The sequence below is a fragment of the Streptomyces sp. NPDC041200 genome (genome assembly GCF_055591805.1).
This window is the reverse complement of sequence record NZ_JBVIZF010000003.1, coordinates 528,506-583,018: the sequence shown is the minus strand read 5'-3', so window position 1 is coordinate 583,018 and position 54,513 is coordinate 528,506. Positions and strand designations below refer to the sequence as shown.

Sequence of the window (54,513 nt, the reverse complement as noted above, 5' to 3'; positions counted from 1 at the left end):
CCGCTCGCTGCGACGCGCTGGGACCTCACATTTGCCTCACGTACTGGCCCGCGCCCCCTTTTTTTTGCGATGCCTGGCATGACACACATCAAGACCTACAAGAGGCAGTCTGGCGCCGTGGTCTACGGGGCCGGGACCTGGCCGTCTCAGACCGCTCGAACAGATCACGCGCGATCACATCAGCCAGTGGATCAACGACCTCAAGCAGGGGCGCCCAGGACCGCACCACGAGCCCGGCACCCTGCGACGGGCCCAGCCTGACGCCGTCGACCTTGTCGATGCCTTGGTCGGCACCGGCCTGCGATGGGGGGAGGTAACGGCGCTCCAGCCCGGAGACGGGTGGGATGTACCGGGTAGCGATCGAGGACGTCAGTGCCTGGACCATGGGCGACTTCAGCTACTCCGACCGCTGACCCGCTGTCGCGCCGAGCTCGGTACGCGGTGAGGGTCCGACCGGCGCATTCCGGCCGGACCCTCACCGCTGCTTTGATGGCGGCTCGCGCCTGCCCGTCGGTCAGATGGCCGTGGGGGCGCCGAGCATCGCGGAAGCCTGTTGGAGCGGGTTGAGAGCGCGTGTGGGCGCGGTGGCCGGGGGAAGGCGGCGGCAGGTGAAGCCGAGCTGGGTCATGGCCCGGAGGACTTCGCCGGCGCTGAAATCGCGGCGGTCCTGGCGTGTGATGACCTGGCCGACCTGTTTGACGGGGTAGGTGCGGCGGCCGATGGTCACGGACTCGCCGAAGATTTCCTCGGGCATGACGCCCTTCATGGATTCCAGGACGCCGCTTTTGGTGAGGTCGAAGGGGAAGCGGGCGATGACACAGCGCATGATGCCTCACAGGGAGAAGAGCGAAGGGGGATGGTTCTGCCGCGGTTGAGGCGGTTCAGCGGGCAAGGGCGAGGACGCCCAAGGCGCTGCCGTGTTCGTCGACCACAGGCAGGGCATCGAGCTGGCGGTAGCGCATCGCGTGCTGGGCTTCGGCCATGGTGGTCACGGGAGAGGTGAACGGGCCGCGGGCGCCGAGGACATCGCGCAGCTGGATCCGGTCCGTGTACGCGGAGCTGTCGCGGACTGCGGTGAGCTGGGCCTGGGTGAGCAGACCGGTGCACAGGCCGTCGTCGTCGCTGACGAGGAGGTGCATGGTGCGGGCGCTTGCCATGACGGACAGGGCGACCTCGATGGTCATGTCATCGCAGACCTGCGGTCCGCCGGTGTCCATGGCGTCGGCCACCGTGCTGTGCACGGGGGTGGCATTGGCCGAGCGGGGCTGCATCTGAATCAGTGTCACAATGTGCCTCCTGTAGAGGTGGGTCAGTTTCCTGATCACGAGGGTTCTAGGCCGCCGCGTCGAAGGAGGTCTTCCGCGCGGTCGCGCGCCGGGCAGCCGAAGTGGGGCTGCGTCGGCCGCGTGAGGCCGCGCTGCGCTTACGCCGCTCGGCCACCGGCGCGGCGATCGTCACGGGGATGCCGGAGGGGGCCTGGGCGCCGGTGATCCGGCTGAGTGCCTCTTCGCCGGAGCGGACCTGGGTGGTCTGGGGCACGATGCCGCCAGCCGCCATGAGGCGGGTCATGGCGCGGCTCTGGTTGGGGGTGACCAGGGTGACGACGCTGCCGGACTCGCCGGCCCGCGCGGTACGGCCGCTGCGGTGAAGGTAGTCCTTGTGGTCGGTCGGCGGGTCGACGTTGACGACGAGGTCGAGGTTGTCGACATGGATGCCGCGGGCCGCGACGTTCGTGGCCACGAGCACGGTGACGTGGCCGGTCTTGAACTGGGCCAGGGTCCGGGTGCGCTGCGGCTGTGACTTGCCGCCGTGCAGGGCGGCGGCCCGGACACCGCTGTTCAGCAGGTCCTGCGTCAGCCGGTCGACGGCGTGCTTGGTGTCCAGGAACATGATCACTCGGCCTTCGCGCGCTGCGATCTGCGTCGTCGTCCGGTGCTTGTCGGCGCCGTGGACGTGCAGCACGTGGTGCTCCATCGTGGTGACCGCGCCTGCGGACGGGTCGACGGAGTGGACGACGGGGTCGGTGAGGTAGCGGCGGACCAGGCGGTCGACGTTACGGTCGAGGGTGGCGGAGAACAGCATCCGCTGGCCTTCGGGGCGGACCTGGTCCAGGAGCGCGGTGACCTGGGGCATGAATCCCATGTCGGCCATCTGGTCGGCCTCGTCCAGGACGGTGATCGCGACCTGGTTCAGCCGGCACTCACCGCGGTCGATGAGGTCTTTGAGGCGGCCCGGCGTCGCGACGACGACCTCGGCGCTACCGCGCAGCACATTGGCCTGCCTGCCGATCGGCATTCCGCCGACGACGGTGGCCAGGCGCAGCTTCACCGAGCGGGCGTAGGGGGTGAGCGCGTCGGTCACCTGCTGGGCCAGCTCACGCGTCGGCACAAGGACAAGGGCCAGCGGCTGGCGGGGCTCGGCGCGCTGTCCGGCGGTGCGAGCCAGAAGAGCCAGGCCGAAGGCGAGGGTCTTGCCGGAACCGGTGCGTCCGCGTCCCAGGGCGTCGCGGCCCGCGAGGGTGTTGGGCAGGGTCGCGCCCTGGATCGGGAACGGGACGCTCAAGCCTTGCGCGGTCAACGCTGCCAGCAGCTGCTTGGGCATGCCGAGGTCGGCGAACGCCTCGACCGCGGGCAGCGCGGGAGTGATCGTCTCCGGCAGGGCGAACTCGCCCTGCACCGTGGCGGGCCGGCGGCCGTGGCCGCGCGAGCGGCTCTGACCGCCGGAACGGCTAGGTGCGGGCGAGCCGAAGCGGGCTCCCCGCCTCGAACCGGTGCTGGAGCCGAAAGCGGGGCTGTCGGTCCGGCGGGGGCGGGACATGCGGCCGTTCGTACGCGTGGGGTTCATTCAGAACCTTCCTTGATACGGCACGCATCAAGGAATTCCCGCAGCAGAAGAGTAGCGCGGAGAATCACAAGGACGGCCGAATAGAATGCGAAAGCGAATCTGGCTTGCAGTGAATCTGGTGCGGGCGCAGACGATGAAATGTGTGACGTCATGTGGACGTGAAATCCAGGACGTCGACCGGTATACCTCCGAAGAGGTCCGCTCCCCGGAGAGGGGGCACGGGCGGCGCCATCCCGCAGGTGAAACCTCGGAGAATGCCCGTAGCTGGGCCCGCGCCCCGAGGGATGCGGGACCAGCTACAAAGTGCGCGTCAGGCGAGAACTATGTTCTCGGCCGTCGGCCCCTTCTGGGTCGGCGCGATGTCGAAGGTAACCCTCTGGCCTTCGAGCAGCTCACGGAAGCCCTGTGCGGCGATGTTGGAGAAGTGGGCGAACACGTCAGGGCCGCCACCGTCCTGTTCGATGAAGCCGAAACCCTTGGCTGTGTTGAACCACTTCACGGTGCCTGACGCCATGTCATATCTCCTTTGGGGCAGTACGCCGGGACCCGCGATGCACGGATACCGGGTCGCCGCGATGATGCCCCGTCCGGAAAATGACCGGCAACACGAAAACGCTTCCGATGGCTGAAAATGCCGGCGAAGGCGCTTGAAGCTTTGGGAACCACAACTGCAACTGAGATCGACAGTAGCATGGAGTGGTGCCCTGTGTGCGTTTTTTTTCACTCTGTTAGTTACGGTAAAAACGCTCCCCGCGCGGCGCGTTTAACCCTCACTTCGCGGTCATAGATATTGGCGCACCCGGAGCGCAGCGTTTCAGGAAGAGCGGTCGCCGTTGCGGGAAATCACCATGGGGAACGACGCATGCGTCACGCCCTGACATGTGTGTGCCGGGGCCCGCCGGCACCCGGCGGGCGCACCGTCTCAGGCCGGGGGTGGCCGGACGCTTCGGCGGTGCGGCGGTATTCGGCGTTGATGCGCTGGGCTTCTTCGAGCTGGTCTTCGAGGATGATGATGCGGCAGGCGGCCTCGATGGGGGTGCCCTGGTCGACGAGTTCACGCGCGCGGGCCGCGATGCGCAGCTGGTAGCGGGAGTAGCGGCGGTGTCCGCCCTCGGAGCGGAGCGGGGTGATCAGGCGGGCTTCGCCGATGGCGCGGAGGAAGCCCTGGGTGGTGCCGAGCATCTCGGCGGCCCGGCCCATGGTGTAGGCGGGGTAGTCGTCGTCGTCGAGACGGCTGTACGAGTCGTCTGCTGTCATCGCACCTCTCTGTGGAACGCGTGGAGGGGCCCTGGTGCCATATGGCACCAGGGCCCCGAAGGAACTGCTACACCATCTGCCGACCCTGGTACTGCGCCGGCCTTCTGTTTTCGCAGACCCGACCTGAATGCTGTCGGGGGTGCGGGGATCGCGGTTGCTTGACCGGAGACCACCTCACAATCGATGTCCCGCGGTACCCAGGCTCAAGACTTCCGCCCGGGCGATCCTGATGGCGCTCAACTCCTCCGTTCTTTCCCTCTGGATGAACTACTTACGGAACTGCATACTGCTGCTCGTGGCCTCGAACAGCGCCACTCTTCGGCAGCCAGCCCCGTCGCCCGTCCTGCATCTGCTCTGGCTTGGAACCCCACTGCCGAACTTCCCGGCACGCGCGCCCGCAGCCGACGCCTTTGCCGAGGAACTACTGACAACCGCACTGCTGGTACGGCGAACTGCACTTACTGAACTGCTACTGCGGTACTGCTCACGGCGGCCCCTGATCACTGCGGGCCACCCGGTCCGGTCGTCAGCCTCGTCGCCGCCTTGCACAACTCTGGCTTCGAAGCTCCACCACCGCACCGTCCTGCGAACTGCAACTGCGTGTACTACTGCCCGGCAGTTCATCTCTGCCGGGCCCTGCTTGATCTCGGCTACGAGAGAAACCATAACCACGCCACCGCCCAATGTCTACTCCGGCCGACGCAGATTTCCGTGCGCTGGCCAGAGAGATAGTCGACCTCGAACACGGAACGGCGCGTGGTGGGCCCCGTTCCAACCGGGGACACCTGCTTTGAGCAGCGACGTTGCGCCGGCCTCGATGCCGCGAACCCCACAGCTTCCCCGCCTGACTGCGTGGATGATCGGCCAGGCACGCTCCGCCCGCCGCCTCATCGCCGCGTCGACGGACAGCCTTTCGGCCCGCGACCGTGCACGCGCTCTGGACCTGCAACTACATCGCCGAGCTGGCCGACCCCACCGTCGCCGGACTGGATCGGTGCGGCGACATGCAGCTGTACGTGAGCCGAGGCGCGGGCGCCTGGGGCCCACCGGTCCGCGTGGGCGCCCGCTCCGGCCTCACCGTCGTAGAACTCGCCTCGTTCGGCGAAACGGCGCCGCCGGGGTCGAGTCCTGACTACGGTCCGGCCGTGCCGACGGAGCTTCCAGAGGTCTGGGCGACCTCCCAGGCCGCCTCGATCATCCGGAAGATCTCGTCCACCGCGGTATCCGGGTCGGCCGCCTCGCGGGCCAGTGAATAAGCGTCGATCACGAACCTCGCGATCGTCCGGCAGGCCGTCGTGGTCTGTGACAGGTCGGGATCGGCGGCGATGGCCGTTGCCAGTGACTCCGCGTGGCGCAGCCTCATCGACTCCTCGTACTCCCGCAGAGCGGGTGATGCGTCGATCATGCGCCAGATCGGGGCGGCGCTGTCCGCCGTGCAATGTCGCACCAGGGCCTGGATCTCGCGGCGCAGCGCGGGGATGAGCGGCTCGTGTGGCGCCCTGCCGGTGACCGCTTGCGTGAGGCGTTGCTCGAAGTTCTCGTCCTGCTCGAACACCAGGGCCTCTTTCGAGGCGAAGTGGGAGAAGAGCGTGGTGACGGCCACGTCGGCCTCGGCGGCCACGTCACGGATGCCCACTGCGTCGTACCCGCGTTCCAGGAAGAGTCGCAGGGCGGTGTCGGCGATCTTCTGGCGGGTCGCGGCCTTCTTGCGTTCACGGCGTCCGGTCGGCACGGTCATGTCCTAACGCTATCAGATGCAAAGACGGAGCAGTTCCTAAAAGCTAACGGTTAGTGTTACGGTCGGCCGCATGAAGAAAGTGAGCTTCGCCGAGTTCGGCGGTCCGGACGTTCTGCAACTCATGGATGCCGAGGAGCCCCACGCGGGCCCCGGCCAGGTACGCATCGCCGTGCGGGCGGCGGGCGTGAACCCCGTCGACTGGAGGGTTCGTGAAGGCCAGGTCCTGGGGGCCCATCCGACCGAGTTGCCCTCTGGAGTCGGGCTGGACGCCTCCGGGGTGGTGGACGAGATCGGCGAGGGTGTCGAAGGGGTCGAGGTCGGCGACCGCGTGTTCGGCGAAGGCTCAAGTACCTACGCCGAGTTCGCCGTGCTGTCGGCCTGGGCCCGTATGCCCGAGGGGCTGACGTTCGAAGAGGCGGCCGGATACCCCTCCGTGGTGGAGACCGCGTTGCGCATCATCCGGGAGGTCGGTGTGCGGTCCGGGCAGACGCTGCTGGTCAGCGGCGCGTCCGGGGGAGTCGGATCGGCGGTGCTGCAGATCGCCCGCGACCGCGGCATCACGGTGATCGGCACGGCTGGGGCCGCGAACCAGGACTATCTGCGCAGCCTGGGTGCCCTCGCCACGACGTACGGCGAGGGCTGGGTCGAGCGGGTGCGGCAGTTCGGCCACGTCGACGCGGCTCTCGACCTGGCCGGCTCGGGCGTGATCCGCGAGCTCGTCGAGCTGACCGGGGATCCGCAGAAGGTGATCTCCATCGCCGATCTCGGTGCGCCGGAGCTCGGTGTCCGATTCTCCGGCGTGGCCGGGAGCGTGCCGGATGCGCTCGCCGAGGCCGTCGGCCTCATCTCGCGGGGGAAGCTCCACATCCCGGTAGAGAAGTCGTACACGCTCGCCGAGGCCGCGGCGGCGCACGTCGACAGCCATGCTGGTCACACGCGCGGGCGCCGGGTCCTGGTCGTCTGAAAGCCGGCTGCGCGTCGTCCTCAAGCGGAAATTGAGGACGACGCGCAGCCGTCGTACTGGTGGGCTCTCGTGTCGTCGCCGGACCGCCACGGCGAAGCGCGTGATCAGTAGGCGTGGACGGCCTCGTGGTCGGCGACGAGGTCATCGGGTTCCTGCCGATGGACAAGACCGGCGCCGCCGCGGAGTACGTCCTCGCGCCGGCCGAGGTTCTGGCAACGGCGCCCAAGGACGGTGTCCCGGTTCAACGAGACGCTGGCGGTTGCGCGAAGTGGACGTCAACCACCATCAGGACCTCAAGAGCTACCGGCATGCGGAACTGGGCGAGACGGAGCTGTACTGCCAGCGCCTGGTGGACCCCGACCAGGCCCAGGAACTGCTGGTCTTCTCCGCCGTACCCGGCTCACCGAGCTACGAAAAGCTTCAACTCCTGGCAGCCGTAGGCGCTTAGTACCGCAATGGTGCTTGCCGCTCTGGAAGCATTCCTCGATGGCCCATCGGCTCCGATGTAGGAGGAAGTGGTTGGTGTCGGGATCCGTTCCAGGAGCGGCAGGGGGGCCAACACGCGATTTGTCAGGCTGCGGCCTCATTTTTCGGGCTACCGTCGGACGCGCCGTGTTGTCCACGCACCCCGAGGAGTAATCCTGTGTCATCGCCCTGTGACCCCCAGTACGCCCCCGTCGGCGATGTGGGTGCTGCGCTCATGGTGATTGACTCTCGGCTCAAAGCCATCTACGACGGCAAGGCCGAGACCGACCCCGAACAGCAGCAGCTGAGCGAGCAATTCGCCGCGTCACTCGGCCCCAACGAGGCCAAGGACATGCTGGACGGTGCATGCACGCTCATCTACATGTTCATGCAGTGGCTGCGGATGGCCCACGAGGACCATGACAGGGACGTTATCGAGTACGTCGTTCCCAGCTTCGTGGCCTCGATGCGCATGATGACCAAGAGCATCTGTCCCGAGGTCATCCCCACCATGACCGGCCTGGTCGTCGCGGCCGGCACCGGCCTGAGCCCCAACTTGTGGCGCAAGCAGTTCGGCGACTGGACCGAGGACGAGATGAATCCCCTGGAAGCCACGGCCTTGCTGCTCGCGGAGCACATCAACCGGCTCACTGACGACCGCGACTTCGCCACTCGCATGATCGGCGAAGCCTTGGCCAGCTCTCCAGAGGCTTAGAGGTGCGGGGCGGCGGCGTTGACTACTGCTGGCTGTCGGGTTTGACGATGAACCACTCCAGGTCGCCGTCGTCCTGGCAGCCGAAGATGGTGATTCTCGTGCCGTCTGCCCTGTCCTCGCCCTTGTCGGCGTAGCCCGCGACGTTCAGGCAGAGCTGGTTGCTGGCGTAGTTGTGGATCCAGTGGAGGCCGTTGGTGTTCGGCCGCTTGTCCACCCACCACAGCTGGTTGTCGTCCATCTTGCGGGTGCAGGGCGCCTCCTTCACCCCTGTCCTGATGACGGCCGCGCCCTGGTCCGGCAGGTCCATGCAGTAGCCGGGGGCGGCGCACTTCTGCGTGGTCCCGTTGCGCAGCAGGACGCGGGCGAACGGGTCGACCGGCTTCGGCTTGGGCTTGTCGCCCCCGCCGCCGCCCCCGGCGCCGTTCCCGTCTCCGTCCCCGCCCGCGCCGGGTTGCTGCGTCGGCTCGGACGCCGGTTTGGACGCGGGCGCGGAACTCGGGGCCGAGGGCTCGGGGGTCGGCACCGCGGAGGCGGCGGCCTGCTCGGTCCGGTCCTGGGCGCGGGTGCCCACCTGCGGCTTGTACGAGATCCAGATCATGACGAACGCGATGGTCAGGGCGACCAGCATGCTGAAGAACACGCCCAGCCAGCGCGGCATCAGACCCGGCTGTTCGTAGGTGCCCTGCACCGGCAGCGGTTCGGCGCCGGAGCGCTGCACGGAGAGCGTGAAGGCTGTCGCAGGCGTCGGGGCACGGTCCGGTGCCTTGAAGGCACCGGCGCGCTGCCCTGCTGGGCGCCCTGCGGTCTCCGGGGCAGCTGGATCAGGCCTGCTGCGCCGGGGACTTCGCCGCCCGGGTCCGAGAACTCAGTTGTGCGTGGTCAGCTCTGCTTCTCCATGCTGATGGCCTCGCGGAGTTCCTCGCTCGCCGCTCCCGGTTCTTGCCGCTGGATCTCCAGCAGGGCGGCGGCTATGGCGTCGAGCTTGCGCTGGATGGCGTGTTCTGCACGCCGTTCGGAGTTCTTCAGCAGTGCCAGAAGCAGTAGCGACACAGCGGACATCGCCTCGCCCACCATCAGCAGCCACGGCGTGGGCAGCTTCAGTACGTGCGCGGTGATCGCGCCGGCGACCAGAACGAGGCACACACCGAAGAAGCCGGGGGAGCTGGTGAAGTTCGAAGCGTGTTCCGCCAGGCGCGTGAACCAGCCCGGCCGGTCGCCGTCACGGTGCGCGGGGTGCTGAGGTGCCATGAGGTCTCCAGCCGTCCTCACGAGGTCCCCCGGTCGGCAGGGGCCCCCAGAGACCCGTCGGACACCTCGACGAGCCGCCCACGCCACTGGGCGTGCAGCTCGTTACCCGTATCCGACTCGGCCTGCTCCAGGGCAGACCGGACGGTGTGCTCCAGGTATGACATACGGTCAGCAGAGTCCTCCGATCTGGTGGCCGTCGACACTACGTTCTCCCCATGGTCGGCACTACGTTCTTCCAGCGGTCGGCCACGTGCGGGACTCGGCCAACCCTGAATTCGAGCTGATGTGGCCGTGCCTACCCCGCCTTCCGCAGAGCATGCACCTGCTTGGAGAGGGCCCGGGTACTCCAGCAGGGACTTTGAGGCCGAGCCGCACCCGCCGCGGATCGCGGCTCCCCCCCCCCATGCCGCAACCTGTGATGGCGGGGTGACCAGCGTCGCCCCCGAAGGCGTGAGGCAATTGCCTCACCGCGCCGGATCGAGCCGGGGCCGAGGAGGAAAGGCCGCCCGGCTGGGTCAAGGGCGAAGGGTTCGCCGAGCCGGACGAGCCCGAGTGCCCCGGCCGAGGATTCCCCGCCCACGCTCGCCAGTACGTCGAGTTGCTTTGGCCGTGTCGGATCGCTCGAACAAGATCACACGCAGATCACATCAGCCAGTGGATCAACGACCTCGAACAAGGCCGTCCGGGGCCGCGTCACGAGCCCGGCTCTGCTACCCGCTTTGGGCAGTCCCGCCCGGGGCGATCAGCCGCGTCTCGTAGGCGAAGACGACGGCTTGGACGCGGTCGCGCAGGTCCAGCTTCGACAGGATGCGGCCGATGTGACTCTCGACCGTGGTCTGGCTGAGGAACAGGCGGGAGGCGAGTTCGGCATTGCTGAGGCCCGTCGCGAGCAGGCGGAGCACCTTGAGTTCGCGAGGGGTCAGGTCGGACAGATCGCGGTGCGGGGCGATGGATGGCCAACTTCCGGTCGGCCGAGCCCAGTACCTTCCTCGTCGAGGTGAAGCCCGGTGTCTCCGCCGCGGCCAGGAGGATGGGGAAGGTGAAAGTGACCACGGCGTTGACGAGCCAGAGCACCAGGACGGCCGTGCCCATCCCGAGTCCGCGGATGGCGAGGGGGAAGATTTCGGAGAGCATCACCCAGGTGACCGGGGAGACGGCCGCCTGCTGGAAGACCAGGAACGTCAGCATGAAGGCCAGGATCAGATAGCTGCGCCAGATGGCGGCGTCGGTGCCGGGGTCGGCGTGGAGGGAGAAGGCCGCGCCGATGGCGATGAGTGAGGCCACGATGCCGAGTTGTCCGGTCACCAGGAGTGGCCGGCGTCCGATCTTGCCGATGAGGCAGAGGCTGGCGGTGGAGGCGGCGACGGCCACAACGCCGTTGGCGATGGTGGCGGTGAGCGCGGCCTGGGAGCCGAGACCGGTCTGCTGGAGGATGGCCGGGGCGAAGTACATGATCGTGTTGATGCCGGTGACCTGCTGGATGACGGCCAGCCCGAGCCCGATCAGGAACACCCGGCGCACCCACGGCACCGCCAGTTCGGACCAGTCGCTGCCGGTACGGGCGGCCTGCTTCTCCTGGTCGATGGCCGCTTTCACCTGCACCAGTTCGGTGTCCACCGTGTCGGCCTCGCGGATGCGCAGCAGGGCGTGGCGGGCGTCGGTGAAGCGTTCCTTGGAGGCGTACCAGCGCGGGGTTTCCGGCATGAACAGCATGCCGAGGTAGAGCAGGGCGGAGGGAATGGTGGCCAGGGCCAGCATCCAGCGCCAGGTCTGCTCCCCGCCCCAGGCGGCGGCCAGGGCGGCGTTGGAGCTGTAGGCGACGAGCTGACCGGTGACGATCATGAGCTGGTCGACGGCGACCAGGCGGCCCCGGGCGTGGGCGGGGGCGATCTCGGCGAGGTGGACGGGGACGGTGGTGGAGGCCGCGCCGACCGCGATGCCGAGGACGACCCGGGCCGCCACCATGGCCTCGACGTTCGGGGCGAGGGCGGTCCCCAGCGCGCCGATGATGAAGACGAAGGCCAGGGCGAGGATGTTGTGGCGGCGTCCGGCGTCGCGACGGCGGCGATGACCGTCGTCGACCGCCTTTTTTCGACGGGCGGTGGCGGCGACTCGGCCTGGGCGGTGTCGGCGGTGCGGCCTGGGCTTGGCGTGCTCGGCATGACGTGCTCCTCTCGGCGAACGCCCGTCCCGGCGGTCGCTTCATCGCGGCTTGACCACGGGCAGCGCGAAAGGGACGCACGAGGGGAGGTAGGCGCACCGTGCGCTGTCGGCGGCAAGAAGAGATGCCGATCAGGGAACTAGCACGTTCTAATCATGTCGAGACATTCGCATGAAACATGTCGACGATCCTCGCCGCGTCGGCCCCCGCTCCGGGCCGCTGCGGCTCGTATTCGCTTCGGATGCCCTGTCGGACGGCCTGAGGCCGGGCATATCGAGCCCTTGACCTATCGCTATGAGCCCTCTACGTTCCTTCCAACTAGAACGTGCTAGTAGATGTGGGAGCAGAGACATGGTCGTCACCGACACCGGCACCGTCCCCGGCCGTCCCCGGCCCGCCCCGGACACGCTGCGGCTGGCCACGATCGGCGCGGGGCGCATCGGGGCGAACCACGCCGAGATCGTCGCCCGCCACATCCCCGGCGTCGCGCTGGCCGCGGTCAGCGACCCCGCCCCCGGCGCGGCCGAGCGTCTCGCCACCGAGCTGGACGTCCCCACGGCCACCACCGATGTGCCAGCGATCCTCGGCCGGGACGACATCGACGGCGTGCTCATCACGGCGCCCGCCCGTGCCCATACCGACCTGGTCGTCGCCGCGGCCGCGGCCGGTAAGCACATCTTCGTGGAGAAGCCGATGGCGGTGACGCTGGAGGACGCCGACCGTGCCATCGCCGCCGCGGAACAGGCGGGCGTCACCCTCCAGGTCGGCTTCAACCGGCGGTTCGCCCCCGGCTTCGCCGCCGCCCGCGCACTGATCGACGAGCGCAAGGTCGGGACGCCGCAGCTGCTGCGCTCGCTGACCCGTGACCCGGGCCCGTTCACCGCGGACCCGGCCCGCATACCGCAGTGGACGATCTTCCTGGAAACCCTCATCCACGACTTCGACACCCTGTGCTGGCTCAACCCCGGCGCCGCCCCGGTGAGCGTGCACGCCACCGCCGACGCCCTGGTTCGCCCCGACGCCAAGGCCGGAGGCCACCTGGACACCGCCGTGGTGACGATCCGTTTCGACAACGGCGCCATCGCCACCGCCGAGGCGTCCTTCTGCGCTCTGTACGGCTACGACGTACGTGCCGAGGTCTTCGGCTCGGAGGGCATGGTGACCGCCGGCGACGGCCGCGGCACTGACATGACCTTCTACAGCGCTCAGGGCCGCCACGTCGACACCGCCCGGCTCGACACCGTGCTGCTGCGCTCGGCCTACACCGCCGAACTCACCGCCTTCGCCGACGCCATCCGCCACCAGAACCCCGCACCCGTGACCGGCGCCGATGCCCGCCGGGCGCTGTCCATCGCGCTGGCCGCCATCCGCAGCGTCGAGACCGAGGCCCCTGCCGCCATCGCCGAGGTGACCAAGTGACCTTCCCCCACGACCCCATCGGCCCGTTCACCCTCGCCGCCAGCGCCGAGATGCTCTACCTGGATCGCCCGTTCACCGAGCGCGTGGCCCGCATCGCCGAGCGCGGTTTCCAGGTCGAGATCTGGGACTGGTCCGCCAAGGACCTCGACGCCCTGGCCGCGACCGGCGCCACCTTCTCCTCCATGACCGGCTACCTGACCGGCAACCTCACGGACCCCGACGGCATCGACGCCCTGCTCACCTCGGCCCGTACGTCCCTGGACGCGGCCGCGCGGCTGGACTGCCCGCGGCTGAACCTGCACGGAACCGGCCTGGACGGCAACGGACTTCCGGTCCGCCCCGTCGAGGACGCCACCCCCGCGATGTGGCTCACGGCCGCCGACACCCTGCGCCGCGTCGCGGACCTGGGGGAGGCCGCGGGCCGCGTCTTCACCCTCGAAAACCTCAATCTCGCCGTCGACCACCCGGGCACCCCCTTCGCCCGCGCCGCCGACACCCTCGCCCTCGTCCGCGCCGTGAACAGTCCCTTCCTCCGGATGAACCTGGACCTCTACCACGCCCAGATCGGCGAGGGGAACCTCATCGAACTCTGCCGTGAGGCCCTGCCCTACGTCGGCGAGTTCCAGGTCGCCGACGTTCCCGGCCGCTGCGAACCGGGCACCGGAGAAATCCACTACCCCGCCATCGCCCGCGCCCTGCACGACCTCGGCTACACCGGCGTCATCGCTCTCGAAGGCTGGGCCCGCGACGACTCCGACGCCGCCCTGGACGCATTCCGGAACGCCTTCATCCCGGGCCCCGACACCGCCACTGAGCACCCCTCATCAGCTGACGGCCTCAACCGTCCGGGCGGCTAAGGTCTACGACGCCGTCGGCCCGCGCGAGGCCGCCGCCGCGCCTGTGCTGAAGAACGGCCTCGGGACTGGGGGGCTCGCATGTTGAGGTGCCGCGTATTCCTCGTTGAGGCCGTGCCTGGTGTCACCGTGGGTGGTCGCCGGAGGTGTATCGGCTCCAGATTCCTCATCGACGATCAGGCGCTGGCCGAACGCGCGGCTGCCCGCGCGGAGCGGCGCCTCCACCCCGATGCTCCTGGCCCGCTCCCGCCACGCCTCCGTCCCCTCCCTGGAGCGGTAGGCCCGCCCCGGCGTCGACGCGGTCGCCTGGCACGTCGCCCATCGCGACCCGCCGCCCGACGGAAGCGCTGACGCCTCAAGATCATTACATTGCCGGGCATGTCTGTGCCCGGCACAGCGTCATCCACCGGACGGGTGCAGGGCTCGACGCGCCGCGAGTCGCACTGACACAGATCGTCAACTGATTGATTCTCACGGGTCTGGTCGCTGTCCCCGTCCTGCGTAAGGGTTCCAAGAAGGCGGCAGTGCGGCATTCGCGCACTCGATCTGTTGCCGCGCCGAGTGTTCAGGCGCACCCACGAGAGAAGGAAACACACCCCCTATGCGTGCCCTTGTGGTCGATCACAGTGACGCCGGACCCATCCGGTTCGCCGATGTCGATGAGCCCGTACCGTCCCCCGGTGAGGCGTTGGTGGAGATACGGCACATCGGTCTCAACTTCGGAGAGCTGAATTACGTGGACCAGTGGCCAGCCGGCGCTGTGCACGGTCACGACGCGGCCGGCGTCGTGCTGCGCGCCGCGTCCGACGGCTCGGGGCCGCCCGAAGGTACGCGCGTCGCCGTGGGAATGGCTCCCCACGCGTGGGCGGAGCGGGCGGCAGTCAGCCCCGCCTCGCTCGGCACCGTCCCCGAGGGCGTGGACCTGGCCGACGCCGCCGCGCTGGGGATCGCCGGAGTCACCGCACTCCGGGTGCTGCGCAAGCGTTCCCTGCTGGCGCGCGACGTTCTGGTCACCGGCGCCAGCGGGGGCGTGGGGCACTTCGCCGTCCAGTTGGCGGCGCTGGCGGGCGCCCGGGTGACGGCACTCGTCGGTTCGCCGGAGCGGGCCGCCGGACTCCGTGCACTCGGCGCCGACAAGGTCGTGACCGACCTGGCCGGGACCGGGGACCGGTTCGACCTCGTCCTGGACACGGTCGGCGGGCCGCTGGTGGCCCAGGCGTGGAGTTCCCTCGCCGAGGGTGGCACCATCCACCTGGTCGGTTACTCCTCGGGGCAGGAGACCACCTTCCCGTCAGGGGCCTTGTTCGGCTTCGGCGAACCCCGCAGCATCGCCACCTACGGCGACATGACGCCGACCAGCGGGGAGCTGACGGACCTGCTGGGCCTCATGGCCGCCGGGAGGCTCTCGGCACCGGTCGGACTGCGAGGCGACTGGCAGGACGTGGGCGACGCCGTCCAGGCGCTGTTCGCGCGGAAGGTGCACGGAAAGGCCGTCCTTGACGTGGCCTGAAGCTGTGGACGAGGACACATGCGCCTCGCCCGCCGGCGGGCGAGGCGCGGCGGTGGACGAGGATGGACCCATGGATGTGCTGGCGGAGGTCTTGCGTGTTTCGGGTGCGCGTGGGGCGCTCGGAGTCATGCTGAAGGCCGGAGGAACCTGGGGCCTGTGGCTGGACACCTACCCAGGAGCGGCACTGCACGTGGTGTCTCGCGGCACGATGTGGCTCCACGTCACGGGCGAGAAACCTCTTCAGGTGCAGGCTGGAGACGCCGTCCTGGTGTCGCCGGGCACCGCACACGGGATAGCCGGCGGCGCCAGCGTGACGATGGGTTCCTGCGACCGGGAAGAGGCGGCCCGGGCTTTCGGCGATGGCCGAGCCCTGCGGCTGGGCTCGGGGCCGGTGCAGACGGAAGTGATCGTCCTGCACTACCAGCAGGACCCGGAGGTGAGCACACCGGTGCTCACCTCCCTCGCTCGGCCGATGCACGTCACAGCCCGCCAGAACGCGCAGCTCAGAAGGACCGTCGAACTTCTCGCTGCTGAGCTCGCACAGCCGCAGATCGGCACCACCGCCGCCATCAACAGCATCGTCGACCTTCTGCTCGTCCAGTTCGTACGCGCCTGGCTGGCCCGCCACCCGCAGGAGCAGTCCGGCTCATGGCTGGGAGCGATGCGTGATCCGGTCGTGCGCGACGCTCTGGCACGTGTCCACGCCCAACCGGAACACCCATGGACCACGGAGACCCTGGCCGCCGCGACGAGCGTCTCCCGGGCGACGCTGTCCAGGCGTTTCCGGTCCGCCCTCGGACAGACGCCGGGCGCGTACGTGACGCAGTGGCGCATCGACCTGGCGTCCGTCCGGCTCCGCGATACCGATGAGCCGGTCGAGTCGATCTCCGGCGCGGTCGGATACGGCTCTCCGCACGCTTTCAGCCGGGCCTTCAGACGTGCCCGAGGCACGGCCCCGGGCGAGTATCGTTCTCTACTTCGCAAGTGATCCGGCCTCGGGACTGATGGGCTCGCATGTTGAGGTGTCGCGTATTCCTCGGTGAGGCCGGTGTTGACGTCACCGTGTGTGGTCGCCGGGGGCGTATCGGGCCCAGGTGCCTCCGGCTTCGGTGACGGGTTGGGCGTAGAGGAGGACGAGCGCGGCGGCGACCCGGGCCCGCAGGGGCAGAGTAGGCGCCGCATTCGGTGCCAGATGGCGAAGTGCTGAAGATGCCGCCGGTGTTCGGGGTCCTCGATGGTGGCGAGCCGTTCGGTCAGCCAACGCTGATAGAGCATGAGCTGCCGGTCGGCGCGGAAGGACGCCGCTGTCCATCAGCAGGTCACGCAGGTGGACGACGGTTCGCCAGGGTGTTTCCTGGTGCAGCCCGTCGTGGGTGAGCGGGACGGCGCCGGTGGCCACTCGCCTCCGCGCGCAGCGACCGCCGCCCGACCCAGGTCCCCGCTCGGCGACCTGCGGCCCGGCCCGCGAGCACCGGCTCAGTCCTCGCGGCCGTCGTCGTCCTCGTCCAGTTCCGGCCCGTCCGGGTCCCGCAGCGGGCGCAGTGCGCCGGCGACCTGTTCGCGCTTGGTGAGAGTATCGGGCCGATGAGCGTGTCGATGCGTCCACGGCGGTCGGAATCAAGCAGGTCGGCGACGATGACGTCGGCGATGTCGTGCTCGCCGGTCCGGTCGGGGAACGGCCCGACCACCCGTCGGCTGAAGCGGGTGGACGGTCCCCAGATGAGCAGGGCGTCAGCCGCCGTGAAGGCGGTGCCGCGCGTCGACGGCTCGTGGAGATCACGGCGACCACCTCCACGAGAGGGGTGAGACCGGCTCGTTGGGGACGCCGGGACACCGCACGCTCTGGTCGGCCTGCGCTCAGCAGCCCATCCACGACGTGGCGCCCGAGCATGCCCGTGGCGCCGGTTACCAGGGTGAGAGGCGAACCCTGGTCAGCGATTCCCGGGCTGTCCTGCGCACGGCGATCGTGGAGGCTGCTCCCGGCGCCGGCCCGGTGCTGGGGGTGTCGTCTATACCGGCCTCCACGCCACCGGCGACGGACTCGTCGCACGACACGGCGTCGATGACCTGATCCGCTGGACCCTGCGCGGCGCCATCAGTACGCGAGGAGACGGCGTCCGGGGCCGCGTCACGAGCCGACCTCTTGTCGACTGCTTGCCGAGGGCTGTGTCGATGTGGAAGAAGTCTGCCGCCATGATGCCCTCGGCTTGCGCAGTCAGGAATCCGCGCGGCCGGTGGGCTTGCGGGGGTCGCCGAGGAAGTCCCCGAGGGCGGAGCTGAGCTGCTGGATCTCCGCGTGCGTGTTGTAGTAGTGGACGGACGCCCGCAGCGTCTGCTCCAGCTTGCGGTCCTCCATGTCCACGCACGCCGTATTCGACCTCGACACCCACAGGTTGACGTCGTGTCGGCGCATCGCCTGTCGGATCTCCTCGGGCTCGTGGCCGTCGACGGTGAAACCGACGATCCCGGCCAGCTCCCCCTCGTCGTCCACCCGCTCCAGTAACTCGACGCCGGGGATGGCGTGCAGCTCCCGGCGCAGGGTCCGGCCCAGTTCGGCGATACGCGCCCAGCTCGCCTCGACCCCGGTCTCCAGCGCGTAGGTGAGGGCGGCGCCGAGGCCGACCCGGGCCACGGCGTTCACCTCCCAGGTCTCGAACCGCTTGGCGCCCGGGGCGATCGCGTAGCGGCCGCCTCCGAGCCAGCACGCGCCGTCCAGGCCGACCATCAGCGGATCGACGCTCTCGGCGGCCCGCGGGCTCATGTACAGCAGCCCGGTGCCGCGCGGTCCCCGCAGGTACTTGCGCCCGCAGGCGGAGAGGAAGTCGCAGCCCACCTCCTTCACGTCGATCGGCAGGTGCCCGATCGACTGGCAGGCGTCCACCAGGTACAGAGCGCCGGTCTCCCGGACCACGGCGCCGATCTCGGCGATCGGGTTGACGATGCCGGAATGGCTCGGTACGTGCGTCATCACCACGGCCTTCACCCGGTCGTCCAGCATCGCCCGCAGGGCGGCCACGTCGACGCGGCCGAACTCGTCGTTCGGCAGCACCTCGACGCTGGCTCCGGCGCGGCGCGCCACATGCAGCAGGGAGAGGTGGTTGCTCCCGTACTCGACGGAGGACGCGAGTATGCGGTCCCCCGGCTGGAAGGGAATGGAGTAGAAGGCCAGGCTCCAGGCGCGGGTGGCGCTGTCGGTGATGGCGATGTCGCCCGGCTCGCAGCCCAGGATCTCCGCGGCGGCGGCATAGGGCTGGTTCAGTGCCTCCTCCTGGATCTCGGCGGCCTCGTACCCGCCGCGCCGCGCCTCCAGCTCCAGGTGCGCCGTCATCGCGTTCACCACGGGGGCGGGCATGAGCGCGGCACCGGCGTTGTTGAGGTGGGTCACGCTCTCGACCCCGGGCGTCTCCTTGCGCCGCAGCTCTACGTCCAGGTCTTCAGCGCCAACGGCTTTCACAGGATCAACTCCGGATTTTCTGGCGTTGGGACACATACACGGATCCTCGAAACGGCTAGGGGGTGAGAGGGATCGGGGGAGGGGGCCGGGCCTCGGAGGTTGGATGTTCGCCCTACCCGGTCCAGTCTTGTCGTCCGACCGCTCTTCAGATCCCCTGATCACCCCCCTAGACATCCCTAACTAGAAGAGTGACCAGGGTTAATCGGGAGACGTTTGGAGGGGCGGTCCGGCGGAGTTATACTCCAGCGCCGTACGGTCAATCATCGCGATATCGTCCGTCCGTCCGACATTCGCCCGTAATTAGCGTCCGCGTTTCCCGCGAACGTCCGGGGAACAGGAATCCCTTCAGGGAAAGAGACCGCCCACGGGCATGACGAATTCGGCCCCTCGGCACACCCGGATCCGGGTGTGACCCGGCGCCTGTGCCCACCCCGTCGGCATCGGCCCTGGCGTACGGCACTCGGGGCGGTCAGGTGTCACGTGTGCGCGGCGCGGCCCTCCCGTACGGCGTCGACGGCCCCGAACCACGGGACGGGCCCGGCAGCAGTCTGCCGCCGGGCACGATGTCGCCGCCGACGCCGGTACCGGCCTCCGGTCCGGTCAGTCCCTCAGGTGGCCGCTGACGATCTCGGCGACCTGGCGGAGCGCGCGGGGACTGCTGAGCATCTCCTCGTGGACGCAGCCCAGTTCGTGGCGGACGATCTCGCCCGCGACGTACGGCTCCCAGGCCTCGCTGGAGGCCGCTTCGGCCACCGGGCTGGGGTCGGCGGCGAAGAAGTGCATGGTGCCGCTGTACTTCTCGGGCCGGTGCTCCCGCCACGCGCCGAGGTCGGTCAGCATGGTCCCGACGAAGGTCTCGGCCGCGCTCTTCCGGCCCCGCCAGGCGTAGTTCGTGGCCATGTCGGCGAACTCGGCGACGTCCTCGTACCGGAGGGGGCGCTGGTAGTCGGCGAGGTCCTTGCCGTTGATCAGGAGGATCAGTTCGATGAGGCCCTGCTCGTCCCGGTCCTCCTTCTCCGTGAGGTGCGGGTCGATGTTGAACACCCCGAGGAACTCGATCTCCTCACCGCGCTTCTGGAACTCGGCGGCGACGGCGTGGGCCAGGATGCCGCCGAAGGACCAGCCCAGGAGGCGGTACGGGCCGTGGGCCTGCACGCCGCTGATGCGGTCGGCGTAGTCCGCCGCCATGGCCGCGATGGTGTCGACGGGGGTGTCGGACTCCTGGAAGGTGTGCGACTGGAGGCCGTAGATCGGGTAGTCCAGGCTGAAGTGCTGGGCGAGGACGCCGTAGCACCAGGCCGTGCCGCCGAGATGGCGCATGCAGAACAACGGCCGTTCGGCGCCCTTGGTCATCAGCGGCAGCAGGACGTCGAAGGAGTCCTGCGGCTCCTCGCCGGTCAGCCGCCGGGACAGCTCGGTCGGCGTCGGGGATTCCACGAGCATCCGGATCGGGAGGTCCAGGTCCATTTCGGAGCGCACCCGCGCCAGCAGCCGTGCCGCGAGCACCGAGGAGCCGCCGAGGTCGAAGAAGCTGTCGCGCGGGCCCACTTGCTCGACCCCGAGCACCTCGGCGAAGAGCCGGCTGAGCATCAGCTCCGACTGCGTGAGGTGGGTCTCGACCATGGCGGTCTGCTCGACGACGGGGGCCGGCAGGGCCTTGCGGTCGATCTTCGCGTGCGGGGTGAGCGGGAACTCCTCCAGAGCGACCACGGCGGACGGCACCATGTACAGCGGCAGCGTGTCCGCCACGGACGCCCGCAACTTCGCGGTGTCGGGCACGCGGCCGGGCGCGGGCGTCACATAGGCCACCAGGCGCCGGTCGCCCGGCCGGTCCTCGCGGACCGTCGCGACCGCTTGGCCGACGTCCTCGGAGCGTTCCAGGGCGGCCTCGACCTCGCCGAGTTCCACCCGGAAGCCGTGCAGCTTGACCTGGTGGTCCGTACGGCCGATGTACACCACGGCGCCGTCCGGGCGCAGCCGCACCAGGTCGCCCGTGCGGTACATCAGGCCCTGACCGCCATCCTTACCGTCGCCGAACCGGTCGGGCAGGAAGCGTTCGGCGGTCAGTTCGGGCCGGTTGAGGTAGCCGCGGCCGACACCCGCGCCGGCGATGAACAGTTCGCCCTCGACGCCGGGCTCGACGGGCGCCAGCTCCTCGTCGAGGACGTACAGGCGGGTGTTGAGCAAGGGCCCGCCGATGACGGACGCGTCCTCGGGAACGGTGATCGGATGCACCGTGGACCACACGGTGGTCTCCGTGGGCGCGTACCCCTGGACGATCTCGGCACCGAGGTCCAGCAGCGTCGCCGCCAGCTTCTCCGAGAACGCCTCTCCACCGATGATGAGGCGCAGGCCGCGCAGCGCCTCGGGGCAGACCGTGGCCAGCATGTGCCAGTGGGTCGGGGTGGCCTGGGCCAGGCCGATCTTCCGGCGGACGATCAGGTCGCCCAGTTCCCGCGGGTCCTGCCCGGTGGCCCGGGGCGCGATGACCGCGCAGGCACCGGTGTAGTACGGGAAGAACAGCTCGGGCACGGACATGTCGAAGGTGGCGGTGGTGACCGACAGCATGCGGTCACCGGGCCCCAGGGAGAACCGCTCCCGCATCGCCTCCATCAGATTGTGCAGAGCGCGTACGGGGATCTCGACGCCCTTGGGAGTGCCGGTGGAACCCGATGTGTAGATGACGTACGCCAGGTCCTCGGGCTGCGGCGGGGCGGTCCGCTCGGCGTCCGTCAGATGGCCGGCGGGCAGCGTGGCCAGCGTGCCGGCCGTCACGGAGTCGTCCAGCACGATGCGCGGAACACCCAGGTCGGAGCGGTCGGCATCGATGTGTGACGACGTCACCAGGACGACCGGTGCGGCGTCGCGGACCTGGAAGGCCAGACGCTCGTGGGGGTACTCCGGGTCGAGGGTGAGGTAGGCCCCGCCCGCCTTGAGCACCGCCAGCAGCGTCACCAGCAGGTCCGTGGAACGGGGCAGCATCACCGCGACGACGCGGTCGGGCCCCACTCCCCGGGCGACCAGGTGACGGGCGAGCTGGTTGGCCCGCTCGTGCGCCTCCCGGAACGTCAGCTCCACACCCTCGCATTCGAGGGCGGGGCGGTCCGCAACGGCGTCGGCCCGCTCCTCCAGCGCCTTGACCAGCATCATATCTCCACAGGGCTCGTACGGATTCTCGTCTCGGTGCCGGTCAGACGGCCGGGGTGCGCATCCAGCGGTGCCAGAACGGCCGCCAGCCGTGGCGGTGCCAGAACGGCACGGAGATCGGGTTGAACATCGCGTGGTAGCCGACCGCCGCGCCGATGCCCATGGCGTTCAGCTCGGCGTGCGCGTGGTTGGCCATGGAGGTGCCGACGCCCAGGCCGCGGTACTCCTCCTTGACGGCCGTGCCGACCAGGTGGGCGACCGGCGAGGTAGCGATCTTCGTCTGGAGCCATGCCTGTTGCGGCTCGGAGGGCTCCTGGCCCCGGTGCACCCCGACGATCTTGTCCTGGTACTCGGCGACCCAGACCAGCGGATCGTCGAGTGCGAGCTGGTCGGTGATCTCGGCGCGCAGCAGCGCCTCGGTGGTGGAGCGCTCGACGGCGCCGCTGATGGCGGCGTCGAACCGGGTCTCCACCATCTGCAGCTCGCAGACCTCTTCGGTGTCCTTGGCGGTGGCCCGGCGCACCAGGACGTTGCCCGGCTCGGGCATCAGCGGGCTGCCCTTGAGCTGCCCGATCATCACGAACTCGGGGATGAAGCCGAAGGAACGGAGGACCCTGGTCATGGCGACGTCACGGCTGGGCCACTCGATGGCGGCCATGGAGTCCGCGCCGGGGCGCTCCGCGAGGCCATCCATGTGCTGGTTCAACCGCGTGAGCAGGGCGGCCATCTCGTCGGGCCCGGAGACCCGGGGCTCCAGCTCCCAGCGGTTCAGCGGGCCGAGCACCGCCTCCAGCGTGTCGACGTCGACCTGGGTGTGGGTCAGCAGTCCGTACGCGCCCTCGGCCTCCAGCAGTTCCTGGCCGTCGGTGGGCTCCGGCAGCGGGGCGGCCTCCGGAATCATCCGGTCCACGGGGCGCAGCCGGTCGCGGTGGGCGGTCAGTACGGATTCCGCCGTCTGTCCCTGGGGCATGGTGTCCTGTCCTCGGCTTTCCGTCGGGGGCTTTCAGTCGGGTCCGCGGCGAAGTCGCGCGGGGCGGCTCCGCGTTGAACCGGTGGATGTGTCTGTCGCGGCGGGCGGCGCCACGTCAGCGGTCGGTGACCTTCTCCAGCAGCGCGCGGGCCGCGAGCCGGTAGCCCGTGGCACCCAGGCCGAAGATCACTCCGGTGGCGAGCGGGCCCGTCACCGACTCGTGGCGGAACTGCTCCCGGGCCCAGATGTTGGAGAGGTGGACCTCGATCCATGGGCGCGGGTAGTTGGCGAGCGCGTCGCGCAGTCCCCAGCCGGCCATCATCAGGGCGGCGGGATTGATGATGGCGCCGACGGTGTCGTAGTTGCCCTGGAGGGTGCGGATCATCTCCGCCTCACCGTCGTGCTGAAAAGCTTCCACTTTCCAGCCGCGGTCGGCGACCTCTTCGGCGACCCATTTCTCGATGTCGGCGAGTGTGTCCGTTCCGTAGATCTCCGGCTGACGGCTTCCGAGCATGCCGAGATTCGGCCCGTTCAACAACAGGAGCCTGCTCAATTGCGCACCTTGCCCTATACGGGACCACTGGGGAAGTGCCTTTCTAGCACGGGCCCGAGCGCACCTACACCGGCAATTGATATGGCTGCCATCACAAGGGGCACATAGGGGGATAGCAAGGGGGAATGGCAGCGCGTCGAGCACGCGAGCACACGAACTGACGGGCCTGACCCGGGCACGGGAGCAGGGCCGGTGGTGGGGCGCGGGCGGCCCGTACCCTGGGCGACCGGCGGCGCTCAGGGTCTCTTCTACCTGGCCGATATCGGTCTGCTGCTTGTCCTGATGTGTGCTGGATAATTCTGCCGTCGCCGCCGCGTGCTGTCGGCGCTGCGCCTCGGTTGGAGGGCTTCGCTCCGCCTTCGCCGCCTTCGCTCGCCTGAGCTGCGTCGGGTTCCTCTGTTCTTCTCTGCTCGATCGCACCAATCGGCACTCAGTGATGGCCATTCACGCTCGTGGAACGGTTCTGCACCCTTTCCGGATCAAGCGAAGACATCCTGGGAGACAAACGTGAGAAAGCTGAAACTGGGCAGTAGACCGGCCCGGATGGCGTCCGCGCTGGCGGTCGGCCTGCTGATGTTGACTGGCCTGTCGGCCACGTCGGCCAACGCGGCGTCGTCCTCGGCCAGCGCCGCGCCCGAACTGGGCGTTCGGTTCTACCCCGACGGGAACGGCCAGTGCGACGGGCCGGCGAACCCGCCGGAGCGATGGGTCACCGCGCCCGACTGGACCACTGCCATCCGCCTGGACACCGACAACCGCGCGGGCGGCTGTCAGCTGGCCTTCGGCATCTACGACCCGTCGAACTCGCTCGCGGGCCTGAACGCCACCTACACCTGGGAGGCGGAGCCCGGCAGCGACGACAGCCAGTGCCAGAACGGGGGCACGAAGACGATCCCGATCAAGCCGTTCAAGACGTTCGGCGACCTCATCCGGGTGGACACCGACGGCCGGGCGGGCTGGTGCAACCTCACCTTCGCCCTGTCCGGTCGCTCGGACATCGGCCTCGATGTGCAGTTCTACGGCGACGGCGGCGCCGACGCCTCGGGACAGTGCAAGAACTACCGCCCGAAGGACACCTACGACACGGCCTATGAGGGCCACCCCGTGACGGTGAGCGACGACACCGACGGCCGCGCCGGCGGATGTTACCTGTCGCTCCGCCTGAACCGCCTGTTCTAGCCCTGCCGTTCACCTGCTGCCTGCCCTCCGGCCGCGCGGCCGGAGGGCATCGTTCTTACCATGAGTGCGGCGCGGTGGATCGGGGGCTGATCCGCCGTCAGGACTGCGGGGCGAGAGGGGTGGCATGGCGTTCAAGCGCAGGCAGGCGGACCCGGTCGGAGTTCCAGGTGATCCGGAACAGCTGTACCGGCTGCTGGCACGGGGGAATCGGGGGCCTGACTCCGTCTGGGGGCACCAGTCGAAGGTCATGGAGCGCTGGCACACGGACTTCCGGGACAAGAGCGATGTCGCGCTCGAACTGCCGACCGGAGCGGGGAAGACGCTGGTCGGCGGGCTGATCGCGGAGTATCTGCGCCGGGCCGAGGGGCACCGCGTCGCCTATCTGTGTCCCACGCGGCAGCTCGCCGTGCAGACGGCGCGGAAGCTGGACGACTACGGCATCCCCAAGTCGCTCCTGATCGGCCGGTCGCGCTCCTGGGACCAGGCCGACCTGGCGCGCTATGAGGCCGGTGGGGCGATAGCCGTCAGCACGTACAGCCATGTGTTCAACTCGCGGCCGAGGATCGACGCCGCCGACGCGCTGATCCTGGACGACGCGCACGCGGCCGAAGGGTACGTATCCAAGCCGTGGAGGCTGCGAATAACCCGCGGCTCGCACGAGAGCGCCTACATGGACGTGCTCACCGCGCTGAGCCCCGCGCTGGACCCTCTGCTGCTGTCACATCTGCGGTCCGAGACCCCGGAGAGCCAGTACCTCAAGGCGATCTACCTGGCCTCTCCGGCCGCCGTCGCCGCGCAGGCCGGTCATGTGGAATCGGTCCTCCGGGAGGCCGTTGCCCAGGACAAGGTCAGCGACGACGCCGCGCACGCCTGGAAGTTCCTCGAGACCCACGTGGCGGACTGCCTGGCGTACGTGTCCTACCGCGAGATCCTCATCCGCCCGCTGATCGCGCCCACCTTCCAGCACCGCGCGTTCAACAGCCCCAAGCAGCGCGTCTACATGAGCGCCACGCTGGGGTCCGGCGGTGAGCTGGAGCGGGCCTTCGGGCGGTCCAGGATCCACCGGATCCCCGTTCCCGCGGGATGGGACAAGGAAGGTACCGGACGAAGGCTGTTCCTCTTCCCGGAGCTGACCCAGGACCTGGCCTCGGCACCGGAAGACGTCGCGCCCTTCGTCCAGCGGGTCATCAAGCAGGCCGGGCGCGCCGTCGTGCTCACGCCGGAGACCCGAGTGGCCAACGACTTCCGTGAGCACTACCTTCCGGCGTTCTACCCGACCTTCACCGCGCGGGAGGTCGAGGACGACCTTTCCGCCTTCACCTCGGAACCCGCCGCCGCGCTGGTCCTGACGAACCGCTACGACGGTGTCGACCTCCCGGACGAGGACTGCCGACTGGTGGTCCTCATGGGCCTTCCGGCCAACGGAGACCTCCAGGAGCGTTTCCTCCACGACTCCGTCGGCGCCGACGAAGTACTCCGCGAGCGCATCCGCGCGCGTATCCAGCAAGGCGCCGGCCGGGCGACCCGCAACCTTCGCGACCACGCCGCCGTGCTCGTCCTCGACCGCGATCTGACGTCCCACCTGGTCCGCAAGGACATCCAGGCGTCGATGCACCCGGAGATTCACGCCGAGCTGGAGGTCGGCTTCGACGCCTCGCTCGACCAGACCACGGACGACGTGTGGGGGAACCTGGCCGTATTCAACGCTCAGGGCCCCGACTGGGACGAGGTCGAAGAGGACATCGTCAGGAACCGGGAAACATACGTCCGTGAGGACGGACCCGGCGCCGCGGCGCTGCAGCGAGCCGTCCGTCACGAGATAGCCGCCGCGAACGCGCTCTGGTCCAAGGACCACCGGTTCGCACTCACCGCCATCAAGAACGTGACCGATCAGCTCCGCAACGCGCAAACGCCCAAGCGGTACAGCTCGCTGTGGAGCTACCTGGGGTTCTGCGTGGCCCACCGCCTGGCCGAGGCCACCGGGGAGCCGCAGCTCCGGCAGACGGCGGCCGGCTACTTCCGTGAGGCGCGGCGCAACAGCCTCGGCACGACGTGGTTCGATCGCGTCGCTCCGGTCGCCGCGCCGCCAGCGGCCGCGACCGAGGAACTCGACCCCACCGACGAGGCGGCCATGATCGCCATCCTGGCTGCGAAGGACGTGTGGGGCCCGGATGCCTTCCAGGCAGCGCTCGCGGCCAGGGCGGGGCTCCAGCAGACGGATCCCGACCCGTACGAGGACGGGCTGGTCCACCTCGGGCGGCTGGCCGGTGCGAGCAAGAGCTATGGAGACCCCCGGGACGGATCGGCGGCCCGGCCGGACGCCGTCTGGGTCTTCGGCAGCGCCCGGTGGGTCATCTGGGAAGCGAAGAACCAGGCCAAGGAGACGGGTGAGATCGGCGCCGAGCAGGCACGGCAGGCCGGGGGCCACCTGCGGACGACGGAGAAGACGGAAGGTGCCGTCGCCCCAGGTGACTCGATCTGTGTGCTCGCCTCCCCGAAGACGAAGGTGAACGCCGGCGCGTACACCGTCGCCGAGGAGAACGTCTACTGGGTGCGGCCACCCGCGGTGCTCGAACTCTTCGACACGCTCACCCGGGCCTGGAAGGACGCACGCGCCCGCGACCTTCCGACCATGAGTGTCACCGAGCTGGCCGCGGTGTTCCGGGAGCACGGCGCACTGCCCTCCCAGTGGCTGCCCACCCTGCGGCGGCAGCCACTGTGGCGGCGGCCCGCGGAGTAGCTCCCGGCTACACCTCGGCACCCGGTTAGCCTCCGCACCCGGTTACGCCTCCGCACCCGGCTACGCCTCCGCACCCGGCTACACCTCGGCACCCGGGCGGAGGCGGGCGACGGACAGGCCGCCCGTGGCCGCCGCCGCGGCCACGGACAGGCCCAGCACGCTCGCGCCGAAGCCGACGCTCGTGGCGTCGGCGAGGTATCCCGTGGCCACCGGGAGCAGCCCGGCGAACAGGTAGCCCCAGGCGCTGAGCGCCGCGTTCGACTCGGCCAGCCGGTCCGTCGCCACCCGGGCGTTCAGCAGCGAGAAGCCGCCGAGCTGGGCCATCCCCTGGCCGGTGCCCGCGCACACGGCGGCGGCGATGAGCAGGCCGACCGACTCGGCGCGTACCGCCAGCACCACCAGCACCATGCCGACGGCGGTCGCGCCGGTCGCCGTGCCCAGCAGGCGGCGCGCCGGCCACCGGCTGACGAAGAACTGCACCGCGGTGGAGGCGCCGAACATCACGAAGGCCGAGCAGCCCGCCACGATCCGGTTGTCGGTGCCGAGCAGGGACGCCAGCAGGGTCGGACCGAGGGCGAGCAGGAACGACGTACCGGTCATGCCCGGCATGTACGCGGCCAGGCCGACCAGCAGATCCCGCCGGTTGCGGCGCGGCACGGACGGCGGGCGCAGCCAGGAACCCGCGCCCCCACGGCGTACGTTCGGCAGCGAGCGGATGACCGGCAGCACCGACAGCAGCAGCACCGCCTCGACGGCGAACACCGCTACCGTCGGCGCGGGGAGCAGTTGGGCGAAGCCGCCGGACAGCAGCGGACCGGTGGCGAGCCCCGTACCCATGGCCACCGACCCGGCGAGGGAGGCCTGACGGCGCCGGTCGGGGCCGCCGACGTCCGCCACCGCCGCCATCCCGGCCGCCACGGCGCCGCCCACCGCGAGCCCGGTCAGCAGCCGGGCGGCGAGGAGGGCGGCGACGGTCGTGGCGGTCGCGTAGAGGACACAGGCGAGCAGCGCCGACAGCGTGGCCGGGAACAGGACGGTGCGCCGCCCGTACCGGTCCGACGCGGCGCCCGCCACGGGCAGGGCGAGCAGCAGCCCGCCGATGTAGAGGGCGAAGACGACGGTCAGCGTGCCGGTGCCGAAGCCGATCCGGTGCTGCCACAGGACGAACAGCGGGGTCGGCACGTTCGACAGCATGAAGACGGCCGTCAGCGGCCAGGCGGCGCGCCAGATGTCCCAGTGGCGCGCCGTCCGCGCGGTCGCTGCCGTCGCGACCTGCTCCGTAGTTCCCATCAGGCGACAGCTCCCATCAGGCGAGGCCGCGCAGCAGCGGCAGGAGTTCCCCGGCCGTCCGCTCCAGGGCCGCCCGGTAGCGCGGCTCGTGCAGGTCGGCGGTGGGCAGCCGGAGTATCAGATGGCGGGCCCCGGCCTCGACATAGCCGCCGAGCCACTCGGCGACCTGCTCGGCCGTGCCGCCGAAGATGCCCTGGGTGGTGCGCATGGTGGGCAGGTCGAGGCGGTAGTAGGCCTGGAAGTAGGCCCGCAGGGTCGCCTCGGCCTTCTCGGCGCTGTCGTCGACGGCGACCGACAGATAGACGGCGGCGGTGACGTCGGACTCGGGGCGCCCCGCGGCCTCGCGCGCCTCCTCGACCCGCAGCCAGCCCTTCTCGTATGCCCCTGACGTGGTGCTGGTCGGCATCCAGCCGTCGTACTGGCGGCCGGTGCGCTCCAGCATCTTCTCGCCGGAGTGTGCGATCCACACCGGCGGACCGGACGGCTGCTCGGGCACCGGCAGCAGCGCCACGTCGTCCAGCTGGTGGTGGCGGCCCTCGTACGACACCGGCTCCCCTTCGGCGCGCCACAGCGCCCGGCAGATCTCCAGGGTCTCCCGCATCCGGCCCACCCGCTCTGCGAACGGGATGCCGTACGCCGTGAACTCGGCCTCGGCCGCAGGGGAGTTGAAGCCGGAGCCGAGACCGGCGATCAGGCGCCCGCCGGAGATCCGGTCCAGGCAGGCGAGTTCATGGGCGAGGTGCACCGGCGGGCGCAGCGGCAGCAGGACGGCGGTGCCGAGCCCGACCCGCTCGGTGGTGGTGGCCGCGGCGGTCAGCGCGAGCAGCGGGTTCATCCGGGAGCGGGCCAGCGGGGACTCACCGGCCCAGATCGAGTCGTAACCCGACTCCTCTATCTTCTGGGCGAGCTGGCCGAGGTGGCGGGGGTAGTCACCGCGTTCGACGACGGATTCGCGGCCGGGCAGGACGACACCGACGCGCAGATCGGCGGGTGACGGGGACATGGGGTTCCTCCGAGGGCGTGTGGGGGTGGGGGCGGCTCAGGCGAAGACGGCGTCGACCAGTTCGCGGGCCTGGCGCGGGTTGAGCCGCGGGTCGCAGAGCGTCTCGTAGCGTTCGGGGACCAGGTGTTCGCCGGTGACCGGGCCGCCGACGCATTCGGTGATGTCGGCCGCGGCGGTCTCCAGGTGCAGGCCGCCGACGTGCAGCCCCTGTTTCTCCAGGGCCTCGCGGACGGTGACCGCCTCGCAGATGGCGTCGGCGAGGTGACGGGTCTTGAGCCCGGACGCGGTCCTGACGGTGTTGCCGTGCAGCGGGTCGCTCAGCCAGACCACGGGATGTCCGGCGCGGTGCACGGCCTCGGCGATCGCGGGCGTCGCCTCCTCGGCCGCGCCCACGCCCATCCGCAGGATGAGCGTGAGGCGGCCGGGCAGCCGGTACGGGTCCAGGATCCGGCACAGCCGCACCACCTCGTCGGGCGTGGCGGACGGGCCGACCTTGCAGCCGACCGGGTTGGCCATGGCGGCGAGCAACTCGACGTGCGCCAGGCCGGGTTGCCGGGTGCGCTCGCCGATCCACGGGAAGTGGGTGGAGGCCAGGTAGGGCGCCCCGGTCTGCGCGTCGCGGCGGACCAGGGAGCCCTCGTAGTCCAGCACCAGCGCCTCGTGGCTGGACCACGGGCCCAGCGGGCCGGTGCGCCGGACGTCCAGCTCACGCAGGACGCGTTCGCTCGCCCGGTACGCGGCGAGCATCCGGTGCGGGTCGTGGCGGCGGGCCGCGGCGGTCGGCTCGGGGGCGTTGACGAGGTGGCCGCGGAAGACGGGCAGGTCCGCCCCCTCGTACGTCTCGGTCGGACTGCTGCGCGGCTTGGCGAACTGGCCGCCCATCCGGCCCACGCGCACCACCGGCTGCCCGGTGTGCAGGGCGAGCAGATCGCCGAGTTCGTCCAGCACCTCGGCCTTCCGCGCGGTGTGCTCGGGCGTGCACTCCCGGATGTCCTCGGCGCAGTCGCCGGTCTGGAGCAGCCGGGCGCCGCCCAGGGCGACCTGGGCGAGCTGGTGCCGCAGCACCCTGACGTCCGGCGCGTCGGTGAGCGCGGGCGACGCGCGCAACTCATCGAGAATGTCCGGGAGTTCGGGGTGGGTGCCCCAGTCCGGCTGCTGCTCGGCGGGCAGCAGTCCCCAGACCGCGGGTGCCCGGTCCCCGCGCACGGAAAGTGGCGAGGTCTCGCTCATCGGGTCCACTCCGGGCCGGGGACGAGCCCTTCGATCTCGACGAGCAGGTCGTCCCGGCACACGGCCACGTTCAGGTACGTGGTCTCCACGTCCGGGCCGAACGCCTCCCGGCAGCGGGCGCGCACCAGCGGCAGGTCCCGCTCGTGGCGGACGTACACCTTGACCAGGCGGAGGTCCTTGAGTTCATGGCCGCCGTCCAGGCCCGCCATGGCCAGGTTGGGCCCGGCGATCAGCTCGGCGATGTTCTCCAGGACCACGTCGGTCTGGGCGGCGATGTCGCCCCGGTGGACGGTCTCGTGGCCGAGGATGCTGGCCGTCCCGGACACGTAGAGCGTGCCGCTGGGTTCCAGCAGGGTGGCGCGGGCGAAGCTCGGCGGCTTCGGGCCGTACTGCTCGGGATAGTGGTAGGCGGGCGTCTGGCGCTGGTTCTCCACGTGCCGGGGGTTTCCGGTGCGGGTGGCGAGCAGGACGAAGGAGATGCCCTTGCCCCGGGTGCCGATGCCGGTGGCGGCGGGCATGTGCGCGGTCCCGTCGCCGTGGTGGGTGGCGAACGCCTTGGCGCGCCCGGCCACGAAGTCCTGGTAGATCTCCATGCCTTCGGCGTTGGCACCGATGATGTCACCGACGAAGTTCCACATCCGGAAGATGTGCGGATAGCCGAGTTCCGTGACGAGCGCGAACGCCGCCTCGTAGGTCGTGCGTACCGTGGGCGCGTACACGGGCCGCGGTGCGATGGTGCCGGAGACGAAGAGGTGCTCGCCGTCGTGCGCGAAGACCAGGCCGTCCCGGGTGCCGGAGACCGGCTCGGCGGTGGTGGTCCACACCTCGCGGAAGGCGTCGAAGCCCGGCGAGGACATGGGGATGGCCAGCTCGGGGTGTCCCTGCGGGGCGAGGGCGAGGCCGGAGCGCTCGCCGAACGCGACCGTGCCGAGGACGTGGCGGCCGAGTTCCGGCTGGGGTGTCCCGGTGAGCGGGGCGAAGTAGGCGCGTAACGAGGGGTGCTCGGTCATATGTGTGCCCTTCGGGAGTGGGATCGGGGGTGGGAGGGCGCGCCCGTGTGGCGTGCGGGGGTGTCGTCCCGCAGGGGATGGGCGTAACGGCGGAAGCCGGGGATGTGCTCGGCCCGGCGCAGTACACCGCGGTACAGGACCATGCCGTGGACGGTGGTGCCGTCGTCGCGCCAGCACACGAGGGGGAGCCGTAGGGCGTCCCCCTCGTCGCAGACGAACAGGGCTTCGTGCCCGTCGGCCGCCAGCAGGCTCATGCGGCGCCGCCCGCCGGCTGGGTGTCGTACAGCCGGCCGTAGCCGGTGATCGCGCGGGCCGTTTCGTGCGCTCCGGCCAGGTGCAGGGCGTGCCAGAACAGGACCTGGTTGGCGGTCAGGACGGCGAAGTCGAGTTCCCGCTCCAGGGCGTTGATGACGCCCACCGCGCGGATGCCGTTGCCCGCCACCAGGACGGCGTCGGGCCGGTGCCCGGCGACCGTGGTGCGGATCCACTCGGACAGCGCGCCGGGGGTGATCAGCTTCTGGTTGCTGGGCAGCCCGCACGGGGCGTGGTGGACGACCTCGAAGCCCTGCTCGGCGAAGTAGTCGGCGCCGAGCCCGGAGAGCCGGTCGTCGAACCACGGCGGGTTGACGAGGGCGATCCGCCGGGCGCCGAGCGCCGTGAACCCGGCCACGGCCGCCGTGGTGGTGCCGGTGAGCGGCAGGCCCCGGGTGTGCCGCGCGAGCCGGGCGAACAGCTCCTTCTCGCCGCTCGCGCCGAGGACGTAGGCGGAGCTGGTGAAGCCGAGCGCGATCGCGTCGAGCGGGGAAGCGGCCAGCAGCTCCACCGCGTCGTCGATGTGCGGCGGCTCCACGAAGGCCCGCACCGGGTCGTGGGGGATCTTCGGGTCCATCTCGCCACCGGCCCGCATCGCGCCGAAGTGGACGCGCGAGCCGTGCACGAACACGTCGTCGGGCGCGATCGCCTGGAACTCGGACTCCGGGCCGACGTCCGCGTGCGGGACGACCACGCCGATGCGCGCCCGCGCCTCCCAGCCGTCCTTCTCAGCTCGGATGGTGCTCATCTCGGTGTCTCCTCGTTCGTCGGGCCGGGTCAGGCGGTCGCCTCGGCGGCCAGCGAGCCGCCGCGGACCGTGCCGCTGCCGGTGTCGTTCAGGAAGCCGGGGTGCTTGCGGCGCATGTTCGCCATGACGAACTCGTAGGGAACGTCCTCGAAGCCGCCGTGGTCGGCCAGGAACTCCATGTTCTGGCGGCCCTGGTCGTCGAAGGGGTGGTGCAGGCTGTCGGCGGTGCCGTCGAACTCCAGTGGCTTCATCCCGTACAGGCGGCACAGGATCTTGTTGAAGACCGGAGTGGCCTTGACCCATGTGCCGTTCAGGTGAACGGAGTTGAGGCCGTGGAAGAACACGTCGCCGCCGATGTGGGCGCGCAGCCGGTCGGAGGCGAGGTGGTTGCGCACATCGCCGTAGTGGACGCGGGCGGGGATGCCCACGGCCCGGCAGGCCGCCGCGTACAGCACCGACTTGTGCAGGCAGAAGCCCTTGCGGGTGGCGGCGATGTGTCCGGCCCGCAGCCCCTGCGGGGACAGGTCGGCCCCGTACACCTCGTAGAAGACGTCGTCGCGGACGGCGTAGTACAGCTCGACGGCCAGCCGGCGCTTGTCCGCGCCACGGTCGGTGACCGCCTCGTCGATGAAGGACTGGACGGCGTCGCTCTCGTAGTCGAAGAAGTCGGTGGGCGCGGTGAGCCGCCGGAGGTCGTCCGGCGTGAGGGCGTTCATGGTGAGCCTTTCGTCAGCTTCCGGACCGCAGGCCCAGGAGGGAGGCGATGCGGTTGCGCTGGATCTCACTGGTGCCGGAGTAGATCGTTCCGCCGATCGCGTTGCGGACGTCCCGCTCGATGCCGGTGGCGGTGAGATAGCCCTGACCGCCGAAGATCTGGACGGCGTCGAGCGCGGTGCGCTTGTTGGCCTCACTGACCACGGTCTTGGTCGCGGCGATGTCGATCGCGGCGTCCTGGTCGGACTCCACCTTGGCGCCGGTGTCGGTGAGCCACTTGCGGGCGGTCTCCACCGCGATCTTCATGTCCGCGATCTTGTGCGCGACGCCCTGGAACGAGCCGATGGGCTCGCCGAACTGGCGGCGGGACTTCGCGTACCCGAGCACCCGCTCCAGACGGTGTTCCATCTCGCCGAGCGTGAGGGAGAAGGAGAAGAGGATCTCCCGCTTCATCACATGGTCGAGGATCAGGAAACCGGCGCCCTCCAGGCCGATGCGCCGGGTGGCGGGCACGCGCAGCCCCTCGAAGGTCACCTCGCTCAGCGGGGAGGTGCGCAGCCCCATCTTGCCGAGCGGCTCGCCGACGCGCAGGCCGGGGGAGTCCCGCTCGACCAGGAAGACGCTCAGGCCGAACGGGCCGGGCTTGCCGGTCCGTACGTACAGCAGGAAGAGGTCGGCGATCGGGGCGTTGGTGATGAACATCTTGCCGCCGTCGATGACGTAGTCGTCGCCGTCCCGGATCGCGGTGGTGGAGATGTTCAGGGCGTCGGAGCCGTTGTCCGGCTCGGTGATGGCGTGTGCGGTGATCAGCTCGCCGCTGATGATCCCGGGCAGGAAACGGGACTTCAGCTCCTCGGAGCCGAACGCCTGCAGCGGGACGCCGACGCTGACGATCTGCGTGGACGCGGAGAAGCCGAGCCCGGAGTCGCGGCAGGTGTGCCCGAGGCCCTCCAGGGCGCTCATCGTGTCGGTCAGGGTGCCGCCACGGCCGCCGTACCGGGTTTCGAACGGTACGGCGAGCAGCCCCGAGCGCTGGATCGTCTTCCACTTCTCCCAGGGGAACTCCGCGCGGGTATCCCATTCCTCGACGTCGAGGTTGAGTTCGTCCGCCCAGGGGGCGGCGAGGGCGTACGGGGCCGGTGCGGTCTGCGGTGCGGTCCGCTGTGCGGACGGTGCGGGTGTCATACGTCTGCTGCCTTCCGGTACGTCGCTGGTCGGGGCCGGGGCCCGCGCCGCTTTTGGCGGGACGGGCCCCGGAACGCGGTCCTTAGTACTGGGAGAAACCGTCGGGAGACAGCGAGTGCTTTTCGTCGCCGCGGATGGCCGGGCTGAAGACGGAGATCAGTCTGAGGTCTTCGTCGTCGGAGGCGATGAGATAGTGCGCGTCGTTCTCGTTGAGGGCGTAAACGGTGCCCTCGGAGATCTTGTAGCGCTCACCGGACGCGGTGACGACCTCACCGGAGCCGCCCGTGCAGTAGCAGGCCTCGAGGTGACGGCGGTACTGCAGGGCGCTCTTGGTGCCCTTGCGGACCAGGGTCTCGCATACGGCGAAGCCCATGCCGTCGGCCTCGGTGAGCAGGCGGTGGCTGGTGCCGTTGCCCCACTCGACGGGGACGAGTTCGCTGGTGCTGCGGACGATCACGGTTTCTCCTCGTGGGTGATGGATTCTTCCGGAACGTCTTTTGGAGCGTTCCGGGAATTTCTGTAGGTCGTCTGCGGAAAGCCGGGCGTCGGCTCAGGCGGCGGTCTTCGTCGCGTTCTCGACGAATGCCGAAATGGCGTGGATGCTGCGGAAGTTGTCCGGGGTCAGGGGAATGTCGTCGATGGGGATCGCATAGGTCCGGGATAGGTGCGAGACGATCCGCACCAGGCCCAGGCTGTCGACGACTCCGTTGTCGATGAGGTCGAATTCGGCGGTCAGGTCCGCCGTGTCCTCTCCGTCAAGGAACTCGGTGACGACATAGCCGCGAATTTCGTCCAGGGCGCTCATGCGGGATTTCCCTTCTGTCGTGTTGCCTTGATGAGGTTGCGGTCGGGCTTTCCGGTGGACGTGCGCGGCACCGGGATGTCGCTCACGTGCACGGAGGACGGGATGGCATGGCGGGGCAGGCGCTCGGCGCTGTGCGAGCGCAGCCGCAGCGAGGTGAGCGCGGTACCGGGGCGACGGGTCACCTGGGCGTGCAGCCGGTAGCCGGCCTCGGGGTCGGGGATCGCCACGACGGCGGCCTCGGCGACCTCGGGGTGAGCCGCCAGGACGTTCTCGACCTCCTGCACATTGGTCCGCACCCCGCGGACCTTGACCTGGAAGTCGGTGCGCCCCTCCAGCCAGTGCAGGCCGTCGGCGTCCCGGCTGACGAGGTCGCCGGTGCGGTAGAACACCTCGTCGCCGCCGTCGGGAGCCGATACGAACACCCCCTCGTTGCGGGAGCGTTGCAGGTATCCGAAGGTCTGGAACGGTGTGGTCACGAGAAGTTCACCGGTGCCGGGGCCGTCGAGGACCTTCCCCTCACCGTCGAGCAGCAGGGCCCGTACCCCGGGCAGCGGGCGCCCGATGGGGGTCCGCTCACCGGCCCCCGCGGGGTCGGTGTCGTGCATGAAGCTGTCGTTGGTCTCGGTGCACCCGAAGACGTTGTGGAAACCGGCGCCGGGGAAGGCCTTGCCGAGTTGGCGCAGCAGGGGTGGTGGCATGGCGTCCCCGGTGAAGATCACCGTGCGGACCGCCGGATGGACGGCACCGTCCTGGGTGAGCAGCCGGTGCAGCATGGGCACGCCCTGGACGAAGGTCACCTCGTGCCGGGTGAGGAGTTCTTGCAGGTGGCGGGCGTCCGTACTGAGGTCTTGTGCGACGAGAACGGTCCGGGCGCCCAGCCGCAGCGCGGTCCACACGTCGAGCAGGGAGAGATCGAAGTTCAGGGGCGCGTAACTGAGCAGGGTGTCCTGCTCGGTGAGGCGGAACCGGTCGGTCGCCCAGTCGGCGAACCGGCCGAAGGCGTCGGCCGAGATGGGCACGATCTTCGGTGTTCCGGTGGAGCCGGAGGTGGTGAGCAGCAGGGGAGCGGTGGCGGGGTCCGCGAGGTCGAAGCCCTGCGCGGCCTGCTCGTCAGGAACGACCGGGACGGTGTCGAGAACCCCCTGGTCATCGACGGTCAGCACCTGGGAGCAGCGGGCCTGCGCGGCGATCGCCGCACGGGCGGAGGAGCCCAGTTCGGGCGAGGGCGCCAGGACCGCGTATCCGGCCCGGAAGGCGCCGATGAGCAGGGCGATCGTGGTGGGTGTCTTATGTGCCGGTACGCACAGCGGCTGTCGCCGGTCGAGTCCGAGACGGTCCAGGGCGCCGGATAAGTCCTCGGCGAGGTCCACCAGCTGGCGGTACGTCACCTGCTGCTCGCCCCGTATCAGGGCCAGGTGATCGGGCCGGCGTCTGGCATGCTCGGCCAGCGCGCCAAAAAGGCGTGGTAATGGCACAGTTCCCCCAGTCGTGCATTTGTCCATGCGAAAGTGACCATGCGTAAGGGGAGGGTGGTGGCGCATGAGTCGCGCCAAAGAACTCGCGGAGCACGGCGGCATCTTGCTCTGCCGGCCCCGCATCACTTCCCCCGTGATCGAGCCGCGGTTAACCGTACCCGCGATCTATGCAGAGTCAAGCATGTACTTGTCACTTGTTCCCGTGACGCACATCACTCGCCAGGGGGTGGGCCGGGCGAAAGCATATGTTTGCTTGATGAAGTATGTCCGGGTCGTTGCGGCGCCTTTCACCTAGGTGTCGCAACGCTTAAGGAAGGGGGTCTGGTGTGGAACTGGGCGTTCATCCGGGCATGTTCGGCTGGGCATGGAAACGCCGAAAGCCGTCCCGGGGGACGGCTTTCGGGAGGCGGTTTCTCCGGGGCGGAACCGGAAGGAGGCGCGGTGCGGCTCAGAGGGCGCTGCGCAGCGCCTGTACAGTACCGGCCAGATCCGGGGTGGCTCCGGCGGTGTTCAGTGCCGCGCTGAGGACCTCGGAGTAGGTGCCGCGCGCGTCGGCGTAGCGCTGCCTGCCGTCGTCGGTGATGACCGCGTAGACACCGCGTTTGTCGTCGGGGCACAGGTCACGGAAGGCGAAGCCGGCCGAGAAGAGGCGGCCGACCAGCCGGGTCACCGAGCTTTGTCCAAGGCCTACCTTGTCGGCGAGTTCCTGCATGCGCAGCTCGCCGTCGCTGGCTTGAACGAGACACTCCAGGGCGCGGAACTCGGAGAGCCCCATGCCGTGCTTGCGCTGCAGGGCCTGGGTGAGCTGATGCTCCACCTGTGCGTGCAGGGTGAGGACCCGGCCCCACATGGCCTGGTCGGACGAGGCGGCCGACGCGTAGGAGATCGTGGTCATGGGCAGCTCCCTCTCAGGTGGCGCGTTGACAACAAGATACATGTTCATGCAAGCTTAGGCCGCTCGCTTGACATGCCCACCCGATCGTCTGTCGTCAAAGAGCATGCACGTACAAGCAACAATTGGCGGTGTCATCCTGCTCCGCCCCACCGCGGCCCGAGACGGGGAGCAAAGTTGCCCAAGATCGCAGAGAGTGAGCTGACCGAGTACGCCCGTGAGGCGGTGCGGATCAGTCGCGAGCACGTCGCCAAGGGCGGCATCCCGTTCTCCGGTGTGGTGGTCAACGACGGCCAGATCCTCGGTACCGGCTTCAACCGCGTACGCGAGGACAACGACCCCACCGCGCACGCCGAGGTGGTCGCGCTGCGTGAGGCCACCGCCAAGTACGGGCTGCACGCCACCGCCGGGGCCACGCTGATCGCCTCCGGCGAGCCCTGCGCCCTGTGTTACATGGCGTCGCTGTACTTCAGCGTCAGCCACATCGTCCACGTGGCCGACCGCAAGACGGCCGCACGCTACGGCTTCGACTACTCAGGGTCGTACTCGATCTTCGCCGAGGACCCGGAGTCCTGGCAGATCAAGGTGACCTCGCTGGAGATCCCGGAGGGGACGAAGCCGTTCGAAGAATTCCTCGCCATGAACCGGAGGCGGATGTGACGGAGACGCAAACGAGCACCGAGAAGGAAGCCGGCACGGGGGCGGAAGCCAGCACGGGGACGGAAAGCGGCACGGTCGGTATCAAGGTCTGGTCGGACTACGTCTGTCCGTTCTGCATGCTTGCCGAGGGCCCACTGCACGAGGCCACCCACGACCTCGACGTCGCCATCGAGTGGATGCCGTTCGAACTGCGGCCCCACCCGACCCCGACGCTGCGGCCGGAGGACGAGTACCTGCCCGCGATCTGGGCCCGTGCGGTCTATCCGATGGCCCGCCGCATGGGTGTGGACATCACCCTGCCCACCGTCTCGCCACAGCCCTACACCCGGCTGGCGTTCGAGGGCTACCAGTACGCGGCCGAGCACGGCAAGGGCGCGGAATACACCCCGCGGGTGCTGCGGGCGTTCTTCCAGGAGGACCGGGACATCGGTCAGCTGGAGGTCCTCGGTGACATCGCGTCGGAACTGGGCCTGGACGAGGCCGGTTTCACCGGGGCGCTGACCGCCGGTACGTACACGAAGGCCCACCAGGAGGCGCTGCGGACCGCCGAGGCGTACCGCGTCTCCGTCGCTCCCACGATCATCATCGGCGAACGCCACCGCATGGAAGGCGTCCCCGCCGCGGCCCAGATCCGCAAGGCCGTGCTCGACGCCCAGGCCGACCAGGCCGTCGCCCGAGGTGCCGCCTGCGGAGTCGACGGGTGCTGATCTGACCCGGACCGGTTACCCACCTGACGTCTCGTCGGGCCGCGGTTTCGCCGTGCCCACATCCCGCCACGCTGACCGCCATTCATCTGAAAGGACCTCCCCGTGCACTGGCTCTACCTCGCCATCGCCGTCATCTTCGAGATCACCGTCGCCATCGCAGCCGGTAAGGCCGCGGGCTTCACCAACCGCCAGTGGACCATCGCGACCCTGGTCAGCGGTGCCATCGCGACCTACTTCCTCAGCAAGGCGCTGCTCACCTTCGACGTCGGCGTCGGCTACGCCCTCTGGACGTCCGTCGCCGGTATCGGCATCACCGTTCTCGGAGCGGTCCTCTTCGGCCAGCGCCTGAACTGGCGCAAGGCGCTGGGTATCGCCGTCGTCATCGCTGGGGTCGTCGGCCTCCAGCTCAGCGGTGGCGCCTGAGCCTCCCGCCACCACCTGACTCATCCCCGCGAAAGGACTCACGGACATGTCCAACTCCCATAACAACCCGGCTCAGGCCTGGCTCATGCTCCTCCTCGCCGGAGGGTTCGAGGTCGGCTACGCGCTCTCCGTCGGGGGAAGCGAGGGCTTCACCCGTCTGACGTGGTCGCTGGTCGCTGTCGTGTTCTTCCTGCTGACCCTCTACGCGCTGAGCGTCGCCCTGCGCACCATCGACGTCGGCATCGGCTATGCCGTCTGGGCGGGAATCGGCGCGGTCGGCGCGGCGGTCCTCGGCCCGGTCTTCTTCGACGAGACGCTCACCGGGGCCAAGGCCCTGTGGCTGGGCGTCATCATCGCCGGAGTGGTCTGGCTCAAGCTCGCCGACCGGACGGAGGGCACCGAGGAGCCGGTGGTCGCGCCGGAGAGCGCCCAGGGGATCGCCGCCAGGTCCTAGCCACCCCCACGTGCTGGTCTTCGATCGAAGCAGCCATGACAGCAGGGCCTCCTGATCGGCTCGGGACCGTTGAAGTCCACGAGCGTCAGGAGGCCCTGTGCCGCGGGAGCGGTGACGTCCGATGGCGGCGCCGCGGCGTCATTCCTCGCCGACGTGGGTGATCCGGCTGTCGCCGAGGCGGTGCTGCACGTCCTGGAGGAGGCGGCGCAGCAGCGAGGTGAGGTGGGTCTGCTCGTCAGGGGTCAGGCCGTCGAGCAACTCGGTCTCACGGCCGAGCACTTGGTCGACGGTCGCCTCGACCAGGTCGTGGCCCGCCGGGGTCAGAGTGACCTCGACCGCGCGGAGGCGGCCCGGGACGGCCTGGCGGGTGACCAGCCCTTCGCGTTCGGCGCGGGCGGTGCGTTGCGAGATGGCGCCTGCCGTGACCAGGGAACGGCGGCTCAGCTCGCGGGTGCTGAGCGTGTACGGAGGTCCGCTGCGGCGCAGGACGCTGAGCAGGTCAAGGGTGGCGGCGTCCACCCCGGCCTGGTTGAGGACCCGGCGCCGGTCGTCGCCGAAGAGCTTGGCCAGCTGCCAGACCGGCGTGACGATCCGGATCGAGGAGACGGGGGTCCCGGGGCGCTCTCGCTCCCAGTCGTCGGCGATGTCCCGCGCGAGGTCGTGCCCGGTGTCGTCCGTCGGCTGCCTGTCGTGTCCGTCGTCGCCCGCCACCCTGCGTTCGTTTGCCACGGCACCTCTCCCTCGCTTACGTTTAGGTCTAAATTTAGGTCTGAATACGTGAGGGGAGCCAGTTTATGCCACGCAACGTTCTGATCACCGGGGGCGGTACGGGCATCGGCCGCGCGATCGCCCGGCACTTCGCGGAGCAGGGGGAGCGGGTCATCGTCACCGGTCGCCGCCCGGGCCCGCTCAAGGAGTTGGCGGACGAGGCGGGCGTCCGCGCCCTGGTCTGCGATCACACCCAACCCGAAGCCCTCACCGAGCTGCTGGCCGAGCTGCCCGACCGGCTCGACGTGCTCGTCAACAACGCCGGTGGCAACACCGACTTCGACGCCGATGGAAAGTCGGACCTCGCCTCCTACGCCCGGGACTTCCGCGCCAACCTCGACGCGAACCTCGTCACCGCCGCGCTGACGACACGGTGCGTGGACGACCGGCTCGCCTCCGGCGGCGCGGTCGTGCACATCGGGTCGATCGCCGCCGACCAGGGAGCCGGTGCCTACGGCGCGTCCAAGGCCGGACTCGCCACCTGGAACCTCGACCTGGCCGCCCGGCTCGGCCCGCGCGGCCTCACCGCCAACGTCGTTTCCCCCGGTTACATCGCCGACACCGAGTTCTTCCGCGACCAGTTGACGAACGAACGCCGCGAGGGGCTGATCGCCTCCACCGCCACGGGCCGCCCGGGCTCCCCCGAGGACATCGCGGGAGCGGTCGCCTTCCTCACCTCCCCAGCGGCCCGCCACATCACGGGCCAGGTGCTGAACGTGAACGGAGGCGCCCACACGACCCGCTGATCAGACTCCCACCGGCCGGTCTCTCGCCGGGGCGCCGCAGCGGTGGCGGAGGATGTCGCAGGAGTGCTGGGCCTCCTCCGTCAGGCGGGTGGCTTCCGCCAGGAGGATGCTGTACGGGCGGGAGGGGTCGTTCAGGGCGAGGGAGGAGTTCTGGGCGTGGTCGACCAGCCGCGCGCGCTTGTCCTGGACCACCGTGGCGGCCGCGCACAGCTCCTCGGCCTGGCAGGGCAGCCGGGTCTCGTCGATCTCGCCGAAGGGGCGGGTGAACTGGGCGAACGCTTCCAGGAGATCGGCGTAGTCGCGCAGGAAGCTGTCGCACGCGTCGCCCACGTCGTTCCGGGGCCACCGGTGGAGGGTGCGGGTGAGGGAGGCGAGCTGGTGGGTGACGCGTTCGAGCGCGTCGATGACGTCCCGGTAGCCGCTGATAGACGGTCACCTGCATGATCAGCACAGCCGAGAACGGCGCGAAGGCGGGGGTCTGCGCCGCCACCACGTCATGACCGACGTACCACGAGGCACCCGCCGCCAGGGTGCTCTTGCCGATCAGCTCCAGGGCCTGCAGATGGCGTCCGCCCGGGAGTCGGGCCCGGTCCCGCCACCGCCCCAGCCGCTGCCCCGCCCGTGCCCACCTGCCATGCGGCACGGTGACCTCCTCTCGGCGCTGTGGTCGCGGCCCCGGGTTCCCTCTTTCGCGGTCGTCGCACCGAACGAGGGAGAACGGTTTGACGTCAGCGAGCTGGGCTAGAAGAGTCAGTGACTGAGGTGCTTCGGAAAGCAGGCACACCTGGCGGGAGCCACGCGTACGCGCTGTGGGCCCCAGATGTGCCGTGTTGGCTTCCCGCTCTGCTGAACAGCGACGAGCAGGGAGCAGGACAGATGACACCGATGAGCACCACATCCGCGCACACCCGTCATCGTCACGACGACGCCCCCGACACCGCGGCCGACTTCGAACGGCTGGCCGCGGCCCCCGAGGGCCCTGAGCGTGACCTCCTGGCCGAGGAGTTGGTCGCGGCCTGGCTGCCGATGGCCCACCGCCTCGCCGGTCGCTACCGCAACCGCGGGGAGAACCTGGATGACCTGAAGCAGGTCGCGGCGATGGGCCTGGTCAAGGCCGTCGACCGCTACGACCCGCGGCGCGGAGGCCCCTTCGAGCCGTACGCGATCCCCACGATCGTGGGCGAGCTGCGGCGGTACTTCCGCGACTGCAGCTGGGACCTGCACGTTCCGCGGCGGGTGCAGGAGCTGCGGAACAAGGTCCGCGCCACCCTCCAGGAGCTGGCCGCCACGGCGGGCGCCGACCGTTCCCCGACGGTGGCGCAGATCGCCGAGGCCGCTGGTCTGGACGAGGAGGACGTGCTGACCGGCATGGAAGCCATGGACAGCTTCCGTTCCCTGTCCCTGGACGTCGAGCTGGCCGGTTCGGACGACGGCTACTCGCTGGCCGACACCCTCGGCCGCCCCGAGGCACGCTACGAGACGGTCATCGCCCGCGAAGCGGTCAAGCCCTGCCTGCGGCGGCTGCCGGAGCGTGAGCAGCACATCCTCTACCTGCGGTTCTTCCGCGACATGACCCAAGCCGACATCGGTGAGGAGCTGGGCATCTCCCAGATGCACGTCTCCCGCCTCATCTCGCGCAGCTGCCGCACCATCCGCGAAGAGGTCGAAGCCGAGCCGCAGCCCCGGCCCCTCCCGGCGGCCGCCTGACACCCCGCGCCCGTACCGCTACCGTTACGCAGAACGAAGAGGAGCCCGCCGTGCTCATGGCCCACCCCGCGGTTCTCGCCGACCTCGTCCAGCAGTACGAGACCCTCCACGCCCTGCACGCCGAGAGCGGCGGCCCGGAGGCCCAACAGCGGCTCGACGACGTCGTCTACACGCTGTGCACCGCCACCGGTACCCACGACATCGACGCCGCCCTGATCGCAGCCCGCCACCAGCTCCCCGGCGCCCGAGCGGAAGACGACTCCGTCCTTGCCCCCGAAGCCTGAGAACCCGCCTGTGGGCCCGGACCCCGATCGGGCCCACAGCGCCCTCATCCGCCCGGTGACCCGCGCCGACCTGCGGGCCGTGGCCGACATCTACGCCCACTACGTCCAGCAGACCGTGATCACCTTCGACAGCACTCCTCCCACGGTTGCCGACTGGGAGCAGCGGCTGGAGGCCTTCACCGATCGCGGCCTGCCCTTCCTGGCCGCCGAAGTGTCCGGGGCCGTGGCCGGGTACGCGTACGCCAGCCCCTGGAGGCCGAAGCCCGCGTACCAGTACACGGTGGAGGACACGATCTACCTGGCCCCCGACGCCACCGGCCGGGGACTGGGCAGCGCCCTGCTGGAGTCCCTCATCACCGAAACCACCCGGGCCGGGAAGCAGCGGATGATCGCGGTCATCGCCGACACCGGGAGCGACGTCTCGGCCGCGCTGCACCGGCGTTTCGGCTTCACCGACGCCGGGCGGCTGACCGCCGTCGGCCACAAGCACGGCCGGTGGATCGACACCCTGCTTCTGCAGCGGTCCCTTTAACGGTGGGCCAGGAGCCCGTACAGGAGCGGGATACGGGGTTCCGGGAGCTGCCACCATCCGGTGGGGGTGGGTGTCATGTGGGGCCAGCGGGGCCAGGGGAGTTCGGGGCTTTCGCGGAGGCGGCGGATGCTCAGGCCCGCTCCGGTCAGGGCGTTGATGACGTCGCCCAGGCCGTGCGGCCACTCGTAGCTGTCGGTGGCGCCCTCGACGGCCGGGCCGTCGGTGTAGGTGTGCGTCGCGTCGCGGTGTACGGGGCCGCCGCCCCCCACGTAGTCGTGGCGGAGCAGGAGTTCGGGGCCCTCTCCGGGGGCGGGCTTCGGGCCCAGGGCGCCCAGGAGGGGGTGGAACTCCACGACGTACAGGCGGCCGCCGGGGCGCAGTAGTCCGGCGATGACACCGGCCCAGCGGTCCAGGTCGGGGAGGTAGCACAGGGCGCCCTTGCCGGTGTAGACGACGTCGAAGCGCCGTCCGCCGAGGGCTTCCACGGCGTCGTACACATTCGCCCGCACATAGCTCACGTCGAGGCCCGCACGTGCCGCGATGCCGGTCGCCGCCGTCACGGACGCCGCGGAGAAGTCGAGTCCGACGGTCCGTGCCCCGCGCTGGGCGAAGGCGATCGTCTCCGTGCCGAGGTGGCACTGCAGGTGCAGCACGTCGCGACCGGCCAGCTCGCCGAGGTCGTCCCACTCCCAGGGGGCGAACCAGCGGGACGGGTCGGGCTCCTCGTCGACCCCGTCGACCCCGTCGACCCCGTCGAGCCCGTAGAACCGGCTGGCGAGGTGGACGGGGGTCCGGGCGTCCCAGTTCGCCTGGTTGGCCCGCATCATCCGCTCGTACGCGTCGGTCATGGGCTCACTATCGCAGGGTCCGCGCCCCGGTGACGCCGCCCTCGTGCGCTCCGCCCTCGTGAAACTGGCCTGCGTCGAACCTCAGTAGCTCGTCCACCGACCACTGGTCGTACGCGTGTCCGCCGTACTTCGCGGCCAGGACGGTCCCGTCGGGGGCGATGAGGAAGTCCGCGGGCAGGCCGAGGCGGCCGTGTGGCTGACGCCGGGACGGCAGGCCTTCGCGCCCGCGCACCAGCATCGCCGTACTGCGCAGAAGGGCCCGCAGTACGGGGAGCCACGCCCGGGGGTCCAGCAGTGCGCGGGGTGCCGACTCGACGCCGAACTCGGCGTACAGGCGCTTGCCGGGATCGGCGATCAGGGCGAACGGGAGCGTGCCCGCGTACGGCCGCAGTTCGTCGGCGGGGGAGTGGAAGACGGCGACCTCGCGGATGCCCGCCGCCTCGATCTCCGCGTGCCGGACGGCCATCGAACGCAGATGCAGATTGCAGACGGGGCAGCCCGAGAACCGGCGGAACTGCAGATGGGTGAGGCGTCCGTCGGTCGCGGGGACGGTGAGCGCGGGTCCGGTGACGGGGCTCAGCTCGCGGGCGGTGACCTGGTCGCCGGGGCGCAGGACCGTGCGGTGCCGGGGCGTGCGGTGCTGGGATGTGCGGTGCATGGAGTTCCCCCTTCGTAGGCGTAGGCCGTACACCTACGAGCGTAAGCGTATGCCGTACGCTGTCAACCCTCATGCCACGACCCCGTTCCCTCACCCCCGGGCAGATCTCCGCGGCCGCGCTGACCGTCATCGACCGCGACGGGCTCGCCGGGCTGTCGATGCGTACGGTCGCCATGGAACTCGGCCTGAGCACGATGGCCCTCTATCGGTACGTGGACGACCGCGATGAGCTGGAGCGGCTCGTCGTCGAGCTGGTGCTCGGCGCCGTCGACACCGAGCCGCCGCCACCGGACGAGCCATGGCGGGAGCGCGTCGAGGTCATGGCGCGGCGGCTGCGCGACACCGTGGGTGTCCATCCGGAGGTCGTCCCGCTGACGCTCACCCACCGGCACCGTTCCCCCAGTGGGCTGCGCTGGTCGGAGGCGGTGCTCGCCATCCTCACCGAGGCGGGTTTCACGGGTGAGCGACGGGTCATCGCGCTGCGGAGCCTGCTCAGTTACGTCATCGGGGCGATCCAGCTGGAACACCTCGGGCCCCTGTCGGGCGAGGGTACGGTCGCCTTCACCGCCCTGCCGCCGGACGAGTTCCCGTACATGACCGAAACCGCGCGGGACGCACGGAACGTCAGCGCCGAGCGGGAGTTCATCGGTGGGCTCACCGTGCTGCTGCGCGGACTGCGTCCGGGGCCCGGGTCCGGGGGCGGGCCCGGGGGCGCGGGCGCGGGGGCGGGGGCTACGCGAGGGTGAGGTAGCGGGTGAACATCGCGACGAGTTCGTTCTCCAGCCGGGTGGTGTCGACGGGATCGGGCGACGCGATGAGCTGGTGGATGAGCAACTCGACCGCGGCCACGATGAGCCGAGCGGCGACGTCGGTGTCCTCGACCCGGGCCTCGGGATGGCGCTCCAGCAACTCCCGGGTGTAGTCGATACGTTCCCGGTGGTGCCGAGCGATTCTTTCGAGCAACTCGGGTGAGCAAGGCGCCTGTTCGGCCATGACGCGGAGCAGCCGCGGGTCGTCGAGGTGATTCTCGATCACGGTGCGCACGAATCCGCGGATGATCTCTTCGAGGGATTCGGGCTCCTCTCCGTCCTCGTGGGGCCGGGTGGCGGCCTCCCCGGTGTCGAGGTGACGGGACGCCAGCTCGACCAGGATCGCGTCCTTGTTCGGGTAGTACTGATACAGCGAGCCGATCGAGAGCCGGGCCTGCTCGGCGATGCGGTTGGTGGTCCCGGCGGCGTAGCCGTACTCGGCGAAAACATGAGCAGCGGCGGCGAGTATGCGCTGCCGGGTCAGCTCCGCTCGGGCCTGGCGTGGCTGTTTACGTGGCTGAAGTCCACGGCGGCCTGACGTCATGACACCTCCTGGGCCGCCAGGTGAGGGGGCTGGCCGTGCCGCTGAGGAACTCGGCTCGTAGAGCGCGAGGGCGTGGCGTTCGCTCTAGTGGGGGGCGTCCCGCCGAGGGGGTGTCGGTAGGACCACCCCATCTCCGGTGTTCAGACCCACCGACGACGAGCGCCTCGATCGACAGGATTGACGTCGTCAGCAGACGAACGGATGAGGAATCCGCTACAGGGACACCCCCGGGGGCCACCTATGAACGAGACCTTCGCCAGACGTATGACCGGCATCGCGGGCATCTCCACCGCTGCCGCCCTCATTGTCGAAGTGCCCCTGTACTTCATCTACTCGGGTCCGCCGCCGGACTCGAACGTCCTGGCCAGACTGCTGATCGGGATTGTCGCGCTCGCGTTCCTGATCGTGTTCGTGACGGCCTTTCGTGAACTGGTCAAACGCGTCAGCCCCGCATATGAGTGGGTGGGCTCGATGGCCTTTGCCACGGGACTGGTCTACGTGACGGTCACCCTGGTCTCCAGCGGCCTGGAAGCCGGTGCGGTCATCGCCACCGACCACCGGATCGATCCGACCATCGCCGTCAGCGGCACCTACATCCTCTACGGGTCGATCTCCCGCCTCATGCTGGCGTTCTTCCTGACCTCGGTGGGCTACGCCATCTCCCGCACGAACCTGCTCCCGCGATGGATCAGCAGGTCGGCGTACGTCCTGGCGGGGGTCAACCTGGCTTTCGTGCCGTCCCTGTTCTTCGGCAACACCCCCGCGAACTTCTACGCGGCGAACGGCTGGGGCACCACCGCCCTGATGGGGGCGATCTTCAGCTACTGGCTGCTGGCCGTGGGAATCTCCACCTACCGCAGCGCCACACGCCTCACCGCGGCGGGGTCTCCGGTGCCCCGTTCGGCGTAGGTGCTCGGCCTCGTTCTGATCATCTCGAAAGCGCTCTCGTCGGGGTGGCAGGTTTGGGCAGTAGTCGACCTGGTGCGTGCGGCATCGCGGGCGGGCAGGCTGGGGGCTTGCGGGGTCCATGGGGTGGAAAAGGGCGAGCGGTCAGGGTGCGGGGTTGGTAGCTTCGGTGGCATGAAGCGCGCTGATGTGACGACGACGCCGGACAGAGTCCCGGCGCGCTGATCGATGTCTTGATCCGAAGCCCCGGGGCGAGTGCCCCGGGGCTTCTGCTTGTGGTGGCGCTCGTCTCGGCAGACGTGAGGGGAACGCTGTGCATGACCACCGCAAGTTGGGCCGGGAGCTGGGGTTGTTCGGGACCGATCCGTTGATCGGGGCCGGGTTGCCGTATTGGTTGCCGGATGGGGCGGCTGTTCGGGAGGCGTTGGAGGAGTACATCCGGGGGGAGGAGCGGCGGGCGGGGTATCGGCATGTGTATTCGCCGGTGCTCGGGAAGCGGGAGTTGTACGAGGTGTCGGGGCACTGGGCGCATTACCGCGACGACATGTTTCCGCCGATGGATGTGGGTGGTGAGGAGGTCGTGCTGCGGCCGAGTCTGTGTCCGCATCATGCGGTGATCTATCGGGCTGGCGCGCATAGTTATCGCGAGCTGCCGCTGAGGATGGCGGAGTTGGGCGGGATGTACCGGGCCGAGTTGTCGGGGGTGCTCAGTGGGTTGTCTCGGGTGCGGTCGATTCAGCTCAATGACGCCCACATCTTCTGTGCTCCGGAGCAGGTCGCGGGGGAGGTGGAGGGCGCATTGGGGATGATTCGGCGGGCGTATGAGGCGATGGGGATCAGGGCGGTGCGGTATCGGCTTTCGTTGCCGGGGGGCACGGCGCTGCGCGGTGACCGCACCGCCCCCGGTGGGCGCGTGGCTCGGGGTGCCGTGGGCGTGACCTCGACGGCTGCTTCGTGGTGAAGAGGGTTCGCGCGGCGCGCTACTCCTCGCCGCCGGGGAGCAGGTGCCGGGCGGGTGAGCCGGGGCGGAGGGGCAGGCGGTGAATGCCGTCCGGGGTGGCGATCAAGGCGTCGGGGACATCGGATTCGAGGAAGCGGATGGAGCCGATGGAGCCGACGGTTGTGGTGCGGGCGGTCAGCCAGGTGAGGAGGGTTCGGAGGTCGTCGAACTCGTCCGGGTGCACCTCCTGGCGTACGGTCAGCGCCCAGCCGCGCGGGCCGGGCAGCAGTTCGCCGACCAGGGTTCCGCCGATGCGGTGGGCCGGGCCCCTGGCGGAGAGGAGGGGGTACTCCGCCAGGGGGTCGGACGTCTCCGGCTCCTGGACCTCGGCCTCGCCCAGGTGGCGTCGGATCAGGGCGAGGTCAGAGGCGGGCAGGGTGCCGGGGAGATCCAGGGACAGCTGTAGTTCGAAGAGGTCGCTCACCCCGGAAGGTTATGTCCGGTGGTGGGCGGCTGGCTGTCAGCCCTGTTGGACCGGGACCACCACCAGTTCCGCGATGTTCACATGCGGCGGGGCCGCCACCGCGAAGGCGATCGCTTCCGCTATGTCCTTGGAGGCGAGGGGGGTGAGGGTGGTGCGCATGCGGGTGAGGGTCTGGCGCATGTCCCTGTCGTGCATGTCCTCGCCCAGTTCGGTGAGGGTGACGCCTGGCTCCACGTTCTTCACGCGCACGTCGCGCGGGCCGAGCTCCGCGCGCAGGTTGCGGGTCAGGTGGGCCACGGCGGCCTTGGTGGCCGCGTAGACGGACCAGTCGGGGTAGAGGAGGTGTCCGGCTACGGAGCCTACGTGGACCAGGTCCGCGGGGTGGCCCTCGGCGGCGGTGGCGATGAGGTCGTCGGTGAAGGTGCGGGCGGTGTGGAGCAGGGCGCGCAGGTTGGTGTCGAGCATGCGGTCCCATTCCTCGGTGGCCGCCGTTTCGAAGGGGGCGCCGAGCATCACGCCCGCGTTGGCCACGACGAGGTCGACGCGGCCGAGGGCGGAGCGGATGGTGTCGGCGGCGGTGGCGAGGGCCTCGGGGGCGGTCAGGTCCACGGCCAGGGGGAGGACGGTACCGGTGGCCGTGGGGCGCAGCTCGTCGGCCAGGGCCTTCAGCCGCTCCTCGCGGCGGCCCAGGACGGCGACGTGTGCCCCGTCGGCCACCAGGCGGCGGGCGGTGGCGGCGCCGATTCCGCTGGTGGCGCCCGTGATCACCGCGGTTCGGTTGGACAAGGGGAGACGGGGGTGGCTTCGCGTTGTCATGGGGCCAGCGTTGCTGGGGGCTGGAGGCCGCTCCAGGCCGCGATCCACCTGGGTGGCGTCATCGTAGGAGTATTGCGGCCACCTTCCGGGGCTCCGTCCGCCACCACCCGGGCGTAGCGTCGAAGACATGGACAGCGTGGACAGCGAGAACCTGCTCGGGCAGTTCCTGCGGGCCCGCCGTGCGCTGCTGCGGCCCGAGGACGTCGGCCTGCCGCCCGGTGTGCGGCGCCGGGTGGCCGGGCTGCGGCGGGAAGAGGTGGCGATGCTCGCCGGGGTGAGCACCGACTACTACGTACGGCTGGAGCAGGGCCGGGAGCGGCATCCGTCGGCACAGGTGGTCGACGCGCTGGCCCGGGTACTGGGGCTGGAGGAGGACGCGGTGGCCCATCTGCATGATCTGGCGCGTCCCGTACCCGCCCGGCGCCGGAAGGGTGTGCGCGGGGAGCGGGTCAGCCCGGTGCTGGCGCGGATGATGGAGGGCTGGCACGGGACCCCGGCCGTGGTGCTGGGGCGCTGTCTGACCGTGCTCGCGCACAACGCCCTGGGGCGGGCCCTGTTCGAGGGGCACACCTACAGCGGGGATCTGCTGCGGCTGGTGTTCCTCGATCCGGACGCGAGGGAGTTCTACCCGGAGTGGGATCGGGTGGCCGTCAGTACGGTGGCCGGGCTGCGGGCGGCCGTCGGGACCGACTACGACGACCCCCAGCTGATCGAGGCGGTCGGCGAACTGTCCTTGCGCAGCGAGGAGTTCCGGCGGCTGTGGGCCCGCCACGACATCCGCCAGAAGGCACACGAGACGAAGCGTTTCCACCATCCCGTGGTCGGCGAGCTGACGCTGGACTACGAGTCGCTGACGGTGAACGGCGCCCCCGGCCAGCAGCTGGTCGTCTACCAGGCCGCCCCGGGCAGTCCCTCCGAACACGCGCTGTCGCTCCTCGGGAGTTTCACCGCCGAGCAGCACGAGCAGCACGAGCAGCACGAGCAGCACGAGCGGCGTGAACAGCACGAACAGCACAGGCAGAAAGGCTTTTCCGCATGAGTACCCACCACTCCGTCTGGTTCATCACCGGCTGCTCCACCGGCCTCGGCCGCGCCCTCGCCTCCGCCGTCCTCGACGGCGGCGGGCGCGCCGTGGTCACCGCCCGCGATCCGTCGACGGTGGCCGATCTCGTCGCCGGGCGCGAGGACCGCGCCCTGGCCCTCGCGCTCGACGTCACCGACCGGGGCAGGGTCACGGAGGCCGTCAAGGAGGCGGAGGCCGCGTTCGGGCGCGTCGATGTGCTGGTCAACAACGCCGGGTACGGCTATCTCGCCGCCGTCGAGGAGGGCGAGGACCACGAGGTCCGTGCCCTATTCGACACCAACGTCTTCGGGCTGGCCGACGTCACCCGGGCCGTTCTGCCGGGCATGCGCGCCCGCCGCTCCGGCCACATCGTGAACGTGTCCTCGGTCGGCGGGCTGGCCGCCTTCGGCGCCACCGGCTACTACCACGCCACCAAGTTCGCGGTGGAGGGCCTGTCCGAGTCGCTGGCGGCCGAGGTCGGGCCGCTGGGCATCAAGGTGACGATCGTCGAGCCGGCTGCTTTCCGCACCAACTGGTCCGGGCCCTCGATGCGCCAGTCCGCGACCGTTCTCGACGACTACGCCGAGACCGCCGGAGCCCGGCGCGCGAGCACCCTCGCCACGTACGGCCATCAGCCCGGCGATCCGGACCGCGCCGCCGAGGCGATCATCGGCGCGGTCCGGGCCGAGGAGCCGCCGCTGCGGCTGCTGCTCGGCAAATCGGCGTACGACATCGCCACCGCCCGGCTGGACACCCTCCGGGCCGGGTTCGAGACCTGGCGGGATGTCACCCTCGGGGCCGACTACGCGTGAACGAGTACGCCTGAAGAACCTTCTATTCCCGAGGGGCGCTCCGGCGGGATGTCACCGCTTCGATGAACTCCGCCGGGGGCAGGTAGGAGTGCGCGGTGACGTAGTGGTGGACCAGGTTCGGGGCGATCAGCCACCGGCCGCTCTGGTTCACGACCCGCACCTCGGCATTGCCGAGGACGACCTCCTGGGCGCCGACCGTGATGCTCACCGGGTATCCGGGGTCCTGCTGGTGCGGAAGCTGGCAGGGGAACAGGCCGCGCATGGCGTTACGGGAATCGTCCCGGCACAGCAGTGCCAGCGACTGGACGAATTCCGCCGGTGCCTCGCCGCGCGGGAATGCGGAATCCTTCTCCAGCCAGCCGATGTTGACCGCCTCGACCCCGTACGGGACCGTCCCGGGGCTGTATGCGTACGGGGAGCCGTCCTCGTACCGTGTCACAGCACCATTTCCTCTCTGAATTCGTGAACGTGCTCAATCCATGAGGGATCGGCAAGCGGCCCAGTGTACGCGGCCCATGTTGGGCTGGAGCAGATGGGAAAGGGGTGTCGCTTTGTCCACGGTGACGGGCGTTCCCTCGATATTCAGACCCTTGGGCGGGAAAAGGGTGTAATCCGGCAGATGTTCGCCGGGCCCGTAGACCCGTACCGGGGTGGGATTTCCGGTCTCGATCTTATTGCCCAGGGCGTCCGAGATGGTTTCTCCGTGCCTGCTGTACAGGGCGACGTGGGTTCCCTCGGGCACAGTGGTCAGCACGCCGTTCTTGGCGGAGATGCCGCCGTGGCCGCTGAGCACCACCTCGTTGTCGGGGCGGCCGAACGGGCCGGGGCTGGGGCCGAAGCTGCCCTGTGGGGACTGTTCGTGGGGGAACTTGGGGTTCAGGCCCAGCGGGTCGATCGCCGCGTGCGGGTTGGTGACGTACGCGGTGGGGTTGGGGGCGGCCTCCAGGCCGAGCGGGTCCGGCGTGGCGTAGCGGGCCGTCTCCGGGTCGTAGTACCGGTGGTGGTTGTAGTGGAGGCCGGTCTCGGGGTCGTAGTACTGGCCGGGGAAGCGCAGCGGGGTGTACGCGGTGCTGTGCCGGGACCAGGTGGTGGTGCCCCAGAGGGTGGCGCGGGTGCGCCAGGCGATCTCGCCGGATTCGTCGACGAGTTCGCTGGGGGTGCCCACCAGGTCGGTGACGATGCCGAAGAAGCGCTGGTCGATCTCGGCCTGGGTGGTGGCGTCGGTGATGCGCTCGGTCTGGGCCACCGGGCGCAGGCCCTCGTGGTCCCAGGTGAGTGTCACCGGGTCGGGCAGCCCGGGGGCGGTGGTGGTCTGCTCGACGAGGGTGTTGCCGTCCCAGGTGAAGTCCACCCGCTCGACGGCGGTGACGCCGTCGTCGCCGAGGCGCAGCTTGGCGAGGCGGCGGCCGAGGGGGTCGTAGAGGTAGCGCCAGACGGTGCCGTCGGGGGTGGTGACGGAGGTCAGCCGGTCCTCGGCGTCCCAGGTGTAGCGCCAGGTGTCGGGCTTCTTGGACAGCCGGTTCTTCTGGCGGAGGGTGACCCGGCCCGCCGCGTCGTGCTCGTAGCGGACCCGGCCCGCGCGGGCGATCCGGGTGCCCCGGTATTCGCGCGGGCCCGTCGCGTCGGCGCCGGGGAGCCGGTCGGGCCACGAGGCGTGGGTCTGGTTGCCCGCCTCGTCGTACGCGTAGGTCTCGGTCCAGTTCTTGGCGTGGACGGCGGTGACGCGCCCGGCGGCGTCCAGGTCGAAGTCGCGGGAGCCGCCGAGCCGGTCGTCGAGGGCGACCAGGTGGCCGTCGGCGCGGTAGGTGTAGGCGCGGTGCTGGAGGGGCCGGGCGGAGGGGCCGGTGACGGTCTGCTCGGCCAGTCGGCCCGCCGGGTCCCAGACCTGGGCGATGGTGAGGCCGTCGCCGCCCTCCGCCGACCCGACCCGGCGGCCGGTTTCCCGGCCGAGGGCGTCGCGGTCGAAGGCGAGGGTGTGGCCGCAGGTGGTCAGCGCGGTGCGGTGGCCCGCCGCGTCGTAACGGAACGTGGACGTGGCGCCGGAGGGGGTGGTCCGCCCGGTGCGCCGCCCGAGCACGTCGTACGTGTGGGTGAGGGTGCGGCCGCCGACCAGCTCGGAGGTGAGGCGGCCCGCGCTGTCCCGCCGGAACACGGCCTCGCCGTCCGGGCCGAAGGCCGTGGCCAGTCGGCCGACCGGGTCGTAGGAGTAGGTGGTGACCCGGCCGGCGGCGTCCTTGCGGACGATCCGGCCGGTGGCGTCGCGTTCGAAGGAGACCGTCTCGCCGAGCGGGTTGGTACGGGAGACCAGCTTGCCGGTGGCGTCGTACGCGTACGTGAGGGTCCGGCCGTCGAAGTCCGACTCGGAGAGCGGTCGGCCCGCCGGGTCGTAGGTGTAACTCCAGGTGAGGCCCTGCGGGTTGGTGACCTGGGTGAGGCGCAGTTCCTTGTCGTGGGTGAACGCGTAGCGGGC

General features: G+C 70.0%; 55 protein-coding genes and 4 pseudogenes (1 of these 59 running past the window's edge). 23 read left to right on the top strand and 36 right to left on the bottom strand.

Features of this window, described 5'->3' with window-relative positions; translation table 11 throughout:
• Window positions 1-514 precede the first annotated feature (514 nt).
• From ACZ6CL_RS12395 to ACZ6CL_RS12375, 5 genes are all read right to left on the bottom strand, one after another.
• Window positions 515-826, bottom strand: a complete 312-nt coding sequence (locus ACZ6CL_RS12395; RefSeq protein WP_468934688.1) for an SCO5918 family protein — start codon at window positions 824-826, stop codon at window positions 515-517.
• Between the two features lie 55 nt (window positions 827-881).
• Complete coding sequence (locus ACZ6CL_RS12390; RefSeq protein WP_468934686.1) at window positions 882-1,286, bottom strand: CBS domain-containing protein; 405 nt, start codon at window positions 1,284-1,286, stop codon at window positions 882-884.
• A gap of 46 nt (window positions 1,287-1,332) precedes the next feature.
• On the bottom strand, window positions 1,333-2,844 hold the full coding sequence (locus ACZ6CL_RS12385; RefSeq protein WP_468934683.1) for a DEAD/DEAH box helicase: 1,512 nt from the start codon (window positions 2,842-2,844) through the stop codon (window positions 1,333-1,335).
• 310 nt (window positions 2,845-3,154) lie between these two features.
• On the bottom strand, window positions 3,155-3,358 hold the full coding sequence (locus ACZ6CL_RS12380) for a cold-shock protein (RefSeq protein ID WP_063730458.1): 204 nt from the start codon (window positions 3,356-3,358) through the stop codon (window positions 3,155-3,157).
• Between the two features lie 353 nt (window positions 3,359-3,711).
• Window positions 3,712-4,101 (bottom strand): MerR family transcriptional regulator, encoded by a 390-nt coding sequence (locus tag ACZ6CL_RS12375; protein WP_468934680.1) that lies wholly within the window; start codon window positions 4,099-4,101, stop codon window positions 3,712-3,714.
• A 935-nt stretch (window positions 4,102-5,036) separates the two neighbouring features.
• On the opposite strand from ACZ6CL_RS12375, the pseudogene ACZ6CL_RS12370 reads away from it, so the two are divergent.
• A pseudogene (locus ACZ6CL_RS12370) lies at window positions 5,037-5,198 on the top strand (metallophosphoesterase); the annotation flags it as partial.
• A gap of 35 nt (window positions 5,199-5,233) precedes the next feature.
• Here ACZ6CL_RS12370 and ACZ6CL_RS12365 read toward each other — a convergent pair.
• Entirely contained in the window at window positions 5,234-5,839 is a 606-nt protein-coding gene (locus ACZ6CL_RS12365; protein WP_468934677.1) for a TetR/AcrR family transcriptional regulator, read from the bottom strand.
• 70 nt (window positions 5,840-5,909) lie between these two features.
• On the opposite strand from ACZ6CL_RS12365, the gene ACZ6CL_RS12360 reads away from it, so the two are divergent.
• The 3 genes from ACZ6CL_RS12360 to ACZ6CL_RS12350 all read left to right on the top strand — a co-directional run bounded on the left by ACZ6CL_RS12360 (window position 5,910) and on the right by ACZ6CL_RS12350 (window position 7,983).
• A complete protein-coding gene (locus ACZ6CL_RS12360) occupies window positions 5,910-6,803 on the top strand; it encodes an NADP-dependent oxidoreductase (protein ID WP_468934674.1) in 894 nt (297 codons plus the stop codon).
• The gene (locus ACZ6CL_RS12355; RefSeq protein WP_468934671.1) at window positions 6,763-7,251 is read left to right on the top strand and encodes an MmyB family transcriptional regulator; all 489 of its coding nucleotides are present in this window, start codon (window positions 6,763-6,765) and stop codon (window positions 7,249-7,251) included. The genes ACZ6CL_RS12360 and ACZ6CL_RS12355 overlap by 41 nt, the downstream gene beginning before the upstream one ends.
• A gap of 195 nt (window positions 7,252-7,446) precedes the next feature.
• Entirely contained in the window at window positions 7,447-7,983 is a 537-nt protein-coding gene (locus ACZ6CL_RS12350; RefSeq protein WP_468934668.1) for a hypothetical protein, read from the top strand.
• A gap of 22 nt (window positions 7,984-8,005) precedes the next feature.
• Here ACZ6CL_RS12350 and ACZ6CL_RS12345 read toward each other — a convergent pair whose 3' ends face one another.
• The 5 genes and pseudogenes from ACZ6CL_RS12345 to ACZ6CL_RS12325 all read right to left on the bottom strand — a co-directional run.
• Complete coding sequence (locus ACZ6CL_RS12345; RefSeq protein WP_468934665.1) at window positions 8,006-8,701, bottom strand: RICIN domain-containing protein; 696 nt, start codon at window positions 8,699-8,701, stop codon at window positions 8,006-8,008.
• A 161-nt stretch (window positions 8,702-8,862) separates the two neighbouring features.
• Window positions 8,863-9,231 (bottom strand): low affinity iron permease family protein, encoded by a 369-nt coding sequence (locus ACZ6CL_RS12340; RefSeq protein ID WP_468934663.1) that lies wholly within the window; start codon window positions 9,229-9,231, stop codon window positions 8,863-8,865.
• A gap of 17 nt (window positions 9,232-9,248) precedes the next feature.
• Window positions 9,249-9,395 carry a hypothetical protein gene (locus tag ACZ6CL_RS12335; RefSeq protein WP_468934660.1) on the bottom strand — a complete coding sequence of 49 codons (147 nt, stop codon included), beginning with the start codon at window positions 9,393-9,395 and terminating at the stop codon, window positions 9,249-9,251.
• Between the two features lie 546 nt (window positions 9,396-9,941).
• A pseudogene (locus tag ACZ6CL_RS12330) lies at window positions 9,942-10,187 on the bottom strand (response regulator transcription factor); the annotation flags it as partial.
• A gap of 61 nt (window positions 10,188-10,248) precedes the next feature.
• A pseudogene (locus ACZ6CL_RS12325) lies at window positions 10,249-11,274 on the bottom strand (sugar porter family MFS transporter); the annotation flags it as partial.
• 469 nt (window positions 11,275-11,743) lie between these two features.
• Here ACZ6CL_RS12325 and ACZ6CL_RS12320 point away from each other — a divergent pair.
• From ACZ6CL_RS12320 to ACZ6CL_RS12305, 4 genes are all read left to right on the top strand, one after another.
• On the top strand, window positions 11,744-12,811 hold the full coding sequence (locus tag ACZ6CL_RS12320) for a Gfo/Idh/MocA family oxidoreductase (protein ID WP_468934657.1): 1,068 nt from the start codon (window positions 11,744-11,746) through the stop codon (window positions 12,809-12,811).
• A complete protein-coding gene (locus ACZ6CL_RS12315) occupies window positions 12,808-13,668 on the top strand; it encodes a TIM barrel protein (RefSeq protein WP_468934654.1) in 861 nt (286 codons plus the stop codon). Before ACZ6CL_RS12320 ends, ACZ6CL_RS12315 begins: the two co-directional genes overlap by 4 nt.
• 598 nt (window positions 13,669-14,266) lie before the next feature.
• Window positions 14,267-15,175 (top strand): zinc-binding dehydrogenase, encoded by a 909-nt coding sequence (locus ACZ6CL_RS12310; RefSeq protein ID WP_468934651.1) that lies wholly within the window; start codon window positions 14,267-14,269, stop codon window positions 15,173-15,175.
• 70 nt (window positions 15,176-15,245) lie between these two features.
• Complete coding sequence (locus ACZ6CL_RS12305) at window positions 15,246-16,163, top strand: AraC family transcriptional regulator (RefSeq protein WP_468934649.1); 918 nt, start codon at window positions 15,246-15,248, stop codon at window positions 16,161-16,163.
• Between the two features lie 1,227 nt (window positions 16,164-17,390).
• On the opposite strand, the gene ACZ6CL_RS12300 is transcribed toward ACZ6CL_RS12305, so the two are convergent.
• The 4 genes from ACZ6CL_RS12300 to ACZ6CL_RS12285 all read right to left on the bottom strand — a co-directional run bounded on the left by ACZ6CL_RS12300 (window position 17,391) and on the right by ACZ6CL_RS12285 (window position 23,299).
• A complete protein-coding gene (locus ACZ6CL_RS12300) occupies window positions 17,391-18,629 on the bottom strand; it encodes an aminotransferase class V-fold PLP-dependent enzyme (protein WP_468934646.1) in 1,239 nt (412 codons plus the stop codon).
• 600 nt (window positions 18,630-19,229) lie between these two features.
• Entirely contained in the window at window positions 19,230-21,779 is a 2,550-nt protein-coding gene (locus ACZ6CL_RS12295) for an amino acid adenylation domain-containing protein (protein ID WP_468934643.1), read from the bottom strand.
• A 40-nt stretch (window positions 21,780-21,819) separates the two neighbouring features.
• Window positions 21,820-22,746 (bottom strand): GNAT family N-acetyltransferase, encoded by a 927-nt coding sequence (locus tag ACZ6CL_RS12290; RefSeq protein ID WP_468934641.1) that lies wholly within the window; start codon window positions 22,744-22,746, stop codon window positions 21,820-21,822.
• Window positions 22,747-22,861: 115 nt separating this feature from the next.
• Window positions 22,862-23,299 carry a type II 3-dehydroquinate dehydratase gene (locus ACZ6CL_RS12285; protein WP_468934639.1) on the bottom strand — a complete coding sequence of 146 codons (438 nt, stop codon included), beginning with the start codon at window positions 23,297-23,299 and terminating at the stop codon, window positions 22,862-22,864.
• Window positions 23,300-23,842: 543 nt separating this feature from the next.
• Here ACZ6CL_RS12285 and ACZ6CL_RS12280 point away from each other — a divergent pair.
• Window positions 23,843-24,478 (top strand): hypothetical protein, encoded by a 636-nt coding sequence (locus ACZ6CL_RS12280; protein ID WP_468934636.1) that lies wholly within the window; start codon window positions 23,843-23,845, stop codon window positions 24,476-24,478.
• A 124-nt stretch (window positions 24,479-24,602) separates the two neighbouring features.
• Entirely contained in the window at window positions 24,603-27,218 is a 2,616-nt protein-coding gene (locus ACZ6CL_RS12275; protein ID WP_468934633.1) for a DEAD/DEAH box helicase, read from the top strand.
• Window positions 27,219-27,296: 78 nt separating this feature from the next.
• Here the strand turns inward: ACZ6CL_RS12275 and ACZ6CL_RS12270 are convergent, their stop codons facing one another.
• From ACZ6CL_RS12270 to ACZ6CL_RS12215, 12 genes are all read right to left on the bottom strand, one after another.
• Entirely contained in the window at window positions 27,297-28,508 is a 1,212-nt protein-coding gene (locus ACZ6CL_RS12270) for an MFS transporter (protein ID WP_468934631.1), read from the bottom strand.
• 16 nt (window positions 28,509-28,524) lie between these two features.
• Window positions 28,525-29,511: an LLM class flavin-dependent oxidoreductase gene (locus ACZ6CL_RS12265; RefSeq protein WP_468934628.1), complete on the bottom strand. Its 987-nt coding sequence runs from the start codon at window positions 29,509-29,511 to the stop codon at window positions 28,525-28,527.
• A 36-nt stretch (window positions 29,512-29,547) separates the two neighbouring features.
• Window positions 29,548-30,741 carry a 3-deoxy-7-phosphoheptulonate synthase gene (locus ACZ6CL_RS12260; RefSeq protein ID WP_468934625.1) on the bottom strand — a complete coding sequence of 398 codons (1,194 nt, stop codon included), beginning with the start codon at window positions 30,739-30,741 and terminating at the stop codon, window positions 29,548-29,550.
• The gene (locus tag ACZ6CL_RS12255; RefSeq protein ID WP_468934623.1) at window positions 30,738-31,751 is read right to left on the bottom strand and encodes an FkbO/Hyg5 family chorismatase; all 1,014 of its coding nucleotides are present in this window, start codon (window positions 31,749-31,751) and stop codon (window positions 30,738-30,740) included. Before ACZ6CL_RS12255 ends, ACZ6CL_RS12260 begins: the two co-directional genes overlap by 4 nt.
• On the bottom strand, window positions 31,748-32,005 hold the full coding sequence (locus tag ACZ6CL_RS12250; protein WP_468934621.1) for a DUF6253 family protein: 258 nt from the start codon (window positions 32,003-32,005) through the stop codon (window positions 31,748-31,750). Before ACZ6CL_RS12250 ends, ACZ6CL_RS12255 begins: the two co-directional genes overlap by 4 nt.
• Window positions 32,002-32,811 carry a maleate cis-trans isomerase family protein gene (locus ACZ6CL_RS12245; RefSeq protein ID WP_468934618.1) on the bottom strand — a complete coding sequence of 270 codons (810 nt, stop codon included), beginning with the start codon at window positions 32,809-32,811 and terminating at the stop codon, window positions 32,002-32,004. The genes ACZ6CL_RS12250 and ACZ6CL_RS12245 overlap by 4 nt, the downstream gene beginning before the upstream one ends.
• 29 nt (window positions 32,812-32,840) lie before the next feature.
• Window positions 32,841-33,527 carry a transglutaminase-like domain-containing protein gene (locus ACZ6CL_RS12240; protein WP_468934615.1) on the bottom strand — a complete coding sequence of 229 codons (687 nt, stop codon included), beginning with the start codon at window positions 33,525-33,527 and terminating at the stop codon, window positions 32,841-32,843.
• 13 nt (window positions 33,528-33,540) lie between these two features.
• A complete protein-coding gene (locus ACZ6CL_RS12235; RefSeq protein WP_468934612.1) occupies window positions 33,541-34,710 on the bottom strand; it encodes an acyl-CoA dehydrogenase family protein in 1,170 nt (389 codons plus the stop codon).
• 82 nt (window positions 34,711-34,792) lie between these two features.
• On the bottom strand, window positions 34,793-35,167 hold the full coding sequence (locus ACZ6CL_RS12230) for an ectoine synthase (RefSeq protein WP_468934609.1): 375 nt from the start codon (window positions 35,165-35,167) through the stop codon (window positions 34,793-34,795).
• A 93-nt stretch (window positions 35,168-35,260) separates the two neighbouring features.
• Complete coding sequence (locus ACZ6CL_RS12225) at window positions 35,261-35,515, bottom strand: acyl carrier protein (RefSeq protein WP_468934606.1); 255 nt, start codon at window positions 35,513-35,515, stop codon at window positions 35,261-35,263.
• The gene (locus ACZ6CL_RS12220; RefSeq protein WP_468934603.1) at window positions 35,512-37,017 is read right to left on the bottom strand and encodes an AMP-binding protein; all 1,506 of its coding nucleotides are present in this window, start codon (window positions 37,015-37,017) and stop codon (window positions 35,512-35,514) included. Before ACZ6CL_RS12220 ends, ACZ6CL_RS12225 begins: the two co-directional genes overlap by 4 nt.
• A gap of 421 nt (window positions 37,018-37,438) precedes the next feature.
• Entirely contained in the window at window positions 37,439-37,885 is a 447-nt protein-coding gene (locus ACZ6CL_RS12215; RefSeq protein WP_468934602.1) for a MarR family winged helix-turn-helix transcriptional regulator, read from the bottom strand.
• A 174-nt stretch (window positions 37,886-38,059) separates the two neighbouring features.
• Between ACZ6CL_RS12215 and ACZ6CL_RS12210 the strand changes: the two genes are divergently transcribed.
• The 4 genes from ACZ6CL_RS12210 (at window position 38,060) to ACZ6CL_RS12195 (ending at window position 40,126) form a co-directional block, all read left to right on the top strand.
• Window positions 38,060-38,542, top strand: coding sequence for a nucleoside deaminase (locus tag ACZ6CL_RS12210; protein ID WP_468934600.1), 483 nt, complete (start codon window positions 38,060-38,062; stop codon window positions 38,540-38,542).
• Window positions 38,539-39,249, top strand: a complete 711-nt coding sequence (locus ACZ6CL_RS12205; protein WP_468934597.1) for a DsbA family oxidoreductase — start codon at window positions 38,539-38,541, stop codon at window positions 39,247-39,249. The genes ACZ6CL_RS12210 and ACZ6CL_RS12205 overlap by 4 nt, the downstream gene beginning before the upstream one ends.
• Before the next feature lie 102 nt (window positions 39,250-39,351).
• A complete protein-coding gene (locus ACZ6CL_RS12200; RefSeq protein WP_468934594.1) occupies window positions 39,352-39,672 on the top strand; it encodes a DMT family transporter in 321 nt (106 codons plus the stop codon).
• 46 nt (window positions 39,673-39,718) lie between these two features.
• The gene (locus tag ACZ6CL_RS12195; protein WP_468934593.1) at window positions 39,719-40,126 is read left to right on the top strand and encodes a DMT family transporter; all 408 of its coding nucleotides are present in this window, start codon (window positions 39,719-39,721) and stop codon (window positions 40,124-40,126) included.
• 138 nt (window positions 40,127-40,264) lie between these two features.
• On the opposite strand, the gene ACZ6CL_RS12190 is transcribed toward ACZ6CL_RS12195, so the two are convergent.
• Window positions 40,265-40,855, bottom strand: a complete 591-nt coding sequence (locus ACZ6CL_RS12190; protein WP_468934590.1) for a MarR family winged helix-turn-helix transcriptional regulator — start codon at window positions 40,853-40,855, stop codon at window positions 40,265-40,267.
• A 65-nt stretch (window positions 40,856-40,920) separates the two neighbouring features.
• Here ACZ6CL_RS12190 and ACZ6CL_RS12185 point away from each other — a divergent pair, with 65 nt between their 5' ends.
• Window positions 40,921-41,640, top strand: coding sequence for an SDR family NAD(P)-dependent oxidoreductase (locus ACZ6CL_RS12185; RefSeq protein ID WP_468934588.1), 720 nt, complete (start codon window positions 40,921-40,923; stop codon window positions 41,638-41,640).
• Here ACZ6CL_RS12185 and ACZ6CL_RS12180 read toward each other — a convergent pair whose 3' ends face one another.
• Complete coding sequence (locus ACZ6CL_RS12180) at window positions 41,641-41,970, bottom strand: hypothetical protein (protein ID WP_468934587.1); 330 nt, start codon at window positions 41,968-41,970, stop codon at window positions 41,641-41,643.
• A gap of 555 nt (window positions 41,971-42,525) precedes the next feature.
• Here ACZ6CL_RS12180 and ACZ6CL_RS12175 point away from each other — a divergent pair.
• The 3 genes from ACZ6CL_RS12175 to ACZ6CL_RS12165 are packed head-to-tail and all read left to right on the top strand — an operon-like array spanning window position 42,526 to window position 44,163.
• Window positions 42,526-43,347 (top strand): SigB/SigF/SigG family RNA polymerase sigma factor, encoded by an 822-nt coding sequence (locus tag ACZ6CL_RS12175; RefSeq protein WP_468934585.1) that lies wholly within the window; start codon window positions 42,526-42,528, stop codon window positions 43,345-43,347.
• Between the two features lie 50 nt (window positions 43,348-43,397).
• On the top strand, window positions 43,398-43,631 hold the full coding sequence (locus tag ACZ6CL_RS12170) for a DUF5133 domain-containing protein (RefSeq protein WP_468934582.1): 234 nt from the start codon (window positions 43,398-43,400) through the stop codon (window positions 43,629-43,631).
• A gap of 55 nt (window positions 43,632-43,686) precedes the next feature.
• Complete coding sequence (locus ACZ6CL_RS12165; RefSeq protein WP_468934579.1) at window positions 43,687-44,163, top strand: GNAT family N-acetyltransferase; 477 nt, start codon at window positions 43,687-43,689, stop codon at window positions 44,161-44,163.
• On the opposite strand, the gene ACZ6CL_RS12160 is transcribed toward ACZ6CL_RS12165, so the two are convergent.
• Together ACZ6CL_RS12160 and ACZ6CL_RS12155 are read right to left on the bottom strand one after the other, a co-directional pair.
• Window positions 44,160-45,011, bottom strand: a complete 852-nt coding sequence (locus ACZ6CL_RS12160) for a class I SAM-dependent methyltransferase (protein WP_468934576.1) — start codon at window positions 45,009-45,011, stop codon at window positions 44,160-44,162. The genes ACZ6CL_RS12165 and ACZ6CL_RS12160 overlap by 4 nt on opposite strands.
• A 7-nt stretch (window positions 45,012-45,018) precedes the next feature.
• Window positions 45,019-45,669: a peroxiredoxin-like family protein gene (locus tag ACZ6CL_RS12155; RefSeq protein WP_468934574.1), complete on the bottom strand. Its 651-nt coding sequence runs from the start codon at window positions 45,667-45,669 to the stop codon at window positions 45,019-45,021.
• Window positions 45,670-45,740: 71 nt separating this feature from the next.
• On the opposite strand from ACZ6CL_RS12155, the gene ACZ6CL_RS12150 reads away from it, so the two are divergent.
• Entirely contained in the window at window positions 45,741-46,415 is a 675-nt protein-coding gene (locus ACZ6CL_RS12150) for a TetR/AcrR family transcriptional regulator (RefSeq protein ID WP_468934571.1), read from the top strand.
• Here ACZ6CL_RS12150 and ACZ6CL_RS12145 read toward each other — a convergent pair.
• A complete protein-coding gene (locus tag ACZ6CL_RS12145) occupies window positions 46,402-47,022 on the bottom strand; it encodes a TetR/AcrR family transcriptional regulator (protein ID WP_468934568.1) in 621 nt (206 codons plus the stop codon). The two genes, ACZ6CL_RS12150 and ACZ6CL_RS12145, sit on opposite strands and share 14 nt — an antisense overlap.
• 240 nt (window positions 47,023-47,262) lie before the next feature.
• Here ACZ6CL_RS12145 and ACZ6CL_RS12140 point away from each other — a divergent pair, with 240 nt between their 5' ends.
• Complete coding sequence (locus tag ACZ6CL_RS12140; RefSeq protein ID WP_468934566.1) at window positions 47,263-47,931, top strand: hypothetical protein; 669 nt, start codon at window positions 47,263-47,265, stop codon at window positions 47,929-47,931.
• A gap of 310 nt (window positions 47,932-48,241) precedes the next feature.
• Window positions 48,242-48,799, top strand: a pseudogene (locus ACZ6CL_RS12135) (aminoacyl--tRNA ligase-related protein); the annotation flags it as partial.
• A 109-nt stretch (window positions 48,800-48,908) separates the two neighbouring features.
• On the opposite strand, the gene ACZ6CL_RS12130 reads toward ACZ6CL_RS12135, so the two are convergent.
• Together ACZ6CL_RS12130 and ACZ6CL_RS12125 are read right to left on the bottom strand one after the other, a co-directional pair.
• Window positions 48,909-49,352, bottom strand: a complete 444-nt coding sequence (locus ACZ6CL_RS12130) for a hypothetical protein (RefSeq protein WP_468934564.1) — start codon at window positions 49,350-49,352, stop codon at window positions 48,909-48,911.
• A gap of 36 nt (window positions 49,353-49,388) precedes the next feature.
• The gene (locus tag ACZ6CL_RS12125; RefSeq protein WP_468934562.1) at window positions 49,389-50,138 is read right to left on the bottom strand and encodes an SDR family oxidoreductase; all 750 of its coding nucleotides are present in this window, start codon (window positions 50,136-50,138) and stop codon (window positions 49,389-49,391) included.
• Window positions 50,139-50,295: 157 nt separating this feature from the next.
• Here ACZ6CL_RS12125 and ACZ6CL_RS12120 point away from each other — a divergent pair, with 157 nt between their 5' ends.
• Window positions 50,296-51,207: a helix-turn-helix transcriptional regulator gene (locus ACZ6CL_RS12120; RefSeq protein ID WP_468934559.1), complete on the top strand. Its 912-nt coding sequence runs from the start codon at window positions 50,296-50,298 to the stop codon at window positions 51,205-51,207.
• Entirely contained in the window at window positions 51,204-52,043 is an 840-nt protein-coding gene (locus ACZ6CL_RS12115) for an oxidoreductase (protein ID WP_468934558.1), read from the top strand. Before ACZ6CL_RS12120 ends, ACZ6CL_RS12115 begins: the two co-directional genes overlap by 4 nt.
• A gap of 22 nt (window positions 52,044-52,065) precedes the next feature.
• On the opposite strand, the gene ACZ6CL_RS12110 is transcribed toward ACZ6CL_RS12115, so the two are convergent.
• Both ACZ6CL_RS12110 and ACZ6CL_RS12105 read right to left on the bottom strand, forming a co-directional pair.
• Window positions 52,066-52,482, bottom strand: coding sequence for a DUF7919 family protein (locus ACZ6CL_RS12110; RefSeq protein WP_468934555.1), 417 nt, complete (start codon window positions 52,480-52,482; stop codon window positions 52,066-52,068).
• 33 nt (window positions 52,483-52,515) lie between these two features.
• On the bottom strand, window positions 52,516-54,513 hold the end of the coding sequence (locus ACZ6CL_RS12105; RefSeq protein WP_468934552.1) for a putative T7SS-secreted protein. It continues 2,733 nt past the right edge of the window; 1,998 of the gene's 4,731 nt are visible here — the last part of the coding sequence; the start codon falls outside the window, past its right edge — the gene reads right to left on this strand; it ends in the stop codon at window positions 52,516-52,518.

What these genes read in the sequence shown, in the direction of transcription:
- ACZ6CL_RS12395 (WP_468934688.1), bottom strand. Translation starts at nt 826, where the DNA reads ATGCGCTGTGTCATCGCCCGCTTCCCCTTCGACCTCACCAAAAGCGGC.
- ACZ6CL_RS12385 (WP_468934683.1), bottom strand. Translation starts at nt 2,844, where the DNA reads ATGAACCCCACGCGTACGAACGGCCGCATGTCCCGCCCCCGCCGGACC.
- ACZ6CL_RS12380 (WP_063730458.1), bottom strand. Translation starts at nt 3,358, where the DNA reads ATGGCGTCAGGCACCGTGAAGTGGTTCAACACAGCCAAGGGTTTCGGC.
- ACZ6CL_RS12375 (WP_468934680.1), bottom strand. Translation starts at nt 4,101, where the DNA reads ATGACAGCAGACGACTCGTACAGCCGTCTCGACGACGACGACTACCCC.
- ACZ6CL_RS12365 (WP_468934677.1), bottom strand. Translation starts at nt 5,839, where the DNA reads ATGACCGTGCCGACCGGACGCCGTGAACGCAAGAAGGCCGCGACCCGC.
- ACZ6CL_RS12360 (WP_468934674.1), top strand. Translation starts at nt 5,910, where the DNA reads ATGAAGAAAGTGAGCTTCGCCGAGTTCGGCGGTCCGGACGTTCTGCAA.
- ACZ6CL_RS12355 (WP_468934671.1), top strand. Translation starts at nt 6,763, where the DNA reads ATGCTGGTCACACGCGCGGGCGCCGGGTCCTGGTCGTCTGAAAGCCGG.
- ACZ6CL_RS12340 (WP_468934663.1), bottom strand. Translation starts at nt 9,231, where the DNA reads ATGGCACCTCAGCACCCCGCGCACCGTGACGGCGACCGGCCGGGCTGG.
- ACZ6CL_RS12335 (WP_468934660.1), bottom strand. Translation starts at nt 9,395, where the DNA reads ATGTCATACCTGGAGCACACCGTCCGGTCTGCCCTGGAGCAGGCCGAG.
- ACZ6CL_RS12320 (WP_468934657.1), top strand. Translation starts at nt 11,744, where the DNA reads ATGGTCGTCACCGACACCGGCACCGTCCCCGGCCGTCCCCGGCCCGCC.
- ACZ6CL_RS12310 (WP_468934651.1), top strand. Translation starts at nt 14,267, where the DNA reads ATGCGTGCCCTTGTGGTCGATCACAGTGACGCCGGACCCATCCGGTTC.
- ACZ6CL_RS12305 (WP_468934649.1), top strand. Translation starts at nt 15,246, where the DNA reads ATGGATGTGCTGGCGGAGGTCTTGCGTGTTTCGGGTGCGCGTGGGGCG.
- ACZ6CL_RS12295 (WP_468934643.1), bottom strand. Translation starts at nt 21,779, where the DNA reads ATGATGCTGGTCAAGGCGCTGGAGGAGCGGGCCGACGCCGTTGCGGAC.
- ACZ6CL_RS12290 (WP_468934641.1), bottom strand. Translation starts at nt 22,746, where the DNA reads ATGCCCCAGGGACAGACGGCGGAATCCGTACTGACCGCCCACCGCGAC.
- ACZ6CL_RS12280 (WP_468934636.1), top strand. Translation starts at nt 23,843, where the DNA reads ATGGCGTCCGCGCTGGCGGTCGGCCTGCTGATGTTGACTGGCCTGTCG.
- ACZ6CL_RS12275 (WP_468934633.1), top strand. Translation starts at nt 24,603, where the DNA reads ATGGCGTTCAAGCGCAGGCAGGCGGACCCGGTCGGAGTTCCAGGTGAT.
- ACZ6CL_RS12270 (WP_468934631.1), bottom strand. Translation starts at nt 28,508, where the DNA reads ATGGGAACTACGGAGCAGGTCGCGACGGCAGCGACCGCGCGGACGGCG.
- ACZ6CL_RS12265 (WP_468934628.1), bottom strand. Translation starts at nt 29,511, where the DNA reads ATGTCCCCGTCACCCGCCGATCTGCGCGTCGGTGTCGTCCTGCCCGGC.
- ACZ6CL_RS12260 (WP_468934625.1), bottom strand. Translation starts at nt 30,741, where the DNA reads ATGAGCGAGACCTCGCCACTTTCCGTGCGCGGGGACCGGGCACCCGCG.
- ACZ6CL_RS12255 (WP_468934623.1), bottom strand. Translation starts at nt 31,751, where the DNA reads ATGACCGAGCACCCCTCGTTACGCGCCTACTTCGCCCCGCTCACCGGG.
- ACZ6CL_RS12250 (WP_468934621.1), bottom strand. Translation starts at nt 32,005, where the DNA reads ATGAGCCTGCTGGCGGCCGACGGGCACGAAGCCCTGTTCGTCTGCGAC.
- ACZ6CL_RS12245 (WP_468934618.1), bottom strand. Translation starts at nt 32,811, where the DNA reads ATGAGCACCATCCGAGCTGAGAAGGACGGCTGGGAGGCGCGGGCGCGC.
- ACZ6CL_RS12240 (WP_468934615.1), bottom strand. Translation starts at nt 33,527, where the DNA reads ATGAACGCCCTCACGCCGGACGACCTCCGGCGGCTCACCGCGCCCACC.
- ACZ6CL_RS12235 (WP_468934612.1), bottom strand. Translation starts at nt 34,710, where the DNA reads ATGACACCCGCACCGTCCGCACAGCGGACCGCACCGCAGACCGCACCG.
- ACZ6CL_RS12225 (WP_468934606.1), bottom strand. Translation starts at nt 35,515, where the DNA reads ATGAGCGCCCTGGACGAAATTCGCGGCTATGTCGTCACCGAGTTCCTT.
- ACZ6CL_RS12220 (WP_468934603.1), bottom strand. Translation starts at nt 37,017, where the DNA reads ATGGACAAATGCACGACTGGGGGAACTGTGCCATTACCACGCCTTTTT.
- ACZ6CL_RS12215 (WP_468934602.1), bottom strand. Translation starts at nt 37,885, where the DNA reads ATGACCACGATCTCCTACGCGTCGGCCGCCTCGTCCGACCAGGCCATG.
- ACZ6CL_RS12195 (WP_468934593.1), top strand. Translation starts at nt 39,719, where the DNA reads ATGTCCAACTCCCATAACAACCCGGCTCAGGCCTGGCTCATGCTCCTC.
- ACZ6CL_RS12185 (WP_468934588.1), top strand. Translation starts at nt 40,921, where the DNA reads ATGCCACGCAACGTTCTGATCACCGGGGGCGGTACGGGCATCGGCCGC.
- ACZ6CL_RS12175 (WP_468934585.1), top strand. Translation starts at nt 42,526, where the DNA reads ATGAGCACCACATCCGCGCACACCCGTCATCGTCACGACGACGCCCCC.
- ACZ6CL_RS12160 (WP_468934576.1), bottom strand. Translation starts at nt 45,011, where the DNA reads ATGACCGACGCGTACGAGCGGATGATGCGGGCCAACCAGGCGAACTGG.
- ACZ6CL_RS12155 (WP_468934574.1), bottom strand. Translation starts at nt 45,669, where the DNA reads ATGCACCGCACATCCCAGCACCGCACGCCCCGGCACCGCACGGTCCTG.
- ACZ6CL_RS12150 (WP_468934571.1), top strand. Translation starts at nt 45,741, where the DNA reads ATGCCACGACCCCGTTCCCTCACCCCCGGGCAGATCTCCGCGGCCGCG.
- ACZ6CL_RS12145 (WP_468934568.1), bottom strand. Translation starts at nt 47,022, where the DNA reads ATGACGTCAGGCCGCCGTGGACTTCAGCCACGTAAACAGCCACGCCAG.
- ACZ6CL_RS12140 (WP_468934566.1), top strand. Translation starts at nt 47,263, where the DNA reads ATGAACGAGACCTTCGCCAGACGTATGACCGGCATCGCGGGCATCTCC.
- ACZ6CL_RS12120 (WP_468934559.1), top strand. Translation starts at nt 50,296, where the DNA reads ATGGACAGCGTGGACAGCGAGAACCTGCTCGGGCAGTTCCTGCGGGCC.
- ACZ6CL_RS12115 (WP_468934558.1), top strand. Translation starts at nt 51,204, where the DNA reads ATGAGTACCCACCACTCCGTCTGGTTCATCACCGGCTGCTCCACCGGC.